We start from the raw sequence: 57671 nt of genomic DNA on the forward strand, positions 1-57671 counted from the left end.
TTACTTGTGACAATCCTGACTTTGTTAATTCTTGGAACGTTTTTACAGCGGCTTGATGATCGCCTGTCAACTCAATAGCATACGTATCTGATTGAAGCTCATGAGAACGTGAAATAACATTTGTAAACGGACTAATCATAAACGTCATAAGAGAAAACAAGAGCAAAATCAGTGGCAAGGACGACAGATCACGAATAGATGAAAGATGAAGTACATGCCCCCATTTTCGAATCGTCAACTGTGCAAAATACTTCGTTAAAAATAAACCAATGAATGATAAACCAAGAGCTAGTAACATGCCCCCATAAACATGCTTCTTAACATAATGACCCATTTCATGTGCCATGATGAATAAAATTTCATTGTCCCCTAGCTTTTCTAATGTCGTATCCCATAATACGATACGTGAATTAGAGCCAATACCTGTTACATATGCATTCATTGAGTTCGTTTTTTCAGACATATTTACTTCATACACATTCTCAGCTGGAATATTGGCTTCCTCTGCTAGATGTAATATCTTTGCTTCTAGCTCTTTATCCTTTAACGGATAAAAGTCATTATAAAGTGGATCAATAACAACAGGTTGAATAAAGGTTAAAAAGAGTGTAAATGGAATAGATAAAGCCCAAGCAAACAACCACCAGCGCTTTTTAAACTTTCGGATGAGCCAATATAACACAATAACAATACCAGCCATCATCACATAACTAATCCAAAAATCAATAAACATATCTTTCATCCAACTTTGAAATGACTGCGTTGTAATGTTATAGCTTGTTGATAATTGATAACTAATAAAGTCGAGCGGAAACGAAATGACAAGCAGTACAAGTGACAACCAAAACACATAGATTGCCGTTTGAAACATTGTTTTTTTACTAATCTCTTTTGACCACTGACTAAATTTCTTCGAAAACCCAAAAGCTAAAATAAGAACAAAGGCTAACCACTCATACGGAATTCCTATAAAAAACAACACGTTGCGGATTTTTGAATATTCCTCACTTAACATAAGCTCTCTTGCATTCATAAATGTTGTCGGGTCAACACTCGTCCCTTTTAATTCAGCAGGAATAGATGTATCGCTCACGTAAAATAAATAGACATAGATCAGCAATGAATACAGTAAAAAGCCAATTACTGACCATGAAATTAACTTTCGCACCTTGTCCCCCTCCTTTATGTACAACCTTCTTCTTGTTATTATTTTAAGTGTAAGTTCTGTATTTAGAACCAAAATAAAAAGAGGCGGTCACCAAAAGTGTAACCACCTCTTATTGCACTAATACCTCATATTATTAAACTAAAAGCGCACGATCATTCGTAAGCTGAGACCCTCGAATGCGCTGAAATTCTTGTAATAACGCTTCAATTGTTAACGATTTCTTTTCTTCCTCTTCTACTTGTAAAATAATTTGTCCTTTATCCATCATAATGAGCTTATTCCCTAAATATAAGGCTTGCTGCATATTATGTGTCACCATTAGTGTTGTTAAATTCAATCGTTCAACAATCTCTTTTGTAAGCTCTGTAATACGCTCTGCTCGAGACGGATCTAACGCAGCGGTATGCTCATCTAATAGTAAAATACGCGGCTCTGTAAAGGTCGCCATTAGCAACGACAATGCTTGGCGTTCTCCTCCTGATAAAAGCCCAACTTTGGCGTCAAGTCTATTCTCAAGACCTAGCTGTAGCTGTTCGAGCTGTTGCTTGAAGAAGACACGCTTCTTTTTTGTTACACCAAATGCTAACGTACGTTTTTTCGTACGATTAAACGCAATAGCTAAGTTTTCTTCAATCGTTAAATGAGGAGACGTTCCTGCCATTGGATCTTGAAATACTCTTCCAATTAAACTAGCTCTTTTTTGCTCTGACCATGAGCTAACGTCTTGATCATGGATTAGAATGTCTCCAATATCACTTTGTAATTTACCAGAGATAATATTCATCAATGTTGATTTTCCTGCTCCGTTACTTCCCACTACGGTAACAAAATCCCCTTTGTTTAAAGAGAGAGAGACATTGTTAATCGCTATTTTTTCATCAACTGTTCCCTCGTTGAATACTTTATGAATTTGTTTTAGTTGCAGCAATGGTCTCACCTTGCCTCTCTGTTAGCATTCTTTCTGCTCGTCTTGCTTTTTTACGCTGCCCTTCTTTATACTGCTGAATGGCTTTTGGAAGTAATAAGGCCATGATGACAATTGCAGCAGTAATTAATTTCAAATCTCCTGTTTCTAAAAACTCAACTCGAAGTGCCAACGTTACAATTAATCGATAGATAATGGCTCCTAAAATAACCGCTAATGTCGCTCTTACGATTGTCTTTGAACCAACAATGGCTTCACCAATAATAACAGAGGCGAGACCAATTACAATCATCCCAATTCCCATTCCGATATCACTAAATCCACTATATTGAGCAATTAATCCACCTGAAAACGCAACAAGTGCATTTGAAAGTCCTAATCCAACGATAATGTACGTATCTGTTTTTCCTGCAAAACTGCGGATCATGGCAACGTTATCACCTGTTGCTCGAAGTGCTAATCCAATTTCTGTTTTAAGAAATTGATCAAGTAGAACTTTTAATATAGCAATTAATACAATCATTAAAAATAGAATAGCCCATGTTTTCGGCAGCCAGTCATTGAGCCCCATTCCAGCTAACAAGCTGTTAATGCCCTCGTCTATTGAACCAAATAAGTTAACTATAGACGTAAACATTGTTTCTTCTTGAAGAAGTGGGACATTTGATTTTCCCATAATACGTAAGTTAATCGAATAAAGGGCAATCATCATTAAAATACCGGATAAAAGTGCATTAATCTTCCCTTTTGTGTGCAATAAACCAGTCATACATCCTGTAATAAATCCACCGATAAGTGCAAAAACAGACGCTAACACTGGATGTACCCCATTTACAATACTCACCGCTGCAATCGCAGCTCCTGTTACAAAGCTACCGTCAACGGTTAAATCAGGAATATTTAAGATTCGAAATGAAATATAAACACCGAGTGCCATGATTGCATAGATGAGTCCTGCTTCAAATGAACCAAATATGGCAGTAGACATCTTAACCCCTCTTTTCTATGTCTGAACTATTGTCTAAACGATAGGGCTGTGTCAAAAAGAGCAAAAATCACTCCATTTTGCACAACCCCAAAGGAAATCTTTCTTATTGTTTTCTTAAGCACGTTACTCTGTATACTCTGCTTCTTTATCCCACTCTGGTAATAATTCAATGCCCATGTCATCCGCTGCTTTTTTATTAATCAATAATTTTAAATTATCAGGGTATTGAACTGAAATGTCTGATGCTTTCTTTTCACCTTTTAAAATGCTTGCAGCCATTTCACCAGATTGATAGCCAATATCAAAATAGCTAAAGCCGTATGCTGCAAAACCACCGCGATTCACCGAATCTAATTCCCCAACGTAAAGTGGGATGTCTTGTTCAGTTGCTACTTGAATGACTGATTCTAATGCTGAAACGACTGTATTATCCGTGATGATATAAAATACATCTACTTTACCAATTAATGATTCCGCTGCCTGTTTTACTTCAGCAGACGTTGAAACGGATGCTTCCACTAGCTTTAAGTCCGTACCTTCTGCTGCTTCTTTTACCATCTTAATTTGAGCGACTGAGTTTTGTTCTCCCGAATTATAAATGGCGCCAATTCGTGTTCCTTTTTCGTGTTGCTCAATAAACTTCACTGTGTTTGGAATTGCATCTGGGTGAGTATCCGTAGTCCCAGTAATATTGTCTCCAGGCTCTTCGAATGATTTAACTAACCCCGCTCCAACAGGATCTGTAACCGATGTGAAAATAATTGGAATCTCTTTTGTTGCATTTAGTGCCCCTAATGCACTCGGTGTCGAGTTGGCAAAAATCAAATCTACGTTATCGCCTGCAAAATTGGTAGCAATTGATTGATTGGTACTCATATCTCCTTGTGCAATTTGCACATCATACTCAACTTCTAGTCCTTCTTCCTTTAAGGCTTCTTTAAAACCTTTTAATGCTTCATCTAGCGAAGGATGCTCTACAATTTGTGTAACCCCTACCTTAAACGTTTCTGTTTTGGACTCACTTTCACCACCTGTACCTGCTGTGTCAGACGAGCCACATCCCGCTATTAGCATCGTTGATAACAAAACCCCTGCTACTCCTGCCATTCTCTTTTTCATCGTAATCCCCCTTTTAGTACTGCTTCGCTTTTATGTGTTAAATTATAACCTATAACTTAGAAGATTCAAGTTTATTTTCTAAATATTATAAATTTTATTACAAACAAAAAACTTGCTCATTCTAAGTAAATGCTTTCATCAACTTAGAACGAGCAAGCGATAGGGTATTACTTCCCTTTAAATTGTGGTTTTCTTTTTTCACCAAATGCAACTAGTGCTTCAATACGATCTTCCGTTGGTATCGTTAGTTCATACGCTTTACGCTCAATTTGTAATCCTGTTTGTAGATCTACTTTCATTCCCTCTTTGACTGCAAACTTTGCTTGCTGTATCGCAATTGGCCCATTTTGCAAAATAGCACTTACGAACTGTTGAACCGTTTCTTCAAGTTTTGTTTCAGCTACAACATTTGTAAACAATCCATATGTATAAGCTTCAACTGAAGGTAACTTGCGTGCGGTTAAAATAAGCTCTAGCGCCTTTGCTTCGCCAATTAATCGCGGCAAGCGTTGTGTTCCACCCGCACCCGGAATGATGGCTAGACTTGTTTCGGTTAAACCTACTAACGTATGATCAACCGCAATGCGAAAATCACAAGCAAGCGCTAATTCCATCCCACCACCGAATGCATACCCATTAATGACCGCAATTGTTGGTTGTGGAAGCTGCTCAATTTTTGAAAAGACTTCACCAATTTTAAAAATATTACGCTTTACTTGTTGAGGCGTTAATGTTTTTCGTTCTTTCAAGTCAGCTCCAACACTAAATGCCTTATTTCCAGCACCTGTGATGGTCACAATACGAACCTCTTCGTCTACACGAATGGATTCTACTACCTCTTCTAACTCTAGAAGCATGTCATAGTTAAAAGCATTCATCGCATCCGGACGATTTAATACAATTTTTGCTACGTGTTCTTGAACTTCAAATTTGATCGTATTCATTGTTCCAACTCCTTTTTGAAATCGTTTACAATAAACATTCTGCTTTATTGGTTAAAATCCTTTTTTAAAGTGAATGCTTACGATTGTTCAAGAAGTTGTTGTTTAAGTGCTCTTCTTAGAATTTTTCCTGTTGTATTTTTCGGTAACTCTTCTAGAAATTCAATCTCTTTTGGAACTTTGTATTTTGCTAAATGTTCTCTACAGTATTGAAGAAGATCTTCTTCTGTTACCGATTGATCCTTCACAACTACAAAGCATTTTACTGCTTCTCCAAAATTCATATCAGGCACACCAATAACGGCTACTTCCATTACCGCTTCATGATTATAAAGCACTTCTTCTACTTCACGTGGATAAACATTATATCCTCCAACAATAATCATATCTTTCTTACGATCAACGATATAAAAGTAACCTTCCTCATCCATTCGAGCTAAGTCCCCTGTATATAACCAACCATCTTTAATCGTATAGATGGTTTCTTCAGGCATTTTATAGTAGCCCTTCATGACATTTGGGCCTTTTACAATGAGTTCGCCTACTTGTCCAACCGGGACTTCTTGGCCTGACTCATCTACAATTTTATTCTCTACGTTCATAATAGATGTACCAATCGATCCTGCTTTTCGCTCTCGATCTAGTGGATTAAAACATGTAACCGGTGAAGCTTCAGACAATCCATATCCTTCTGAGATAATCACGCCAAACTTTTGCTCGAACCCTTTTAATAGTGCAACTGGCATTGAAGCCCCACCAGAGATGCATAAACGAAGCGTTTGAACATCTTCTTTAGATCCTTCAGGATGCTGCATTAAGAAATTGTACATGGTTGGCACGCCTGCAAAAATGGTTGCTTCATGCTCTTTAATCACACGAAATACTTCTGCTGGACTAAATTTCGGTACGATAAGGACCGTTCCTCCATTCATTAATGGAGCGTTTAAGGAAACGGTTAAGCAGAATACATGAAACATTGGTAGCGTGGCCACAACGCGATCTTGTTCATTAATATCAAGAAAGTCTGCAACATCTTTTGCATTTCGATATAAATTAAAGTGTGTTAGCATTGCGCCTTTTGGTTTTCCTGTTGTTCCTGATGTGTATAAAATAACAGCCACATCTTCATCGTCTAATGCTGGAAAGTTAAATTCGTTATGTCCAATTTCAATGACAGATGAAAATGCTCGTGCAAACGAAGGTGTAGTAGATAAGCCATGGGTTTGTAAAAGTTCTTTTCCTTGAGGTGTTTCACATAAGATGACGTGTTCAAGTGTTGAAATTTGTTCTGTTACTTTCATTAATAATGGGAGTAATAGATCAACGGCAATTACCGCTTTCACATCTCCATTTTTTAAAATATACGTAATCTCATCCGCTGTATAAATTGGATTGATAGGAATAACAGTTGCACCCATTCTAATAGCACCATATAGGCCGATAATAAAATGCGGTGAGTTCCCTACTAATAAAGCAACATGATCCCCTTTTTTTACTCCAAGCTTTTGAAGACCGCTAGCGAACTTCGAAATCGATGCATCTAATTCACCATATGTTACGTGTTTCTCTGCAAACATATAAGCCGGCTTCGTTGGATTGACGACTGCTGTTTCATGTAATTGCGTCGATAAGTTCACAATTCCACTCCTTTTCCCTTTATTTAATGAATGAATAGTCATTCATTAAATGGTTTTAATTTTATTAAAATTCTAAATATATTATACTTTTTTTCGAAGTGTCTTGACAAGCGAATTCGACAAGTCAGCTTGTCTAACAAATTCAAAAAAATAAGTCATGACCCTTTTGATCATGACTCATCTTTCATCCACTCAGTAAATTAATTCAATAAATTCTTCTTTTGTAATATTACCAAAATAATGCTTAATCTCCACATCTTCTAATGCTTGCACAAGCGATGCTTTTTCATATCGAATACCTGTGAGCTTTTGTTCTACTTCACTTACATCTCCAACACCAAAGAAGTCTCCAAAAATTTTACATTGTTCAATCGTTCCTTTGTTGACTTCTAATCGAACATCAATTTGGCCAACTGGAAAACGATGTGAGTGCTGAACATTGAATTTTGGTGACTTTCCATAATTCCAATCCCAATTTTGATAACGCTCTTTTGAAAGCTGATGGATTTTTTCCCAATCTTCTTCTGTCAGCTTGTATTCTGGAACTTCTTTTTCACCTTCAAAGATATATGACAGTAGTAGTTTCTTAAACTCATCAATTGTTATTTTCTGATCTAAAAATTCACGAATGTTTGCCACACGACTACGAATTGATTTAATACCTTTTGATTCAATTTTATCTTTTTTTACATTTAAAGCAGACACCACGTGCTCAATTTCAGAATCAAATAACAACGTACCGTGACTAAACATACGTCCGCGCGTTGAGAACTGAGCGTTACCTGAAATCTTTCGACCTTCTGCAAGAATATCATTACGGCCACTTAGTTCCGCTTTTACACCTAATTTCTCTAATGCAGCGATGACTGGCTCTGTAAACTTTTTAAAGTTATGAAAGCTCTCTCCATCATCTTTTGTAATAAAGCTAAAATTTAAATTACCAAGGTCATGATAAACAGCTCCGCCGCCTGATAAGCGACGTACAACATGAATGCCATTATTATCCACATATTTTGTATTAATTTCTTCCATCGTATTTTGATTCTTTCCAATGATAATAGATGGCTCATTTATGTAAAAAAGGAGATACGTTTCATTAATATCTAGATTTTTTAATGCGTACTCTTCAATTGCTAAATTAATTCGCGGATCCGTAATGTTTTGATTATCAATAAATAACAAGATGATTCCTCCTTATTGTCCGCAAGTCCAACCAGACTTAGCGATTGTAATTTCTCCTTGGAAATGTTGTCTCGCTTCGGTTAAAAGTTGCTGATGATTTCCATAATGCGGAAGGTGAGTTAATAGTAAGTGTTTGACATTTGATTGTGCAGCTAACTTTCCTGCATCCACACTTGTCATATGACCTGCCCCACTACCATCTTGATTTCCATAAAAATTACACTCACAAATCATGAAATCTGCATCTCTTGAAAATGGTACAAATTCTTCAATATAACTGGAGTCAGCTGTATATACGATTGTTTCGTTACCAGCTTGAATTCTCATTGCATAGCAAGTCACAGGATGCTTTGTTTGTAAGAATGAAATGCTAAAAGGACCTATTTGTAACGTTTCATTTGGATCATAAGCAAATCCTTGTGTAATCCCGGAATGCGTTAAGCGTTCAAATCCATGTTTATCATGTGAATGACCATAGATTGGAAGTACTTCTAATGCTTTTCCTAAATGTTTTTGAATGAGTCTCGCGTATTGAAAAACACCAACATCAGCAATATGATCATGATGATAGTGTGAAATAATCATGGCATCAACATCTTCCGGCTCGATATAATTTTGTAATTGAGCTAATGCTCCACTTCCACAATCAACTAATAACTTAAAGCCTTCGTGCTCAACTAAGTAACTAGATGTTGCTTCATTTCTATGAGGGTATCCTCCCCAAAAGCCTACAACAGTAACTTTCATATGTTATCACCCTTTGCTTACAGTTTTTCACCACCTAGTATACCCTACTTCTAAAGTATCTAGGTAATAGGAACCCTTGCATTGTTTGTTTTGAACAGCTCTATTTATCACTCTAACTACGCATTCACTACTGTTATAATACAACTATCCATACATAAAGCTGGTTCTAAAGGATTCGACAAAAAATAGTGCCCATTTTTTACAAATTAGCCACTTTTGTTATAAAACATAGTTGACATATACCGTTCTGTTATAATACAATAAACTCAACAAGAAAACGAAGGGGATGTTAACATGTTAGAAAAAATGACTGAATTTTTCAAAAATCTACCTACTAAAAAGTGCATGGAATGCGGAAAAGACATAGAAGAACAGCACGAATGCTATGGAAATAAGTGTGATCACTGTTTAGATGTAATGAAATAATGTTGCCAGCCGTTTTCACAACATAAAAAACAGCCTGTATTAATACAGGCTGTTTTTTATGTTGTGGATACTCGAATCGCAGTACGATACTCATTGGGAGTTACACCTTCAATTTTTTTAAATACTTTTCGAAAGTATTTATCATCTTGATAGCCAATCATATTGGCTACTTCATAAACCTTTAAATCTTCATTTCTTAACAGTTGCTTTGCTTTATTCATCCGTACTTTCACAAGATAATCAGAGATGTTTTCGTTAAATTCTTGTTTAAATTTACGTGAAATATATTCTCTACTTAGGTAAAATCGATCAGATATTTCTTGAAGCTTTACATCTCGATCAAAATTTGCTTGTAGGAATTGTTCAATCTCATAGATTACATCTGGATTTTGCTTTTTCGCATGGCGCTTCACAATTTTCATAAACAGATGAATTTCTTTTCGTTTTCGGTTCATATATCTTTGAAGTTCAAAACAACCTTCATCATTAAAAAAGAAATAAACAACTTCTTCGCCTTTTTCGTTCACTATATAGGAGATCTCGTATTTCTTTAACCATTGCTGACTCATTAATTGATATTCTTTTTCAAAGTGTAATAATTGCTTTAGCGATAAATAACGATGAGTTTGAAATCCTTCTGAAATCGTCGAGATTATCTCTTCAAACAATTCTTGCTGCCCTAGTTGTACAGCTTCTTTTACATGTGAAGAATAATCAATCAGATTTATAATAGCCAATCGATTAATCTGACTCTCTGTGTATACTTTGAGTGGATTTTTATCTAATACATTGATGTTCATTAACACCTCTTTTGCTCCATTATATGAGAGCATAAGGTTTTCAAGGTTATTTATAACAGGGCCACTGGCGATAAAACAGCATACTTCCAATACTTTCTTCATATTCTTATGCATCGTTTCAAGCATGTTTTGGACACGAGAAAAGTGATCCCAAAAGATAACCACAATTTCACCTTTATTTGATAAGTAACGAAAGGCAATTCCACACTTTTCTTCATGAAGCATTTCATTCACAATATTTAAAATGGAAAAGTACGCTAAGTCCCGATCACGTTGAAACGCATAAACGGCTTTTTGATCAACTCGAATAATAGCTACTTGATACTGTTGAGACAAGTGAAATCCAAACTCTTTGTAAATAGCAGCATTTAACAATTGATTGTTCATTAGCTGGGTAAGCTTTCGATCTCGATAAATGGGCTTCATTTCATTGATTAACTGGTGACTATTGTTGTGCTGCTGTCTATCTTCTTCTTCTCTTTCCCAATCCTTAACAGCGCGTACTAGCGTATCATTTAAAATACCAGGATCTATTGGCTTTAATATATAATCCATACTCCCAAAATGAATGGCTTTTCGCATATAATGATAATCATCGTAGCCCGTTACTACAATACTTTTGCTAGTCGGGTGATTGTTCTTAATCCACTCCAATAACGCAATCCCATCTACTTCAGGCATTTTCATATCCGTGAAAATAATTTCTGGCTTATAGACTTCAATGAGCTGAATAGCTTGTTCGCCACTTTCTGCTTCTAGTACTTGCGAAACCCCATTCTCCTTCCATTCACCTAATAGTCGAATTCCTTCTCTCACGTGTTGTTCATCGTCTACTATCAATACTTTCACGTGAAACCCCCCTCTTTGGTAACTCTACGATGACTGTAAAATATTGATGTTGTTCACTTTCTATAAACATATTTGCTTCATTACCATAGTAAATATGTAGCCGATCATAAATGTTTTTTAATCCGATGTTCTCTTGTTGTTCTTCTGCATTTTGAGTGAATTGGCGATTTATTTCGCTTAATCTTTCTTTATCCACTCCAACTCCATTATCTTTCACAACAATGCAAACGGTTCCACTATTCGTTTCATATCCCCTAATTTCTAAGTAACCGCCGCCTACCTTTTGTTCAAACCCATGTTTAAATGAATTTTCGACTAATGGCTGTAAAATCATCTTCGGTACTTCAGCTCGACGTAATGCTTCATCCATATGAATAGAGTAATCAAATTTCTCGTTAAATCGTTGCTTTTGTAACGTTAAAAAAGCTGTAACATGCTGAATCTCACTATCTAGAGAGACAATATCTTCTTTCATATTCATGCTATATCGCATAATATGAGAAAGCGAGGTTAAGAGAGAATAGACTTGTACAACACGGTGCTTTAAGGCTAGTGTACCAATTGACTGTAATGCATTATAAAGAAAATGTGGATTAATTTGAGACTGTAATACTTTTAATTGCGCTGACTTATTTTCAATCTCTAATCGATATTTACGCTCAATTAAGTCATTAATTGTTTCAACCATTGATGTAAAATGTCTTCCTAATACACCGAACTCGTCGTTTCCTAACGATTTAAAGTCAACTTCAAATGAACCTTTTTCAACCTTTTTCATATTTTGAATTAAAATTCTAATAGGCGATGTTAATTTAAACGAAATCATTAAGGTTGCAATAATGACGATAACTAAGAACGGGATACCTATTAATAGATTAATAAATGCGGTCTTCCTCACATCTCCATACAGTACATCATAGGGAATTCTCTTTACAATACGCCACCCTTCAAACGTCCCCGAAAATGTGTCATGAACAATTACGCCGGAAAAATGATCATCTTTCCATTCTAAATTGTGATCCTCTTTAGGTTGTTCTTTTAGCTTTTGAAACCATACTTTTTCATTACGCTGACCAATTAAATTTTCATGAGATGAATAAAGAATTGTTCCACTTTCATTCATTAAATAGAATTCTTCTGAGTGTTCATCATATAGACGATCTGAAATTGCAGCTATCTGAGATAAATTCACATCAATAGATAAAAAGCCTAAAAATTGATCCGATGGTATTTCATTAATTAAATGATGAAAGCTCATCACGTTAGTTGGTGATAACTTCCGCAGGTTTGAAAGGTTGTTATAGCTATAAATTTCATGCGTGGGCTCAATAGCTAAAAAATTTTTCCGCTTACTTAAAGTTGAATAATAAGGATGTGTATATACTTCTTCATACTTTCCACGGCTGCTAACCTTTGAGTTATAGATTGTATACGAATCATTTCCTTTATGAAGATAAAGGTGAATCTGCTCAATTTCTGGTCTAGTATTATAAAGATAAAGAAGTGTTCGATAAACTTCCTGTTGATTTGCACCAATATCACTTAATATCCCTTCTTGTAATACTTTTATAAATGGATGATAACCATATAGTCTAGGTGTCATTTGAGTAATTTCTTCTAAATAGTTACTTACATCTTTCTTGCCATTTTCAATAACATCATAGTTGGTTGATACAAACCTGTCTTTGACGGACTCCGTTGTATAGTAATAGGTGATGAGATTGGATAATGTGAATGGAACGACTGTTGCAAGTAACAAAAAGATAACAAGCTTCTTACGAATACTCCATCCCATATATAACCTCCTTTTAAAACGCTTTCACAACTCTCATTATATATGAAATTTCACAGACTGTCTTACTCAATATGGAAAAATGGAACATAGCGACTGCCATGTTCCATTTTTACTATCTTCATTATTTTTTCATCTTAGCCCAAATATCATCAAGTGATTTTAGAAACTCTTCTTTTGATTTTTGTCCACCGATGTATGATTGCATTGATGCCCCAAACTCTTGTACAGCTCCATCTGGGTACTTGAACCAGTTCCAAGATAATGTTTTACCTTCTTCAGAGTACTTTAAGATGTCGTCGGATAGCGCATCCATACCTTTTGCTTCAATGTTGTTGAATGCTGGAATGAATTTAAACTCTTCTACTAAGAAACGTTTTCCTGTATCAGATGTAACCATCCAGTTTAAGAACTTTTTCGCTTCTTCTTTGTCTGCTTCAGGTGCATTTTTATTTACTACCCAGTTATTTGGTACACCTACCGCTAACTTATCGTTTGCTGCAGCATCGTCATTGATTGGCATCGGCAAGAAGCCCATTTGAATTTCAGGGTTGATTTCAGTAATCATGTTTACTGTCCAGTTACCTTGTTGCATCATTGCTGCTTGACCAGCTGCAAATTGTGTTACTTGTGTATTGTAGTCTGTTGTTAATGGATTTTTGTTACCATATTTCACTGTTAGGTCGAATAAGTTCATGAATTGCTCGAACTTTTCGTTGCCAGCAAATGTTTCTTTTCCTTCATTTAACGCCGCGATGAACGCATCTGGATCATCTTGGTGTGCCATTGGAATGTTGAATAAGTGGTTACCTAGCACCCACCACTCACCATAACCAATTGAGAATGGTGTAATTTTTGCTGCTTCAAGCTTTTTAGAAGCTTCTTCTAACTCTTTTAGTGTTTTTGGTAATTCTGTAATCCCTGCTTTTTCGAATAATTCTTTGTTATAAATAAATCCATATCCTTCAAGGTTTAATGGTTGACCATAAATTTTACCATCTACTGTCATTGGCTCTTTTGCTACATCATAAAGGTCGTTAACCCAAGGTTGATCAGATAAGTCTTCTAATTTCTCTAACCAAGTTTGTGCTTCTTGGAAACCACCATTGTTGAAGATATCCGGTTCATTCCCTGAAGCAAATTGTGCTTTTAAGGCTGCACCGTAGTCAGCTCCGCCTCCTACAGTTTGAATATTAAACTTAACATTTGGATTTTCTTTTGTGTACTCATCTGCTAATGCTTTTAATTGATCTGCAATTTCTACTTTAAATTGGAACATATCGATGACAACTTCATCCCCAGAACCGCCACCTTCGTTTCCACCTGATGATTCATTGCTTGATTTTGAACAAGCTGATGCGAATACTAAAACAAATGCTAGTAATAACGCAAACATTGAAAACCTTTTCATTTTTATTTACCCCCTTGATCATCGTATAAAGGAACTACTTTCATTGTATCTGTTCTAGGAAAATTGAACAGGTGGTGATATTGAACAAACGAGTGGAAAATATTGATGAGCTTATTTAATTGATCCACTCGTAATTCCTTTAATAATATGCTTTTGCATTGCAAAGAAAAAGATTAATAATGGAATAATACTGATGACTAATGCTGCTAGTGCTAAATCCCATTGCTTTGTATACTGGCCGAAAAAGAAGAAGGTAGCAAGTGGAATTGTGCGTAATTCTGGATCTTGAAGCACAAGTAATGGCAATAAGAAATCATTCCAAATCCATAGACTGTTTAAGATGACAATCGTAACGGTAATTGGCTTTAATAGTGGAAATACAATTCTCCAAAACACGCCGAGTGTCGAGCATCCATCAATAATAGCTGCTTCTTCTAACTCCACTGGAATTCCTTTAATAAAGCCGTGATATAAGAAAATAGCCAATCCTGATCCAAAACCTAAATACATAATAACTAGGCCCCAAATACTGTTAATTAGTCCTAAAGAGCTTGCCGTTTTAACTAATGGAATCATGATCGATTGAAATGGAATAACCATCGCTGCTACAAATGTAAAGAAAATAATGTTACTAATCTTCTTTTTCGTACGAACGAGCATGTATGCCGCCATTGAGCAGAAAATAACGATAACAACATTACTCGCTACGGTAATTATGAGTGAATTTGAAAAGACTTTTAAATAATTCATTCGATCAAATGCCTCTACATAGTTTGACCATTGTAGAGATGAAGGTAATGCCGATGTATTTGTTAAAATTTCAGCAAATGATTTTAATGAATTGGAAACCACATAATAGAATGGTACTAAGAAGATGAGCCCTAATACAATGGCTAGAACTTCAAGTGAAAACAATTTTAAACCATATTTTTTATTCATTACGACTCAACCTCCTTCTTCTTCGTATACATAACTTGAATGGTTGTAATTGTCGCTACTACGATAAAGAAAATTAATGCTTTCGCTTCACCTACACCATATCGATTATTTACAAACGCTTCTGTATAAATGTTAAGCGCTAACATTTCTGTTGATTTAAATGGCCCACCATTTGTTAATGATAAGTTCACATCAAAGATCTTAAATGACCAAGAAATGGTTAAGAATAAACAAATTGTGACGGCTGGTGCTACTAGTGGAATCGTAATGTGACGCAGTACTTGCCATGGTGTTGCACCATCAATTTTTGCTGCTTCAATTAATTCTTGCGGTACGTTTTGAAGCGCAGCTACGTAAATAATCATAATGTAACCAGCACCCTGCCAAACACTCACGATCACGATGCCCCAAAAAGCTGTTTTTTCATCACCAAGCCATGGAAGTTCAAATAATGACCATCCTGTTAAAGCTCCAACTGAAGCAAATCCTCTTACAAAAATGAACTGCCAAACAAATCCAAGTAATAATCCACCAATTAAGTTTGGTAAAAAAAAGACTGTTCGTAAAATATTTCGTGTTTTTAACATTTGCGTTACTAACAATGCTAAGAAAAATCCAACTGCATTGGTTAATAAGATAGCAACAACGGTATATTTGGTTGTTATCCAAAATGATCGACGAAATTGCTCGTCTTCAAATAATAAGTATTTAAAATTATCTAGGCCAACCCACTCAATGTTCCCCGTTACCCCGTTCCAGTTCGTAAAGGCATAATATACACCTGATAAGAATGGATATAGAACAATGACACTAAATGCTAAAAAGGCTGGGCCTACAAATAACATAAATAAACCGGCTTTTTTGAGTTTCTTTTGATTGCTCATTCTCTCGTCCCCCCTTGTACGTTTTATTCTAGTAAACAATTGATGAAATGAGGATAGACTGCATTGACGACAAGGGTGGAAAATATTGATTAGTACTTCCATCCTAAATCCCTTAACAATCCCAAAATCATACATTTCACACTAAAACTATGATACTATACTAGTAAACTAGCATTTATTTTCCATAGAGAAAGAGTGAAGCAAATGAAGAAAAAGAAGAAGAAAAAGACGCATATTCCCTTTCGCTTAAACTTTTTGTTTTTCATTGTCTTCCTATTATTCTCTTTACTTATTTTACGATTAGGATTTGTTCAAATTGTATCGGGTGAGAGTTATAAAGAAGAAGTTGAAAAGACGGAAGATATCGTGATTCACACCCCTGTTCCTAGAGGACATATGTATGATCGATACCACCGCGTCATTGTGGATAACAAACCGTTGAAAGCGATAACGTATACTCGGGCTCAAAATACGAAACAAAAAGAGCGTATTGATGTAGCCACGAAATTAGCTTCCGTTATTGATTTGCCTGTTTATACTCCATTTTTTGATGGAGAAAACAAAGAAAGAGAAAAAGTACCGGATGAAGTTCGATTAACAGAGCGAGATTTGAAAGATTATTGGATGGTAAAAAACCCTAAAAAAGCTCAAAAAAAAGTAACCAAGAATGAACTTCAAAAAGTAAGTGATGGAAAGCTTGAAGACAAAGATTTGTACAAGCTCCAGCTTGAGCGTATTTCTAAAACAGAGCTTCAAACAGTAAAAGACGAAGTTGAAATCATCGCGATTAAAACGAAAATGGACTCTGGATATGCACTCACTCCTCAAATTATTAAAAGCGGAGTTGGAGACGATGAGTTTGCAAGAGTCAGTGAAAACTTGCAATACTTATCGGGGGTTGACGTCATGACCTATTGGGATCGTCAATATACATACGACGGACTTCTTCGAACATTATTAGGAAATGTCACATCAGCGAACGAAGGGTTACCGCGTGAGAAATTAGATTACTTCTTATCACGTAACTACAGTCGAAATGATCAAGTTGGAAAGAGCTATTTAGAGAAACAGTATGAACACGTCCTTCACGGTCAAAAGGCAAGGTCGGTTATTGTAACGAATCGAGCTGGTAATGTGCTTGAAGCCGATCAACTATCCGAAGGCCAACGTGGCAGTGACTTAATCTTAACCATTGATATGGAATTACAAAAGAAAGTAGAAGATATTGTCACAAAAGGTTTATTACGTGGAAAAGCATCGAATGCTCCATTATTAGATCGTATTTTTGTCATGCTCATGAATCCACATACTGGTGAAATTTTAACAATGGCAGGAAAACAATACGTCATCGATGATAAAACGAAAAAATCTGATATAAGAGACTTCGCACTAGGTAACATGACCACTGCTTATGAAATGGGGTCAACGGTAAAAGGCGCAACAATCCTAGCAGGCTTCGATTCAGGATCCATTCGTCCGAACACGTATTTTATGGATCAGCCTTTGCAATTTGCTGGGTCACCACCTAAAAAATCCTATGTCAACATGGGTAGTATTAATGATGTAACAGCGCTTCAACGTTCATCAAACGTGTATATGTTCCGAACTGTAATGGCTATGGCAAATGTATCGTACGTATATAAAGGTCCTCTTCCCATCAAGTTTTCAACATTTGAGCAACTCCGCTCTTATTATGCACAGTTTGGACTTGGTGTACATACAGGAATTGATCTTGATAGTGAATCGACAGGCCTTAAAGGAGTAAATCCATTCCCTGGTAATGCACTCGATTTATCAATTGGACAATACGATACATACACACCTTTACAACTGATTCAATATGTCTCAACCATTGCAAATGGTGGATATCGTGTTAAACCGCAGCTTGTAAAAGAAATTCGCGAACCATTGTTAGGTTCCGATGAGCTTGGAAGTATCCAACACTCGTTCGAACCACATGTATTAAATCGAGTGACGATGACAGACAGTCAGATTAACCGAGTAAAAGAAGGATTTAGACGCGTTATGCAAGTACCTGGTGGAACAGCTTATAAACAATTCTCTAATGCTCCTTACAGTCCAGCAGGAAAAACAGGTACAGCTGAAGCGTATAATAAAGGGCGATCTGTTCGTAATTCAACACTTATTGCTTATGCCCCTCATACTAACCCAGAAGTGTCCATGGTAGTCGTTGTTCCTTCTGCTTATATGCAAGGTGGCTCTAGCTCATTAAGCCAAGAAATTGGACGTGAAGTACTTGATACTTATTTTGGATTAACAAAGCAAGGTGAGGAAGAACTTCTAAAAAAAGAAAGCGAAGAAACTAACTAAAAAGCGAGATGGCTAAGGCCATCTCGCTTTTTCTCTTATAGGCTGACTTCTGTTTCACTTGATACGTTTGTAAATTGACGCTTATGCTGTACAGTGAAATAAATGATTGTTCCTACAATTGTTGCTGCAAAAAATAGGCCCAATATCCATGCGTTATGCCACATAAATCCAACGTCACCACTTGAAATAACGGCTTTAAATCCAGCTACTGAATATGTCATTGGCAGCAATGGATTAAAGTATTGTAAAAAACCTGGAATTAACTCAAGCGGGAATGTTCCTGCACTTGTTGTTAATTGTAAAATTAAAATGATAATCGCAATAAAACGTCCAGGATCGCCTAGTGTTGTAACTAAAAATTGAATTAATGCGATATAGGTTAAACTTGTGATTATACTAAATACCACAAAAAGCGGTACACTCTGAACATCAATCCCTAAAAGCGCAATTAATACAACGTCAGCTAAAATCGCCTGTAACACACCTACTACTACAAGAACACCGAATTTACCGATAAACCAAGAGAAGCCATTTTTCGGTACAGATGCTGGCTCTTTTAACGGGAAAACAATTGAAAGTAACAACGCTCCTACAAATAATCCTAACGATAAGAAATAAGGGGCAAAACCTGTACCATAGTTCGGTACTTCGTTTACTCGTTTTTCTTTTACGTCTACAGGCTTCGCAAACATTTCATACACTTCATCATTTGCTTTTACGTTACTTGTTTCATCTGCTCCTTCACGAAGCTTTGTTGATAGTTCACCTGAGCCTTCTGATAATTGTCCCATTCCGCTTGTTAATTCGTTAGAACCTTCTAATAAACGAGATACACCGCTAAATAATTGGCTCGAACCGTTTGATAATTCTCCCAAGCCCGTTGATAGATCCGTTCCACCTTTAGCTAACTCGTTTGAACCGTCTAATAACCGAGACATTCCAGTTTCTAGCTCACTTGAACCGTTTGCTAGCTTATTTGATCCTTCAGATAACCGAGACATTCCATCTGATAGTTCAGTTGAGCCATTTGCTAACTCACTTACCCCAGCTTTTGCTTCATTCATCTTCTCTCCGAATGTCGTTAAGCCTTGAACAAGCTCACTTTGACCATTTGTTAAACTAGCTGCTCCATTTGCAAGCTTCTCTTGTCCTTGTAAAAGACTTTTCATTCCATTCGAAAGAGCAACTTGACCTTGATGAACTCTAGAAGCACCAGATGCTAAATTTGTAGCCCCATCTTTTAATTGTGAGGCAGATCCTGTGAGACCTTGAAGTCCACCTTCTACTTGTTTATTTCCTTCTGATAGCTGAGCAACACTGACTTTAAACTGTTGCAATACTTGTTTTTGTTGTGGGTCTTCAGTTGTATTTATCAACTGATCAATTTGTTTCTCCATGTCCGTTAGTCCTTGACTAACTTTTAATGCACCTGTTTGTGTTTGTTGTGCACCTTTTTGCCACTCTTCTAACGAACGAGCTAAACTGTTGGCACCTTCACTTATCCCTTTTGTACCTTCGTTTAATTGAGGAAGCTTTCCATCCATTTCCTTCATGCCTGCTAACGATTGCTGTAACCCAGACGATAATTGTTGAGAGCCATTTTCTGCTTTTTTAGCACCTTCTAGCAGTTGTGATTGCCCACCTTCTAATTGGTTTACACCTTTGTTTAATTCGTTTAAGCCATTGTTTAGCTGGCTAGCTCCATCTTTCGCAGAAGAAAACTTACTGTTGAATTCATTTAAACCACTACTTATTTCTCCAGCTCCATCTTTCGCGGAGACAATACCGCCATTTAACTCATTTAAACCGTTACTTAACTTTCCAGCTCCATCTTTTGCTTCTCCGATACCTTTATCTAATTTTGATGTACCGTCTTTTGCAGAAGTAATACCATCTTTTAGCTCACCTGAACCATCTTTTACTTTGTTAATTCCATCGTTCAATTCTTCTGCACCATCGCTTGCTGCGACTAGCCCATCGGATACATCCTCAATTTTACTAAATACTTCTTCTGCATAGGTTTTGGTTAATTCATTTGATACTTCTTCTTTTATTTTCTCTACTGCTGTTCCACCAATTTGAGCAGATAAAAAGTTAAAGCTCTCATTTGGTGTATACACAAGATCCATATGCATTGGCTGATCATCCTGTAGCGTTGTTGCATGCTGTGAAAAGTTTTCAGGTATCTCAATCACCATGTAGTATGTTTGATCTTCGAGCCCCTTCTTTGCTGTCTTTTCATCTACAAACTTCCACTTAAATTGTGCATTATCTTTTAACTTAGTAACTAACTCATCCCCTACGTTTAGTGGTTCTTCATTTAGTGTTGCACCTGTATCACTATTAACAATTGCTACAGGTAACTCATCTAGTTGATCGTATGGATCCCAAAAAGCCCATAAAAACATCCCTGCATATAACAATGGAATAAATAAGACGGCTAATACAGGAATTAATAGCTTTTTATTCGTAAACAAAGCTGAAAATTCACTGCGTATTGTTGAGTTTTTCATCATTTCCTCCTTATTAGAAACAATTGACCATTTTACCCACTTAGTCAATTTAGTGAATAAAAAAAGAGTCATTGAAGTTAAAAATATCTACCACCAATAACTGGGTGCTACTGGTGGCAACCCTTTACTTTTAACGAGACAATCCTCTTAAAAAATACAATTCAATTAACTCCGCAATCTTCTCTTCCGAAAGCGGCTCGTGATTATTCTCCCAATGAGATACAAGTGCAATATACATTTTCAAAAGTAAGAAAGCGGTAATTTCAGGATCACATAGCTGGATTTCCTGTTTCTCAATTGCTTCTTCAATCTTTTGTTTAATGTACAGGACAATGGCTTTTTCAACTCGCGTTAGTACATCTTGTACAGCCAATGTGCCCATTTCTTTCTCTTCTTGAAGTAGCTTAATCATAAGTTGATGCTGTGTTCGGAACTTCAGCATGCGGTATAAAGCAGCTTGTGCATTTTCAAAGAATGTGCGTTCCCGATCTAATACTTGCTCTGCTTCCTGTTTCATTTCAATAATCATGGTCGAAACAATTTGATCAAATAGCTCTTCTTTATTTTTGAAAAATGTATAAATTGTTCCTTTTCCAACATTCGCAAGTTTCGCTACTTGATCCATTGTCGTCGCTTTAAAACCAAACAAAGAGAACGATTTTGTTGCTGCCTCAATAACAGATTGCCGACGATCAATAGCCATCTTACACCCCCAAAAGTGACCAAATGAATATTTCGGTCATTAAGTACTAATATACTATATCACACTCATTCTTCGTTTTTCAACTCATTTAAAATAAAAAGCTCTGCCGTCTTCTAATTAAGATATGACTGACAGAGCTCTCCATTTTATTTTAAATACTTTAATACTTTTTTAACAGCTTCTTCACCTTGATCAATACAATCCGGTAATCCTAAGCCTTCATATGAACTTCCTGCTAAATACAAACCTGCTAACTCGGACTCTAGCTGTTGATTCAACACTTCTAATCGCTCTTGATGCCCGACTGTATATTGAGGCATAGCTTCTTTCCAGCGTGTCACAATGTAAAATTCAGGTGTCGTGTCAATGTTCATGATTTTATTTAAATCATCTAACACGACTCTCATAATTTCATCATCAGATTGATCAACAATGGCTTCATCGCCTGCTTTTCCTACGTAACAACGCAGCAATACTTTTCCTTTTGGTGTGGTATGAGGCCACTTTCGATGCGTCCATGTACAAGCAGTAATTGTATAATCGCTGTTGCGTGAGACAACAAAGCCTGTCCCATCAATGTCTTGCTTAATTGCTTCTTCTGGAAAAGCCATCGCAATTGTTGCAACAGATGTTGAAGGCATATCTCGAAATGGCTCGAACATCTCATAGTGTGAAAGCATAGATTGTGCAGCTTGATGTGGAGACGTAACAATGACACTATCCGCTTGCATCGTCTTCCCATTATTTAATGTGAGCGTATAGCCTTCAGCTGATTTTTGAATATGTTCAACACGCGTTCCCTTTAGCACTGATTGAGGGCTTAATTGATCTTCTATCGTTTCAACAAGGGACTGTAAACCAGTTGTTAACGTTAAGAACATGCCTTTTTTCTTTTGCTCACCTGTTTGTTTAGGCTGAAGTGCTTTCTGCTTTTTCATCCCAACAATTAAGCTACGGTGTTTTTGTTCAGCATGAAGAAATTGAGGGAATGTTGATTTTAAACTTAAACGATCAATATCTCCCGCATAAATCCCTGATAATAACGGCTCAATTAAATTTTCAACTACTTCATCACCTAAACGACGACGGAAAAAGGTTCCTAATGCTTGATCCCCTTCCACCTTCGTTCTTGGAATAATAAAATCAGCTGCAGCACGCAGTTTCCCAACTGGTGAAAACAAACCTGTTGTCACAAACGGAGAAATTTGCGTAGGAATCCCCATGACAGCTCCTTCTGGAATTCGATGTAGTGCATCTTTTACAAGCACATACGACTTTCCAGTTGAATTATGAACAAGCTGATGATCTAATCCTACCTCTTTAATGAGCTTTGACATACTTAATTTACGAGCCAAAAACGAATCAGGACCACGCTCAATTGTAAAGCCACCACGGTTAACCGTCTGAATTTTCCCGCCTAATCGATGAGTGGCTTCAATTAATGTAAAATCAATTGGTAACCCTTTTTTGTCAATTTCTTTCTGCAAATAATAAGCGGCTGTAATACCAGTTATTCCCCCACCGATGATGACAACCTTTTTATTTGTTGTACTCACGTTATCATCGCCTTTTTAAAAATTTCCAACCTATCTTTTTTACTTCTGTAACTTTTTCAGAACAACCGTTGCCATTGCATCAATAAACTCCGGTTGTGCATTTGGCATTGCTGGACGATAGTAGTTAGCACCAATCTCATCCGTAACGACTTTACACTCGTAATCATTATCATAGAGGACTTCAAGGTGATCTGCGACAAAGCCTGCAGGTACATAAACAAATGATGAATATCCATGCTCCTCATGTAAATTACGGGTTAAGTCTTGCACATCTGGACCAATCCAAGGCTCTGGTGTGTTGCCCGCACTTTGCCAGCCAATGACATAGTTTTTCACACCCGCTACTTCGGCAATTAAATCCGCTGTTTCTTGTAATTGCTGAGGATATGGGTCACCATTTGCAATAATCTTTTCTGGCAAACTATGAGCTGAAACAATCAATACCGCTTTCTCTCTTTCTTCATCGCTCATTGAAGCAAATGTTTCTTTTACTCGATTGCTCCAGTAAGAAATAAATTTCGGCTCATCATACCAGCTTTCTACAGAATGAATGGTTAGACCACCTAACTTTTCTGCTGTTTCTTTTGCACGGCCATTATAGGACTTTACACTAAATGTAGAAAAGTGAGGAGCTAGTACGATGCTCACTGCTTCTTTAATGCCATCTTGATGCATTTGTTCTACTGCATCTTCAACGAACGGCTCAATATGTTTTAAACCAAGGTATGCTTTAAATTCAACCTCATCTTGAATATTGTTTAAATGTTGCTCTAGACATCGCATTTGATCTTCAGTGATTTTCGCAAGAGGTGAAATACCTCCGATTGCTTCGTAGCGCTCTGTTAAATCTTGAAGCGCCTCTTCTGATGGCTTTCTTCCATGACGAATATGTGTATAGTAACGTTCAATATCTTCTTCTTTGTAAGGAGTACCATATGCCATAACCAGTAAACCCATTGTTTTTTTACTCATGTGTACGACACCTCTGTTAGTTTTTTAAAAGCTCTTATCCTTATTGTGCCACGAATAAAAAGTAAAACACAAAAAATAGAGCTCTCGAAATTCTTACAATTTATTGTCTATTTGCAGAATATTCGTGAACAAATGCCGTTAAACGCTTCAATGTCTCTGGATTGACTTGAGGGAATACCCCGTGACCTAAATTAAAAATGTAACCTGGGTTTTCCATCCCCTGATCAAGAATGGCTTTTGCGCGTTCTTCAATTACTTCCCATGGAGCAAGTAAAATAGCTGGGTCTAGATTTCCTTGTACCGTTTTTGTAATGCCCATGCTACGTGCTTCTTGAATTGGTAAGCGCCAATCTAGTCCGACAACATCTAGAGGCAGATCATGCCATTCCTTTGCGAGGTGACTTGCTCCTACTCCAAACATGATAAGCGGTACATTTTTCTTGCGAAGTTCTGAGAAGATGCGCTCCATAATAGGTTTGATGTAGTAACGGTAATCTGCCACATTTAGTGCACCAACCCAAGAATCAAAAATTTGAATCGCTTTTGCACCCGCATCAATTTGCGCATTTACATATGTAATCGTTGTGTCCGCAAGCTTATCCATTAGCGCAAACCATGCTTTTGGTTCCGCATACATAAATGCTTTCGTTTTGTTGTAATTTTTAGAAGGACCGCCTTCAATCATATAACTAGCTAATGTAAACGGTGCACCTGCAAATCCAATTAAAGGGACGTTCAACTGTTCTGTTGTTAACAATTTAATGGTCTCTAATACGTACGGTACATCTTGTTCAGGATTAATTTCACCTAGCTTTTCCACATCATGAATCGAGCGAATTGGGTTATCAATTACTGGACCCACTCCAGGTTTAATGTCAACTTCTACTCCAATTGCCGGAAGCGGTGACATAATATCCTTATATAAAATTGCCGCATCTACGTTGTACTGTTCGACTGGTAAACGTGTAACATATGCACAAAGCTCAGGTTGCTTTGTAATCTCAAATAGTGAATATTTTTCTTTAATTGCACGATACTCTGGTTGCGACCTTCCTGCTTGTCTCATATACCAAACTGGTACGTGATCTGTTTTTTCCCCTCTACATGCTTTTAAAAATGTATCATTAATAGGACGCTGACTCATGATTTCCACCTTTCTCCGTTGCCTTAAACATTCAGATTATGTATATAGATGTTCGCACAAATAGTTGCCAAAAACAGTAAAACCACCTTGGCAACTATCCATCCGTTCGTAAATGATGCTTAAGATTCGTAAATTAATATACTCTATTTGACACTATACCGATTCTTTTCTATCTTGTATAGGTACATCCGTAAAATGTCAAAAAATTGTCTAACTCTTAACTCGCTTCTGCTTGTTTTAATCTCTGTTCATTTCCAAAAAACGCGGGAATGACTTCATTCGATTGCTTACCTTGTTGTTTTGTCTGCTTATTGTAAGGAACAACATAATAAGCAGGTAAGTTTAATACATTGACTCGCTCAATTTCGTATGTTCCTTCTCCTTCTACTTTTGCGACTAACTCAGCTTCTCCATTACGTTCCTCATACACATGATAAATTACTCTCTCGTCTTCTGACGGTGTCCATTCTAATTTCACTGTAAATAACCCTAAAGGTTTAAATGTTACATTACTTGATAAATCCTCTACTGCATGTAAGCGAATTGGCGCTTCTAAATCTTTTGTATCTTTTGGCTGAGTAAAAGCAGTGGCATGCTTCAAACTCGATTGCGTTAAGATGTCCTTAAATAAGCGAGTTGGATGCGAACTACCTTTCGTTAAGTAGTGGTTTTCATCGGTCTTATCATAGCCCATCCATACAGCTCCCACAACAGCTGGTGTATACCCAACAAACCATGTATCTCTTGTTGCACCTTTTACGGCTTGGTAAGACGTTGATCCCGTTTTTCCAGCAAGTGCTCCATTAAACTCTCCTGTTGAAGCTGTGCCTTCTTCTACCACACCTTCAAGCATTCTTGTCATATACCAAGCTGTTTGTTTTGAGAATACTTTTCTCTCTACTTTCTCTGCTTTCGCAATGATGTTATGATTACGATCTTCAATCTTTTGAATAAAATAAGGCTCAATGGTTGAACCAGTTGTTGCCAGTGATCGGTAAGCAGACACTAATTGTAACGGCGTGACTCCTTCGTCTAATCCACCTAACGCAATCGCTAATCCTTTATCATGAATCGGCATTCCTAGTTGATTTAAATACTCTTTCCCTTTATGAATCCCCAGTTCGTTTAGCGCCCAAACAGCTGGTGCATTTTTAGAATCTTTTAACGCGTCATACATCGTTACCTCTCCTGCATAAGAACCATCGATGTTTCGAGGAGTATAACCGTTGTAGGATGTTTGCTGATCTTCTAACAATGAATACGGCTTGAACAGCTTTTCTTGTAGCGCTGGACCATAGACAGCTAAAGGCTTCATTGTAGAGCCAGGTTGACGCTTCATTTGAAGACGATTCAATCCTTTTTGAACATAATCTCTTCCACCAATAGCTGATAACACTCCACCTGTTTGATTATCCATTAAAAGAAAAGACCCTTGCACTCCATCATCTGTACCAGGAAAATACTTGTTTTCTTGAAATAAATCGAAGGCTACTTTCTGAGCATCTCGATTCATTGGGACCGTGATTTTATATCCACCTTTTAACAGCTCTTCATTTGATAGGTGATACTTTATTTTAGCCTCTTCCATGACCATATCAATATATGTTAAGAATGCAGGCTCTTTTACTCGCTGTTGAACATCGATGCTTAATGTTCTTCCTTGAAGTCTCACTACCTTTTCTGCTGATAAGTAACCGGCTCGTTGCATTGAATTTAAGACAACATTACGACGTTGCAAACTTCGGTCTGGATGTAAAATCGGAGAATAGGAGTTAGGAGCTTTTGGTAAAGCAGCTAAAAGCGCACCTTGTTCAACGGTAAGCTCTGATACATCTCTATTGAAATATAAGTGAGAAGCCGCTTGAATGCCGTATGCACCGTGTCCAAAATAGATTTGATTTAAATACATTTCTAATAACTTCTTTTTGCTATAACGATTTTCAAGATTGATGGCAATGACTACTTCTTTTGTTTTACGAAGTAGCGTTTTATCATTCGTTAAAAAGATATTTTTCGCTAATTGTTGAGTAATCGTACTTCCTCCCTCTACTTTTCCTCCAGCTAAAATATCTCGATATAACGCTCGTCCAATTGCTTTTAAATCAATGCCATGATGCTCATAAAAGCGCATATCTTCTACTGAGATGAACGCTTGTTGAACATGTTCAGGGATGTTATTAATGGAAACAACATCTCGGTTTTCAACATATAGCTTCGTAAGTTCTTGACCGTTTTGGTCAACCAAACTTGTGGCTGAATTCATCACAAACTTCTTTTCATCAATCACATAGTTTCCGAGAAACAAAATGAAAATGTACCCAACAATCCCTAGAATAAACATGCTGATACAGGCAATTCCAATATACAGTCCTTTTTGTTTCATAGAGAAATGTTGTAAATATTCCTTTATTTTCCAATTCATATTCATACACCAACTTCCCATACCTATCAAATAATATGTTAAATGACAATCGACAATTTTTGTATTTTTTTGACTAAAAATTTATAATTTTAGTATGCAAGTTGAATCACAAATGTATACAATTTCCAATCAGAAAGTGAGGAGTTAAGCATGAACGTCTTTATTACGTATGGAACGCAAGATTATTTAAACAAAGTGAAAGAAGAACATTCACAAGAAACAATGGTTCTTATGCACAAAGAAGAGGACCAATTCTCACTGCTTCATGAAACAGAAGGAGAAACGGTTTTTAATGAAGAACACGCGTATGAGGTATTAGATGCGGTTGGTGATTTACAAGAAGGTGGTTACACAGTCTTAAATAATATTCCAGTATCAGATGAAGGTCGTCCTTTATTTGAACACCGTTTTAACCAACGTGCTCGCCTTATTGAAAAAGAGCCAGGGTTTGCAGCAATCCGTGTATTACGACCACTTAAACATGACACATATGTCATCTTAACGATGTGGAAAGATGAACAATCTTTTAAAAACTGGCAAGAATCAAAAGCCTATGACAAAGCGCACCAAAAACGAGGAACATCTGAAGGAGTAGACCAACAAAAGTCAATCTTCCCAAGGCCTTCTTATGTAACAAATTACCGAGTTGTAGAAGCTTAAACATAAAAGTGGGGAGCGTTTACGCCCCCATTTTTATGTTTCATACAGTTCTAATGGTAAATCATCTGGATCTGCAAAAAATGTGAACCTTTTCTGTGTGACAGGATCGATGCGAATGGGTTCAACGATCACTCCCTTTTCTTCTAACTCCCTAACGGCTGCTTCAATATCATCGACTTCAAATGCTAGGTGCCTTAATCCCCTTGCTTCAGGATAACTTGGTCGAGGTGGGGTATTTGGAAATGAAAAGAGTTCAATTTGATAATCGTCCCCTATAGCAAGATCTAGCTTATAAGAATCTCGCTCATTGCGATAAACCTCTGAAACAACCGATAATCCAAGTGTGTCTACATAAAATTGTTTCGACGTTTCATAGTCCGAGCAAATAATGGCTACATGATGAATTTTGGTAAGCTTCATTTAAAATCCTCCAATAAATGGTATGATTCGTTTATCGTACTACAAACAAATGATAACCTGTGAGATTTTTCACTTATGTTGAATCAAAATTTTTTTGTCACTTTCACAACAAATTTACATGCTCATATTCTATAGTACATTCACCTATAGAGGGGGCTATTTTATGGGAGTTGAATTAACAGCTCTACACTGGATTTATGTTTCATTTATTTTTATCATCATTGGGTTTATGGTGATGAGGCGAGATACCAGCTTAGTTTGTATTTCCGGTATCTTCCTCTTAGCAACTACCGCTACTTCTTCTTTAACAGGTTCTATTAGCGGTGTATTCAATAGCTTTATTTATGCCATTAGCGAACTACTCCCTACCATTCTTATTATCTCGATTATTGTGGCAATGAGTAGAGCGATTACCATTGCTGGCGTAAATGACTTGATGGTTGCTCCTTTTACACGATTTATTCGCTCACCAGGCCTTGCTTATTGGACTATTGGGATTCTTATGATGGTAATTTCATGGTTTTTCTGGCCTTCACCAGCAGTCGCATTGCTAGGTGCAGTCTTATTACCTGTAGCCATTCGTGCAGGCCTTCCAGCTTTAGGAGTCGCAATGGCAATGAACTTATTTGGTCATGGAATTGCATTATCAGGAGACTTTATTATTCAAGCTGCTCCAAAACTTACAGCAGATGCGGCAGGTTTACCTGTTAGTGACGTTATACAAGCAAGCATTCCGTTAGTCTTTACAATGGGAATCGTCACAACCATTGTCGCGTTTTACTTTTTAAAGCGAGACATGAAAAATGGTACACTTCCACAAACGACTTCTCCTATCATCCCTACCCCTGACGAAGAACAATCCGTTAGACTTTCTTCAACAGCACAACGGTTCATTGCTGTCATCATTCCAGTTCTTTTTGCTTTAAACGTCGTTGCTATGTTTCAATTTAATCTTCAAGGTGGAGATGCTACAGCCCTTATTGGTGGAACAGCCGTCTTCATTTTAATTATTGTTTCATTGATTGCTCATAAGGGAGCAGGTATTGAAAAAACAACTTCTTATTTAATAGAAGGCTTTCAATTCGGATTTAAAGTATTCGGCCCTGTGATTCCCATCGCTGCATTTTTTTATTTAGGAGACTCTGGTTTTACCACTATTATTGGTGAACACCTTCCAAACGCATCACATGGAATTGTAAATGACCTAGGTGTCGCACTCGCTTCTGTCGTTCCTCTTAATAGTCAAATTGGTGCCGTTACGTTAACAACAGTAGGTGCCATTACAGGTCTAGATGGGTCAGGTTTTTCTGGCATTTCCCTCGTTGGTTCCATCGCACAATTGTTTTCTACAGCCATCGGAGCTGGAGCAGCTACTCTTACTGCTTTAGGCCAAGTTGCAGCCATTTGGGTAGGTGGCGGTACACTTGTTCCATGGGCACTCATCCCAGCCGCTGCGATTTGTGGGGTTGATCCTTTTGAGCTTGCTCGACGTAATCTAAAGCCTGTTGTGATCGGATTAGTTGTGACAACGATTGTAGCCATGTTTTTAATTTAATAAAACAACCAGCTGAGATGAAACTCTCAGCTGGTTTGATTGATTGAATATGAAGATGATCAGACTATAGACAATCGTTCCAACCAACGTTGCTATAGCTGTAAGCATCATAACTTTTGGATTTTGGACTTATACTTCGCTCTTTTTTACTCATTTAATTCTACATTTATTAAGTATGTAGTACGCGCTTAACAGCAATGTAAATTCTTCACAATATCGTTTTTCCATCTTTCTTTTTTATACTAAAGTGATATAATAATGAAAAATGTCAAATAATTCAATCAATAAAACCTTCAATTAAAGATTTTCGACACTAAAAGAAAATAAAAAAGGAGAATTTGTTTATGCTATCTCGATTATATGCGGAACTAGAAAAACGGTATGACGAAATGGTTGAAATTCGTCGCTATCTTCATCAATATCCTGAGATTTCGTTTAAAGAATTCCAAACAGCTGCCTATATTCGCTCATTTTACGAAAAGCTAGGCATACCAGTACGCAGTCAAGTAGGCGGGAATGGTTTAGTCGTAACTATTAAAGGTAGCAAACCTGGAAAAACCGTTGCGCTTCGTGCAGATTTCGATGCGTTAGCTATACAAGATGAAAAAGACGTACCTTACAAATCGACGGTTCCAGGTGTTTCTCATGCTTGTGGACACGATGGGCATACGGCAACTCTTCTTGTTTTAGGAAAAACATTATATAAAATGAAAGACGATATTGAAGGAACCATTGTACTTATTCATCAACATGCAGAAGAGTTCGCTCCTGGAGGGGCAAAAGCTATGATTGAAGATGGATGCCTCGATAATGTAGACGCTATTTTCGGCACTCATTTATGGTCAATGACACCAACAGGAACCATTCAATATCGTTCAGGACCTGTGATGGCAGCAGCAGATCGCTTTGAGATTACGGTAAAGGGATCGGGTGGTCACGGTGCTCAACCACATAAAACGAAAGATGCCATTGTGATTGGTGCACAGTTAGTCGGAAATCTTCAACAAATTGTGAGTCGCCGCGTAAATCCACTTGAATCAGCCGTTGTGTCAGTTGGTTCATTTGTTGCAGAAAATGCGTTTAACGTTATTGCAGATTCAGCTCGTTTGATTGGGACAGTGAGAACATTCAATGAAGATATACGCAATGATATTGAACAGGAAATTGGGCGCATCGTTCAAGGCACTTGTTTAACAGCAGATGCAACTTATGAATATAATTTCTATCGTGGGTACCCTGCTGTCGTTAATCATGAAGACGAAACAGAATTTGCAGTAAGAGTCGCAAAAGACGTACCTGGCGTTCAATTGTTAGAAGAAACAGAGCCTCACATGGGCGGTGAAGACTTCGCCTACTATTTACAACACACAAAAGGTACGTTCTTCTTTACAGGTGCCAAACCAAAAAACGTAGAAAATCCCTACCCTCATCATCATCCAAAATTTGATTTTGATGAACATGCAATGTTAATTGCCGCAAACACTCTCGGCTCTTTGGCACTTAACTATTTAGAGCAAAATAAAACGGTAAAAGAAGCCGCTAAAATGAAATAATAGTCAATAAAAAACCTCCTGTCTTTATCCACAGATTTACTGGATTTAATCGTCAGGAGGTTTTTTGGAACTTTCTTTTTTATTTCACGTAATACTTATTATGACGAATATAAAGGGTGAACCCTCATGTTAGTATATGAACAAAAAGTATTAAGTGAAGCAGAACATTGGCAAGCTAAAATGGTAAGACGCTCTTCTATGTTTGAACGTGCCGCTAAAAATTGGCAAACAAAAATCAATGAAAAAATCCCTGATAAAATTCATAGCATCGTGACAGAAAGCATTAAAAAGATGGTACAAACCACAATTATCGGCTCTAACCTTACAACAAAGAAGAGGGAACAAGGTAACGTATCATTTGAAGAAAGAGAAGAACATGTTCGAAAAATAATAACCCAATATAAGCGAACAGCAGCCTTAGAAGGTGCAGGTACAGGCGCTGGAGGACTGTTACTAGGAGCAGTAGATTTCCCATTGCTTTTATCCATTAAAATAAAGTGCTTATTTGACATTGCTTCTATTTATGGGTATGACATCAAAAACATCGAAGAGCGTGTGTACATTTTATACATTTTCCATTTAGCTTTTTGTAGTGATGAGCATCGAGAACAAATTTTTCACTTATTAGAGAAGTGGAATGAACAAAAAAAGCTCGTTCAAGATATTGATTGGCAAACGTTTCAACAAGAATACCGTGATTATATCGACTTAGTAAAAATGCTACAGCTTATGCCTGGACTCGGAGCAGTTGTCGGTGCTTATGCAAACTATCAGTTATTAGATCATTTAGGTGAAGTGGCTATGAACGTGTATCGTTTACGCGCTTTAAAATATGACCGTTATTAAAGAAGCCCAACACATATAGACGTGTTGGGCTGTTTGTTTCTTTATGATAGTTTTCGCTGTACATAGACCGTAGTAAATAATTGAATAAATACCACCCCAACAACAGCTGTTATCATCGCTACCATGATAGTTGAAAAAGTTAGAAAAATGACAAAGACTGTCAGTTGAACAAGTAACGCTTTTCTTAGAACAGCTAGGAACGCTTTTTTGCTTATACGTTCATCCACCGGGTAAAGCGACACCCAAATGATATGACGATGATGCCTCCATAATGGAATGGTTTGAAAGCCTGTGGCATATATCACAAATAAAGCAATGACAATATTGCCATATTGAAAGGGCGTCACTACTAATAACAAAATACCGATTGCCGTTAAGCGAGCAAGTAAGCCAAGATAGTCCCCAGCTCGTAAGAACGTTCGCACGTATAAATAGTCATATGTAGCTGATTTTGTAAAAGAAATACGCGCTAACAACCAGTCTAAGTATTTTCTTCGTTTTACATTTTCTTTTACCTGCGGAACGTCTGTAAACAAATTCGCTAAGCGATAAAACATCGCCATTCTTCGCTCTTCTGCATCAACTAATCTCTCCCATTTTAACGGCTTTTTAGTCGTTAATGCTCGGTAATAAAAAGCAAGTCCAATGATGATTGCAGCGGTTGCAATGGCAAATACCAGATGAGCCTTTACAAATAGAAAATAAGCAAACGAGCTATTTAAGAAGAAGCGAACAAGAAAATCAATCACTTTAGCCATAGACTCTTCAAAATAGGTAGCCCACCAACTCATCGCCATGTTTAATACCTTTAATGCTAAAAATAGTAGAAGGAACGTAAAGATGACGCTGTAAGGTTCACCTGACGACTTCACATAAAGAGGTGCTAAAGCCGCTGTTACGACTAACAGCACATATAGCTGAATAAGAAAGCTAAATCTAAATGCTTTTTTAAAATATGGGCGTAGCTTCGTTTCCATCGGTAATAAAAACACTAAATCAGCACGTTTTAACAGCGTTTGCACAGGACTGTTCGTTACGACAAGTCCAATAATAACGGCCATAACCATTGCAGCTGGAAAATGTGGCGAGAGCACTTCAAGCCACTGCTGATAATAGTATGCACCTGCTCCTAAAACAAACAATAAAACAAACTTTAAGTGATCATTTAAAATGTATTTTATGTATTTTCTTATATCGGTTAGAAATTGTTGAAATCGTTGCTTCCACAACATTTCGACATTATTCATACGCTTCTTCCTTTGTTAATTGAATATAGATCTCATCGAGTGTAGCATTCGGCATTTGAAATTCATTCTGTAGCTCTTGTAACGTTCCGTGTGCACGTACTTCTCCATTATGTAAAATGACAAAACGGTCACAATATCGTTCAGCCGTTGCCAAAATGTGAGTAGACATTAAAATTCCCGCACCTTGTTTTTTCATGTCATTCATTAAATCAAGCAATGATTGAATCCCTAAAGGATCAAGTCCTAAAAATGGTTCATCAATAATATAAAGAGAAGGCTGAACAAGGAATGCACACATAATCATTACTTTTTGTTTCATCCCTTTTGAGAAGTGAGCAGGAAACCACTTTAGCTTTTTATCCATGCGAAATTCTTTTAGTAAAGGCTGTAACCTTTTTTCATACGTTTCTTTGTCTAATCCATAGGCCATTGCCGTCATTTCTAAATGTTCTTTTAACGTTAATTCATCATATAAAACGGGTGTTTCAGGAATAAATGTAAACTGTGAACGATAGCTTGTTGGATCTTTATCAAATGTTTTTCCATTAATGGAGACCGTTCCTTTTTTAGCCTCCATTAACCCAATAATATGCTTAATTGTTGTACTCTTACCAGCTCCATTTAAGCCAATGAGACCGACAAGTTCACCTTTTTGCACGTTAAACGATACGTCTTTTAAGACAGGTGTTTTCGTATATCCACCTGTTACACTTGTTAATTGCAGTAAAGAGCTCATCCTTTTCTCCTTTTCTACATCCATTAGTTTCTTTTCATGTTCTATTCGAGTTTATTGTATCAAATCTTTCGATAATACACATTTTTTTCGATATTCTCCCTCTTAAACCCCTTTTTTATCTAACGAAGCATCTCTCTTGTTTTAAATGATTCGCCACCTTGTTAAAAAAGATAAATTTTCCAGAATATCTTTTTCAGCTTCGGACATTCTAAATAAGGAAGAAGGGAAACACGCAACTGAGTGATCAATTGTAGTGATTCAAAAGCTTCATAAAAATGGAATGAGGTGTCTACAGCAGGCATTTTTATCCGCAATAAAACTTTATAATGTACGTTACCTAATAAGGGGATGGTAATCATGAACAAAGTGAGAAAACATTAGGTAGACAACAATGTTCATTTATTACAGTGTAAATGAGGTGTTTGTCAAAGACCGCAGAACAATATTGTTCAAAAAATGAGATACTCACACTATTGCTTAAATGAGGTGTTTGTCAAGGACAGTTACCGAAGTATTCAAGCAAAAGTAAAAATGTAAATGAGGTGTTCCCTAAACGTAATATAATGTTTTAGAAGCTCTCGACCAACCCTTCTTCGATCGGGCAGGATGCATCATCGATTGCATCCTGTCTTTTCTTTTGTCTTCTTTTCTTCCTATACCTTTTATGTGGTAAAATAATGAATAAGAAATGAAAGTTGAAAGGATGAAGCAGATGAGTCATGTAGAAGAAAACTGTATCTTTTGTAAGATTATTCGCGGTGAAATTCCAAGTGCAAAAGTATTCGAAAATGAGCACGTACTAGCTTTTCTAGATATTAGCCAAGTAACAAAAGGACATACACTTGTGATTCCGAAATTACATAAAAAGGACCTTTTTGAGTTAACTCCAGAAGTCGCAAGTAACTTATTTGAAGTAGTCCCTAAAATTGCAAATGCTATTAAAGAAGAATACAATCCTGTAGGTCTCAACCTTCTTAACAATAACGGTGAAAAAGCTGGACAATCTGTGTTTCATTTTCATATGCATCTTATTCCTCGCTACGGTCAAGGAGATGGCTTTGGTGCCGTTTGGAAAGAGCATACAAGTGAATACACACCTGAAAAACTACAAGAGATTGCAGCGGGTATTTCAAAGCATCTATAAGTATAAAAAAGAGTGACAGAAACCTGTCACTCTTTTTTCAGCAGCATGTCAATATGAGGAATGCCATCTTCTAAGTATTCCTTTGAAATTTGCTTGAACCCAAAAGACTCATAAAAATCTTGAAGATAGCTCTGCGCTTGAATTTTCACCGTCGTTTCATTCAATTCTTCATGGAGAAACGCTAGCCCTCTACTTACTAACTCCTGTCCAAGTCCCGTCCGTCTGTACGAAGGATGAACAATAATTCGACCGAGTGATGCTTCACTGTAGCTAACGCCTTTTGGCAACACTCGTAAATAAGCCACAATCTCTTCTTTTTCTTTTTTAAATACGTGATAAGACGGAATATCCTTTCCATCCACTTCGTTATACGGACAATTTTGTTCAACGACAAACACATTGGTTCTCGCTTGTAAAATTGCATAAAGCTCCCGTAATGTTAACTCATCGAACTGCTTTATGACCCAACTCATTTTCTTCTCCTTATTTCATTAAAGATAGGTTATGTAGACCATCATAGCCGACTGTTTATTGTATGACAAGTTATGTAGATTCACTAGTGTAAATTTTTTAAAAATTAACACATTAAACAGAGGTTTCATGATAGGATAAGAATATTCATTTTTCACTACGATATAAATTTTAATGGATTATTTGGAGGAGGTTTTTTGTAATGAAAAGAGCTTATAATTTTAATGCTGGTCCATCTGCCCTTCCTTTACCTGTCTTACAAAAAGCACAGCAAGACATGATTGATTATAAAGGAACTGGGATGTCGATTATGGAGATGTCTCATCGCAGTAGCACGTTTGAAGAAGTATTAAATGGAGCAAAGGAAGATTTACGTTCCTTAATGAATATCCCAGATACTCACGAGGTTGTATTTCTTCAAGGCGGCGCTAGTCTTCAATTCTCGATGATTCCTATGAACTTCTTAGGAACAAATCAAATTGGGGCGTACGTATTAACAGGTTCATGGTCTGAAAAAGCTCTAAAAGAAGCTCAAAAACTAGGACAAACAACGGTCATTGGTTCATCAAAAGAAAATAACTACCGCTCCATTCCAACTCAAAATGAACTTCATCTACCGCAACAAGATGTTGCTTATGTACATATTACATCTAATAACACGATTTATGGCACACAGTGGCATCATTTTCCATCGTTTGGAGAAACGGATTTAATTGCCGATATGTCGAGTGACATTTTGTGTCGTAATATTGACGTAAGCAAGTTTTCACTCATTTATGCAGGAGCTCAAAAAAACTTAGGACCTTCTGGTGTGACCGTTGCGATTGTTAAAAAAGATTTATTATCACGCATTCCAGCAGGACTATCGACGATTCTCAACTATGAAACACATGTAAAAAATAATTCTCTCTATCACACACCACCTACCTTCTCTATTTATATGCTTTCACTTGTACTTGAGTGGGTAAAAGAGCAAGGTGGACTAGATGCCATTGAAAAACAAAATGAGAAAAAGGCATCCATGCTGTATGAATGCATGGATATGTATGGAGACTTTTATACACCACATGCTGACAAAGATAGTCGCTCACTTATGAATGTGACCTTTACACTACCAGATAAAGATCGTACAACTTCTTTTTTACAATTAGCAGAAGAAAAAGGATTTGTTGGTCTGAGCGGTCACCGATCTGTAGGAGGTTGTCGTGCGTCTATTTACAATGCTGTACCTATTGAGACCTGCGAAGCCCTCGTATCATTTATGGAAGCCTTTTATAAAGAACAATAATTGACAGAAAATTAAAACTTTATCTTTTTATTAAGATTATGTTATACTATGTATATGGACCTATGCAATGGGCGTAGAGAGCACTGTTGGTAGGTTTATAAAAAATGAGTTTAGTATAGAAGAGGAGAGATGAGAAGTGAATACAAAAGTACTTGTGTCGTTATCATTGTTAGTAGGGATAGGAGCGGTATTACACACCATTGTTCCACCCCTTTTATTCGGAATGAAGCCTGATATGTTGCTAACGATGATGTTTTTAGGCATTATGTTGTTTCCTTCTGTAAAAAACATTGTACTACTTGGAATAACAACGGGTGTCATTTCTGCATTAACAACAGGATTCCCAGGTGGGCAAATTGCAAATATGATTGATAAACCAATCTCAGCATTTTTATTCTTTGGTTTATTTTTAGTCGTAAGAAAAGCCTTTAATTCTTCAACTATATCTGCTGCTGTGTTAACAGCAATCGGTACAGTCATCTCAGGTGTTATTTTCTTATCGGCTGCTTACTTTATCATTGGCCTTCCAGGTGGATTTGTTGCACTTGTAACAGGTGTAGTATTACCAACTGCTGTTGTTAACACAATTGTGATGGTTGTTGTGTATCCAATTGTACAAAATGTGTTAAAACGTACAAAAATTGCTTCTGAAGCTGCATAAATGTAAACAAATCCCTTTACGGGAGCAAAAAAAGCCCGACTTCTCTCGGGCTTTTTCTTTACCATTTTGTTTTATCGGTTATTAAAAAAGGGCACCTGTTTTGAAAGATCTAAAGCAAGATGCACTTTATCATTTACGAACATAACACCTTCCTTTTAAAGTGTTTGATGTTTAGTTTTTTGATACTAGGTTACATAATATAATGTAAACGCTAATAAAAATAAAACCATTCCTGAAGCACCAAACGTCATTGCTCTCTTTTTTAACACATGCTTAGGTGGATAAGAGGCTGTTCTCTTTGAAGCAAGAAACAAATTAATAGTGGCAATAATTAGAAGAAAACTAATAACGAAAAGGCCAAAAATAACGCCTGTCATTTCTCATCCCCCCTTCTAGTTTATTCATATGCACATCATGATGGATATATGTGCTGGTAAAGAGGAGATATTAATTGCTATATAGGGAGTGTTTTGAATGAGTCGTATAAAATCTTTAACATTAGGAATATTGGTTGGTGGAACGGCAGCAGCTGTTGGGGCATTGTTATCTACCCCTTATTCTGGCATAGAGGTACGTAGAAAGTTAAAAGAACAAAAGCAACAATTTCAAGATGTATCTGTTGATCTTAACCAAAAAGCCTCAACTGTAAAAAAAGAATTTCAATCAGCACTTAAAGAAGGAAATACTATAGTAAAAAATGTTGCAAAAGATGTATCCATCTCTCTCAATGAATGGAAACAAACTATTGCACCTAACCAACAATCTCTTCAACATCATTTGGAAGAGATTGAAAAATCATTATCAAGCCTAGAGAAACACGTACAGACAACTCAATCTTATAACGAAGAGATACATAAAAAAGAAGGATAATCACCTTCTTTTTTTAAAATTTAAATTTTTTGTAAAATTACATCTTTATAATTTTTTATTTTATTGGCATAATAGAAGATAATAAGAAAGATAGACAGCTAAAGTGGGTGGGAGAAAATGAGGAATACAAATGAACAGAATTTCGATTTAAAAGAAGCTCTTCTTTTCAGTCAGAGAATTGCTCAATTAAGCAAAGCATTATGGAAAACTGTAGAGAAAGATTGGCAGCAGTGGATTAAGCCCTATGATCTTAACATCAATGAACATCATATTTTATGGATTGCTTATCACCTAAACGGAGCTTCCATCTCCGAGATTGCAAAATTCGGTGTGATGCATGTATCAACAGCGTTTAACTTTTCAAAGAAACTTGAAGAGAGAGGTTTACTTCAATTTTCTAAAAAAGAAAGTGATAAACGTAATACATACATCCAACTAACAAAAGAAGGGGAAAACATCTTATTAGACTTAATGGAAAATTATGATCCTGAACAAAATTCAACGTTTAGTGGAGCTCTCCCTCTTCGTGATTTGTATGGGAAATTTCCTGAGTTTATTGAATTAATGTCCATTATTCGTAAAATTTATGGAGAAGATTTTATGGATATTTTTGAACGCTCTTTTCATAATATTGAAGAAGAATTTGTTGAAAAAGATGGAAAGCTCATAAAGCGAGAAACCATAGCAACCGAGCAAGAAAAAATTGCTTCTAATTAACCATTTTATTCTCTTATTCTCTCGATAATGGACACAAATTCATTCATTAACGGTAAATACATGCCTTCTTTCATTATTGCTTGGATCGTTTCATTAGGTGTCAATTTATGATTAAGCATCCCAACAAACTGTGTAAGAAGCGGAGTGAAGTCAACAAATCCTTCCGCTTTTTGCTCATCATACACTTTGTTCAACTCTTCACATAGTCTGTATATTTCACTCGCCTCTTCTTTTGTAAGCTCTCGTTTAATCACTAATTCTACAAAAGGTCTACCTTGTAAGACTGCGCTTTCTGATAACAGTTCGATATAGTACTCCAAACGATTGACGCGAGATTCTAGAGATTCCATAAACGTTTCTACTCCTTTAATATATATATACCTTTATTTTACATAATGATCTACATTCTTCTCAATCATGAACTGTGCTATAAGATGAAATGGATTTAATCGCTATCTATTTCATAAGATATTTGGTAATGTTATTATATGCATCCAAAGCAAAGGTGCTTTGTAGCAAATTAATAGGTCTCTCATCTTGTCCAAATCAATATGATTAAATAACTGCACTATTACATATAGCGTATTTGCTTATGCAAGATTTAGATATTATTGATACAGAGATTTTTTAGGTTGGAGGAATGCCATAAATGACTACATTTTTTATTCCATTTGCTGTATTTATTTTATTTTACATTAATACATTAACGAATACATTATGTATCCAAAAAGAAATTCCTGAAGAGAAACAACCAAAGGTATTTCGGATCATCAACGTACTTATTACTATTTTACTTCTATCATCATACGTAGAAATTTTATTTACTTAAATAAAAGGCACTTATCCACAAAGGATAGTGCCTTTTATTTGTCTTTTTCTAGTCTCCTATGCGAGTACTGTCGTCATAGAAGGTTTGTCATTTATTCTAAAATTAATAGAAACAAGAACAACCGATGATGATTAGTAAGATAAATAACACAACGATTAACGCAAAGTTGTTACCATACCAGCTTCCGCTCATTTGTCCCCCTCCTTGCGTCATTAAAGATTATAGATGTCATTTTTGTTTATCAATAGAAACAAGAACAACCTACAATAATTAATAAAATGAATAGTACAACTAGTAACGCAAAGCCACTTCCATAAGCTCCACCCATAAGAGCACCCCCTTTGTGTACTAATACTCCATCTTATGCAAGGCTACTTAAAGGCGTCTAGGCGATTGTCTTAGATAGATGAAAATAATTTGAAGTGACCTTTTACTTTTGATATATTGCCTGTAGGTAATTATCTATTTCTCTAATATTCAAGGTTATGCTATAGTATATGGTATGGCTTGGGCACACTGAGAGTAAATATAATAATTGGGAGTGTTTATGTATGAAAAAAAGCTTTATTGCACTAACAACAGCAGCAAGCATCGTTGCATTATCGGCATGTAACAGCGGTGCAAGTGGAGACAACTCAGAAGTGGTTGTTGAAACAAAAGCTGGGAACATCACAAAAGATGAGCTTTATGAAGCACTAAAAGATCGTGCGGGTGAACAAATCATTCGTGACTTAGTTGATGAAAAAGTACTAAGTGAAAAATATAAAGTAAGTGATAAAGAAGTGGAACAAGAGCTTGAAACACTAAAACAACAATACGGTGCCCAATTTGAAATGGCTATTCAGCAAAACGGTGAAGCCGAAATGAAACGTCTTTTAAAAATTGACCTTCTTCGTGAAAAAGCTGCCACTGCAGATGTAAAAGTATCCGAAGAAGAATTAAAGAAAGCATATGAAGCAAAGAAACCAGAAGTAAAAGCGAGTCATATCTTAGTAAAAGATGAAAAAACAGCAAACGAAGTAAAAGCAAAGCTTGATGAGGGTGGAAACTTCGAAGAGCTAGCAAAAGAATACTCTGAAGATCCAGGTTCTGGCGAGAACGGTGGAGATTTAGGGTTTTTCGGACCAGGTCAAATGGTTCCAGAATTTGAAGAAGCTGCTTATAAGCTAGAAAAAGATAAAATTAGTGAGCCTGTTAAATCTCAGTTCGGTTATCACATTATTAAAGTAACAGATAAGAAAGAATTGGCATCATTTGATAAAATGAAACCAGAGCTTGAAAGAGAAATTAAGCGTTCTAAGCTAGGTGAAGATCCAACACAATTACAAAAAGCGATTGACAAAGAAATGAAAGATGCTTCTGTAAAAGTGAAAGACAAAGACCTAGAAAAAGCGTTTGAACAAGATAAAAAAGAAGAAAAGTAATCAAAAAGAAGCTGACGGCTGCCGTCAGCTTCTTTTTTGATTCATACAGATTTGCTGTTTTTCACAAACTCTCGACGTTCTTTTTCTTCTTTCATACGTTCAATATAGACTTGTCCCTCTTTTTCAATGAATGTATCATCAACCTCTTTTTCTTGCTGTGCTGTCCGAATAGCCATAAATCCACTAAAGAAAATACCAGCAACCACTAAATATAACCAAACAGGTAATGTAACCATCTAACTCCCCCACATATATCGTATTTACCATCACTATATGTATAAGAAGTTGTGTTTATGACAAGCTATCTCGTTAAATTGTAGGCTTGTAGAACGATCGATTATCTAATGCGAAAATCTTTTCAGTGAATTCACCAGGTTTGACATGTTCTAGAGCACGATCTAGCATGTTCATTTTTGCATCGACATTATCAATCAGGTGTAGAATTTCAGCTTCTTTAATTAATGGTTTCTTCGGACTTCCCCACTCTTCTTTGCCGTGGTGAGATAGTACCATATGTTGAAGAAGTAATACTTCTTCTCCTTTAATACTTAACTCTTCTGCTGCTTGTCCAATTTCATTTACCATAATAGAAATATGACCTAGTAAGTTTCCTTCAAGTGTGTAAGTCGTAGACACAGGGCCTGATAACTCAATGACCTTCCCCAAATCATGTAGTATAACACCAGAGTAAAGCAAGTCTCGATTTAAGCTTGGATATAGATCGGCTAATGCTTTTGCAACTTTTAACATTGATACAACGTGATAAGCTAATCCAGAAACGAATTCATGATGATTTTTCGTAGCCGCTGGATATTCTAAAAAAGCATTTTGATATTTATTTAATAAGTGACGTGTAATACGTTGGATATTCGAATTTTTCATTTCGAAAATGCATTGTGTAATGGATTCAACCATTTCTTCGCGACTTAATGGCGCAACTTCTAGAAAATCAGCGACACGCACTCCATCCTGAGGGTTCGCTGGACGAATTTGCCTTACTTTTAGTTGATTACGACCTCGATACGTCATTACTTCTCCAGCTGCTTTTACAATCTTTTCAGCTGCGTAATTCTCTTCATCCTCCGGTGATGCATCCCATAACTTTGCTTCGATGTCACCTGTTTTATCTTGTAAAATAACGGTCAAAAATGGCTTGCCATTACTTGCAATTCCTCTTGTTGACGACTTCACTAGGAAAAACAAATCGACTTGTTCACCGACCTCATACTGAGCAATGCCTTTTTTCATCTATACGTCCTCCCTCATCTTGTTCAAACGATTCATATGGCTTTCGTTTCACTTTAATTTATTACTTTCCTCTTTTTTCTTATTTTAACACCATAAAAAAGCGAATGCACATTCTAGATAAAAAAGAGGCTATCTCAATGGAATCAAAATGCTCCCCCTTTAAGATAACCTCTTCTCTTCTTATTCTTTTGTTAATTGTAAAGCCTTTTTAATATCTTTAAATGAAGACGACTTTCCATACAATAGAACGCCACCTTTGTAGACACGTGCTCCAAAGATTGCTAATAAAATAATAGTGACAATTAATAATCCGATTGACAAGCTCACTTCCCATACCGGAATCTCAAGCATTCCCACTCGTAAGAACATGATCATTGGGGCGAAAAATGGAATAAAGGACGTCACCTTAATAAACGTTGTATCGGGTTGCCCAAGCCCAAACATTGCAATTAAGAACGCGGCAACGATTAATAGAGTCATCGGCGTAATCATCTGCTGAACATCTTCAATACGGCTTACTAATGAACCTAAAAAAGCAGCAAGCGTTGCAAATAAGAAATAACCTAGCATAAAGAAAACAAACGCATAAAGAAACGTAGAAGTAGGAACTTCACCGAAACCAAAATAGTCAAATACTCCCTCTTGTTGTGCACTGATATTTTGCTTCAATGATGCGTATCCAACCATTAAAATAAATGCAAATTGTGTTAAGCTTAGAAGCGCTATTCCTAAAATCTTTGCAAACATTTGGGTAATGGGAGATACACTTGATACAAGAATTTCCATCACTCTTGACGATTTCTCTGTTGCGACCTCCATTGCAATCATGCTTCCATACATAATGACGGAAAAATAAATAACAAACAGTAAAATATAAACAAGCCCTCTCGCTTGATTTAACTCTTCTTCTGTTTTGGCAGATGCAACTAGTGCTTCTTTTTCAAAGGAAACAGGCGTATATAATTGGCTAATTTGCTCTGGCTCTAATCCAAGCTGTGAAGTTGCAATGGTCACTTTTGTCTGCTGTAACGCTTGCTGTAGCTTTGTTGGCACATCTGAATCAGCAATTGAATTTGCTTTATAGAGTGCTTGTGGTAAGTTCTCTTTGTCTACTGACAGTAGTAAATACCCCTCTATTGTTTCATCACTAATGGCTTTTCCTGCTTGTTTTTCAGTTTCATATGTTTTTAACTGCATGCTTTCATCAATTGATTTTACATTCTCTTGAAAGAGTGTATATAACTGCTCATCCGAGTGAATCACACCAACCTGTAGTTGCTTATCATCTTTGTTAAAGAATTCAATGATGGTATTCATGTTCGTAATTCCCATCAAAATCAAAACCGTTATAATCGTTGTAATGATAAATGATTTTGACTTTAATTTATGCAAATACGTATGAAACATAATAACGCCAAACTTATTCATAGGAAGCACCTACTTTCTCGATAAAAATATCGTTTAACGAAGGCTCTTCTAATATAAACTTACTCACAAAAGAAAAATGATGAAGCTCTTTAAAAATAGATTGAGATACTTGCTCGTTTGCAATTTGCAAATGAACACCCTCTGCTGTTTGTTTATACTTCGTAACCCCTTCAATGTGCTGCAGACGCTCTAAGTCACCTTCACCATGAACAATGACATTTTTCTTACCAAACGATCGTTTGATTTCTTTTAAGTTACCATGAACAACAGGTTGACCATGATGCATAATACATAAGTTTTCACATAGTTCTTCTACATGATCCATGCGATGACTTGAGAAAACGATAGTCGTTCCATCGTTCTTTAAGCTTAAAACAGCTTCTTTTAACAACTCAACATTCACTGGATCTAGACCGCTAAACGGCTCATCTAAAATTAAAAGTTTCGGACGGTGAATAACCGATGCAATGAATTGTATTTTCTGTTGATTTCCTTTTGAAAGTTCTTCTACTTTTTTGTTTGCATACTCGGGAACTTTAAATCGCTCTAACCATTCCTCCATTTGCTTTAGAATATCCGATTTATTCATTCCTCTTAAACGCCCTAAATAGACAAGTTGGTCTTTTACTTTAAGCTTTGGATACAGGCCGCGCTCTTCTGGTAAATACCCAATTACATGACTTGTATCATATGTAATTTTCTCATCATTCCATGTGATTGTTCCTTCTGTGGAATCAAGAAGTCCAAGAATCATTCGAAATGTTGTTGTTTTCCCTGCTCCATTTGCCCCTAAAAAACCAAATGTCTCTCCTTCGGGAATAGTAAGAGATAAATTCTTAACTGCTGTAAACGAGCCAAACCGCTTTGTAACATTTTTTATAACAAGTGACATCTAATTCCTCCTCTTCCTTTACTTTAACTTAGTAGAAAGTAATGATTGAAATTGCTGTAAGCTCACGTTTAGTAAATATACATACCATCCTTTCTCACATGATAAATTTTCTGAGTCGTTATATATATGTATACGATTAGTGGAAAAAAATGTTTCACCTTATTTTAGCAGGAATTTGTGTAGAAACTACGAATTAAATTAAAAGAATGGTTGTCGAACCATGTCTAGTAATGCTTAAAGGGGGATTTTTCATGGGAATTTATACACTTACAGTTTTTGAACCAAACGGGGAGAAATTATTAGATGAATCATTTGAAGCTTCAACAGAAGAAGAAGCAAAAACAATTGGAACTGAAAAACTAAAACAATTAAGCTATGATGAAAAAACACATCGCTGCATCTCGTCTGCCGGCAAACTAGTTTTGTTTCACCGCTAAGTAAAGGTACGTTTAAAAATCCCTGCCCCTTCATCCATTGAATTGGATAGAAGGAGCAGGGATTTTTATACTCAACCATTTTTATATGTTTAGTAGACGGCTTATTTTACAGCTTCTTTTAATTCTTTACCTGCTTTAAATGCCGGTACTTTTGAAGCAGGGATTTGCATTTCTTCACCTGTTTGTGGATTACGTCCAGTACGAGCTGCACGCTCGCGCACTTCAAATGTACCAAATCCAATAAGTTGGATTTTCTCGCCTTTACCAAGCGTTGTTGAAATTACATTTAGTAATGAATCGATTGCTTTTGTTGCATCCGATTTTGTCAGCTCTGACTTCTCTGCTACCGCATTCACTAAATCTGTTTTATTCATTGCTCATCACCTCATAAATATTATATAATACAGCCTTTCCACTATTGGCCTATTATTAAACATCATTTCAGAAAACTATTTTATTATTTTTTATTAAATATAGGCTTTCTCTTTTCAATGAAAGCCTGAATCCCCTCTAAATGGTCAGCAGACTTTCTCATTTTAGACTGTCCAGCTTTCTCCATTTCTAGAATAGATTGAAGCTCCGCTAAAGAAGATTTCACGTAAATGTTTTTCGTTTCTTTTAACGCTAAGGCTGGCTTTTGCTTCCAATAAGCAAGTGTGTTGTTCACTGCTTCTTTCATATCCCCTTCAATAACTTCATCCACTAATTCTAATGCCTGAGCTTGATCAGCTGTTAATACGTCTCCTTTCCAAATGATTTGTTTAGCTTTATGAGCACCTAAACGTTTCTCTAATAGGAAATGACCCGCGCCATCAGGAATAAGCGCAATGCCAATAAAGTTCATTGCAACTTTCGTTTGCTTTTCAGCAAGAATATAATCACTTGCTAAGGCAATGCTCAAACCTAAGCCAGCTACTGCACCATGTAGAGCTGAAATCGTCATTTGAGGAAGTGTATATAAGGTTGTGATTAATTCACCAATAACATCCATCACTTTATCAAACGATTCATGGCTGTCAGATGAAAGCATCATTTTAATATCGCCACCTGCCGAGAATGCTTTACCATTCCCTTTTAAAACCAGAAAATCCGCCTCACTATCTCTCACATCTTTTAAGCATTGTACAAATTGTGTTAGCATCTCCATATTTAATGAATTCAATGAATCGGGACGATTTAATGTTAATATGGCAACACGCTCTTCATATGAAACCTCTACAATTTTTGTTTCAACAGTCATAATCATTCTCCTTTACACATTATTAATTTCATAGTGTTCAAGCACTTGCGTACGAAGTGCACGCTTGAGAAACTTTCCAACGGACGTTTTTGGAATTTCTTCCATAAAAATAATGTCATCTGGTAGCCACCACTTCGCAAATTGTGGAGTTAAAAATGCCATAACATCCTCTTTGGATACTTTTTCTTTATATCCTTCTTTTAAAACGACACACGCAATCGGCCTCTCCTGCCACGTTTCATGGGGAATGGCCACAACAGATGCTTCAAATATTCCTTCGTGAGCCATAAGGGCATTTTCAAGGTCAACGGAAGAAATCCATTCACCGCCGCTTTTAATTAAATCTTTGGTCCGATCGACAATTTTAATAAATCCTTCTTCATCTACTGTCACAACATCACCTGTATAAAGCCATCCACCTTTAAAAGCTTCACTCGTCCGCTCATCCTCATAGTACTCAGATGCAATCCACGGACCTCTAAGCAGTAGCTCACCCATGGACTGTGCGTCCCAGTCGACTTCACCATCTTTTCCTACGACTTTCATTTCTACGCCCGGCACAAGGAATCCTTGCTTTGCTTTATAATCATACTGCTCTTCTTTATCAAGATTCGTTTGGTAGCTTTTTAGGCGTGACAAGACGACGAGTGGACTCGTTTCTGTCATTCCATATGCATGAATAAATGGAATATCGAACTTTTCTTCAAATGCTTTTACGATGCTCTTAGGTGCTGCTGATCCTCCACATAAAACAGCTCGCAAGCTACTTGTATCGTATTTTTTACTTTCAAGCTCTTTTAATAAACCAAGCCAAATAGTCGGAACCCCAGCGGCGAGTGTGACTTTTTCGCTTTCAATAAGCTCAGCTAAGAGTTGAGGAGTAAAAAATGGCCCAGGCATAACAAGAGTTGTACCTAACCAGACAGCTGCAAACGGTAATCCCCATGCATTTACATGAAACATCGGCACAACAGGCATCGCAATATCCGCTTCAGAAAGCGAGCCACCATCTGCCATTCCTAATGACATTGAATGAAGATAAATGCCTCGATGGGAGTACACAACGCCCTTTGGATTTCCTGTTGTTGCAGACGTATAACAAATACCTGCTGGCTCATTTTCATCAATATCATGAAGAAACGGATAGTGTGGGTCTCCTTTTTCAAGGAGCTGATCATAGTGATAACAATTCTTTAAGGTTGTCTCTGGAAGTTCAGGCTCATCTGTCATAATGATGTAGGCTTTAACATGAGGAAGATGACTTTCAATTTTTTCAAACAACGGCAGAAAACAATCGTCAACAAGTAGAATTTTATCTTTAGCGTGATTAATCACGTATACGATTTGTTGTGGATCTAAGCGAATATTGATTGTATGAAGGACTGCTCCAATTCCAGGAATAGCAAAATATGCTTCTAAATGACGATGATGATTCCACGCAAATGTTCCTACCTTCTCGCCTCTTTTCACACCCAATTCATGTAGCATACATGAAAGACGTCTTGTACGAGCGGCAATTTGTTCGTAGTTTAGCCGATCAATGCCCTTCGTTCCTCTTGAAATCACTTGCTTTTTCTTAAAAAACTTTTCTGCTCTTTCCATCATGGATGGAACCGTTAATTGAACATTCATCATTCCTCAACACCCCACAGTTTCGTTTTTAGTAATCGCTTACAACTAACTTCAAAACTATCTGCTCTATATATTCACCGCTCTTGATGGTATCCCTTCCATAAAATCAGAATATTTTCATTTATTATCACAATTGAAAAAACCTGACTTTACTAGTAAAGTCAGGTTTTTTCATGAACCATTACGCTTCTGTTGAACGCGTTGCAAATAGCTCATTTAAAATTTTTATTTTTTCATTTGTATAATGCTTAAATCCATCATTATAAGATTTTGGGTCTTTTGGGTTTGCAAATCGATCAATCTTTCCTGTTATCGGATGGACAAATTTACTTGATGCCCCACACCCTAACCCAATAATCGTTTGCTGTTCTTCCATAATCATGATGTTGTAGATGCTCTCTTGTCCTGGAAATGCATAGCCTACATTCTCAAGATTTCCAAGAATATTTTTTTGACGGTATAGATAGTACGGTACATATCCATGTTGTTCTGTCCATTCGTTCGCCATATGCATCATTTCACGAATCTCTTCACGACCTGCCACTTTGTATTTTCGTTTGTTTTGTGTCATTTCAGACGCACGTTTAAACGATAAAGTATGAACTGTTAACGATTCAGGCATGAGCTTTTTCGTCTCATCTAATGTATGTTGAAACTCCGGAACTCCTTCACCTGGCAAGCCGATAATTAAGTCCATGTTAATGTTGTTCATCCCCATTTGACGAGCTAAATGGAACTTATCAATTGTTTCTTCTACTGTATGATGGCGACCAATTGCTTTTAGCGTTTCTTGAATGTAGGACTGCGGGTTAATGCTAATACGATCGATGTTCCATTTATTTAAAACCGTTAATTTTTCAGGTGTAATCGTATCTGGACGCCCCGCTTCTACCGTAATTTCACGAATGTTTTGCACATCTGGGAACGACTCATACATTTCTTCATAAAGCATGTCCATCTCTTCCGCCGTAATACTTGTTGGCGTACCTCCACCATAATAAACGGTTGTAATCTTTATGTTATTCTCTTTTAACCATCGACCAATCTCACGTATTTCATAGTGAAGGCCTCCAAGAAACGAATCAACAGAGCCTTGACGCCCATTAATGGCGTAAGCAGGAAACGTGCAATACGCACATTTTGTTGGGCAAAACGGGATTCCAATATAAATACTCACTTCGTTTGATAAATCATAAAGATCCGGAACAATGGCAAGCTGACGATCTACGATTTGCTGCATGAGATCAATCTTTTCTTCTGATAACAAATAATCTTCTTTTAACTGCTTGTGGGCTAGCTCTTTGGATTGACCCTCTTGAAGCTTTTTATGAAGAAGCTTCGTTGGACGTATCCCGGTTAAAATCCCCCACGTTTGTACTACATCCGTTAGCTCTTGCAAAACAGATAGATACACATACGACACGACCTGCTTTACTTTTTTAAAGTGTTCTTTTTCCGTTTCATGTGCTTCTAAGTTCTTTTCAAATTCAGCTTCCATCTTACGATTGGTTGACTTCTCAACAAGTATTGCTTTGGCATAAACTTTATTTGTAACGGTGAGCATAACATCAATCTCAACGTCTGCATCTTCAATCTTTGTTCGTGATACTAGACTTTCTTCAAAAAATAAATTGGTTATTAACTCTAAAGGACGTTGAAAACGCTCATCTTCTAGCCCTTTGATATAAATGTTCAATTCAATCACCTTTCTGTTTATAAAGCTCCTGTTATAAAGAACAGTTGATTCCTTTGCCAGATAAAATCTATATCATGTTATTTGTATGTTTGATATGACGATAAACCTCATATTAGTTTACCTAACAGAGAAAAGTTGGTCAATGTCTCGTAAAGGTGGCTTGTACAAGTTCAGACATATACAGGATATCATCATAAAAAGCCCTGCCATAACACCCAACGACGCTGCTGGATTTTATGAACAGAGCTTTTTCACTTTGCTATTTTTTTAATCTTGTCACGTCTACGTTGTAGGAATAGCCAATACGCTGTTGCTTTCTAAATAGTTCTTTGACCATATAAGCAACACCATTTTCATTATTAGAGCGTGTCACCCACTTTGCTACTTTCTTTAGATCGGCTGGCGAATTCCCCATCGCAACACCCATTCCTACTTGTTCAATTGTATCAAAATCATCGTAGCAATTCCCAATGGCTACCACTTCTTCAAGTGGGATGGAGAGTTGATTAGCAACAAATCGAATACCTGCTAGTTTAGAGGTACCTTTTGGAACAATATAGCATCGTTCTTCATGAGGATAAGAGAACCACTCAATATCAGGTACTGCCGTTGAAATCGTTCTCTCTGCTCTCTCTTTTTCTTGATGACTGGAGAAATACACTTCGATTTTTGGTGTGGTGACAGGTTCATCTCGTAACGTGTCACCTAACGAATCTACAAACTGTAGAGGATAAAAAAGTGGCTCTCCTGTTTTCAACACGGTTTTCGCAACAATGTTATTTTGCAGCTTCACGCGATTTCCAATTGAATAGCGCTCATGTAAGATACGAATATGACAATCAAAGTTTTCTAATAGCTGAACCAAATTAAAGGTCTTTTCCTCACTTAATCGACGCTCATACGTTGGTTTATCAACCGATGTGCCGATAAATGCACCACTATGTGTGATTAACATAGCGGATGGTAACTTTAATGCGCGTGCGATTTTTTTCGCTGATAAAAAGTGACGATTTGTCACAAGCGTAATATATACCCCTTTATCTTTAACGTACTGGATCGCCTCTTTTGTTTCTTTTACTAAACGACCTTGACTATTTAAAATAGTTCCATCAACATTTAATGCTAATAATCGATAAGTCATTTGTAAACCCCTCTTTCTTAGATGACTACTACCTTATTAAACGGTTATGACCAAACTTGTCATTTTAGAACTTATCGGAATGACAAAACGTTGACTTAGCATCTATCGCATTAAAAAAAACGCCACTCATGACAGTGGCGTTTTACGCTTATTATTGCTCTTCTGGGTTACCATAGATTTCTTCTAATGGCTTCATAATAATTTTGTTTAGTTCTGAAATTAACATGCTCATGCGTTGTTCTGCTTCCATTAACTTCGCAATCTTTTCGTTTTGTTGTACAATAGCTACTGTTTGTTGAGCTTGTTGAACTTCTTCCTCTGAAATTTCTTGGCCCATCATTTGCTTTTGTTGTAATTCCAGTTGTAACGTACGGAAACGATCAAATAATTGTTTTGCTTCTGAATCTGCATTTAGCTCTTCATATAAGCTTTTTAACTCCTTATAATCATTGCTTTCACGCACAGATTTTTCTAATTCGTAAGCTACATCGTATACATTTACAGACATTTAAAAGTCCTCCTCAGTTAAATTAAGACGCCTTACGCCTTGAACACTTCTTCCACTATAACAAACTATTCAACAAATTTCAGCCTAAGAACACCAACTCTTTATCTAAACGATTAAATAAACAAAGCAATAATCCCTTGAAATATCCCAATTACCGCTCCTAGAAGGGCACCTAAATACGTAATCATCTTAAATTCACGTCGTGAGATGGATAAAACCATATCCTCTAATCGTTCCACAGAGAAGGACTCGACCTGTTCTTTTACAATCTGCTCAAGCTGCATTTGCTTCATCATCACTTCCACTTTTGATGCTAAAAAGTCTCCAAGCTTCTGAACTAAACGAGGCAACGACTTTTCTAATTCAAAATAGATAGGCGTCAATAATTCATGAATTGGTTTTTGGAACAATTTCTTCACGGAAACGATACGCTCTACAGTGTTTGTAATAAACGTTAGCATCACATCTCGGCCTATGAACTGCTCAGCCTCTTCTACACGCTTTTCACTTAGCTTGTCCCATTCTGTTTTTAAAAGGGAGTGAAACAACTCTGTTGTGCCTTCATGTTTAAAGAACTTTACAACCTCTGGCTGTACTTTATCAATTACTTTTGTGTTCCCCAAGAACATTTGCACCATGTTTCCAAGCATACCTTTTTGCATAAGAAAATCATCAATCATCTTTTCTAATCGCTGTTTACCTGCTTCACTTTCAAAATAGCTAACCGCTTTATCACAAATTTGTTGAGCAATAACAGGTAAAATTTGTTGAATTCGTTCGTTCATACTTGGTTGTAGCACGTCTTTTATTTTGAGTGCACCTTTGTCATTTAACAGCTGGACATATTTCTTTTCAATGAATACGTTTAACCGACGCTCCAGCTTCTCTGGTACATCGTCATATCCAAATGATGTCACAACGTCTTGTAGTGTTTTATCAGAAGAGAAAAATTTCCCTATCTGCTCTTGCGCTAGCGTCAACACAATTTGTTGAAACGATTGTTCTTGCAATTTTCTCTTAATACTTTCTGGTGTTACTAAGTGTTCAACGACCATCTTTCCGAGTTGAACAGCTAATTCCTCTCGTCTCTTTGGAATTAATCCCGGTGTAAAAGGAATTCGTTTCCCAAATATATACTTTGCATGATAAGGACGAAACAGCATTTTGATTGCTAGGTGATTCGTAAACCCACCAATCGCTGCCCCAATGAGCATCATACACCCTATAATGATGATTTGTTCCATTATATCAACCTCTCAACTTTGATTTCTTCTCACAGTTTCCTCACTTCCATCATACGATATATCAGCATTCGCCCATATTTATAAATCATTTATTACATGATTAAAAATGAGGATTGTTCTATGAACTTATTAAACATAAAAATGGAGCCATTAGCAACATCAAAGCCATCTCTTCATGTTCGGTTAAGCAGTAATCTTGCTACTGAATACATGGCATCATCCTATATAACATTGCGCTGTAGCAATCATTCTATCCAAACGATTACAACATTGGTTACTCATAAAGAAAATATTATGTACTGTTCAAAAGGCGTGTACGATGCTTTGCACTTACCGTATAAGCCACTTCATCTCCTTGCAGCCATTGTAGAGGATGAGGTGTCGCTTGGTCCTATTATTGGCATTGTTACTGAAACAAGTCCAAATTCAGATGCAACATTCGGTTCCATCACATCCTTTTGTCGTGAACTTTTACAAACATGCGAAGAAAAAGGCGCGTTTGCAGCTATCTATTCAATTTCTGACCTTCTTGCCGAAGATGTGAAAGGCTATATTGCCTGTGATGAAGGTTGGGAGTATGTCTCTACTCCACTCCCTCAAATTGTCCATAATCGGATTCATTCCAGAAAAACAGAGAATCATCATTCCTTTCAAGAGATGACTCAAGTTTTAGCCGAGAAACGAATTCCTTTTTTTAATGCTCACTACTTAAACAAGTGGTTTGTATTTGAAAAATTAAAAGCGATTGAACACTTAAAACCTTATTTACCAGACACGGTCCTTTTACGAAAAAAGCAGGATTTCATTGATGCACTCGCTATGTATCCTTCTATCTTTATAAAACCCATTCATGGTAGCCAAGGAAAGCACATTTTCAAAGTAAGCAAAGATGAACACAACTATCTTCTTGATTATACGACGTTCACACAGCCGTATAGCAATGAATATGAGACCTTTTATGATTTATTTGAAGCATTATATGGTCAATTAAAAAAGCAAGGGTTTATTATCCAGCAAACCATTCCGCTACAAACGTATAAAGACTGCCCCTTTGATTTTCGTTTACTTTGTCATAAAAAAAACGATTTGCAATGGAAATTAACATCGATGGTTGCTCGTGTGTCACAGCCAAATTATTTTGTCTCTAATTTAGCGAGAGGTGGTGATTTATATTCTCCGAAGGTTATTTTGGAGAGTATGTATGAAAAAAAACACGCAAAAAGCATTCTTGTTCTGTTAAAAGAACTAGCCATTGACATTTGTCACCACCTTGATGCAGCTACAGCCGAAAGTGAACTTTACGCTGAATTTGGCATTGATTTAGCCATCGACCAAGACGGCAAACCATGGATTATTGAAGTCAATACAAAGCCATCAAAGCAATTTCAGCCTGAACATGTGACAACTCGTCCATCTACAAAAGCGCTAATTGATTATTGTCTTTATTCATTTCATTCGAATGGACTGTAAATATATTATCCTCAAGGAGTGATTTACATGCTTTCATTAGGATTTTTAACGATTCATCCTCAACAAGATATGGAGATTTCAACAAAATTAGCTAAAAGAGCTCACCAGCATTCTATTCGGCTCTATCGCTTTACTCCAGCTTCCATTAATCCTGCAGATGAAATGGTAACTGGCACTTATTATGACGACAAGCAAGATAAATGGATTAGTGATACCTTTTCAATTCCTACTTTCATTTACGATCGTTGCTATTATAGACGTGACGCTGCTTCAAAGAAAGCTCGTCCAATCGTACAATGGCTAAAAGCAAAGCATGATGTAACATTTCTTGGCTACGGACTATCAAGTAAGTTGGATGTCTACCATGAGCTAAAAAAACATCCTTACTTATCTGCATACCTTCCTTTTACTGAAAAAGTACAATCTCCAACACATGTAATTGATCTATTAACAGAGCAGCCAAGGCTTCTTTTAAAACCAATTAATGGCTCACAAGGTCGACATATTTTTGTTGTATTAAAGGTTCGTAATGGGATACAGGTCAAATTTCATTCTACTACAGGTGTGGAGGACATGATTTTTCACCAAGCTGAAGATTTTAAAGAATGGGCTTCTCGCAAACTTCTAAAGCATCAATATATCGCACAACCTTATTTACAAATGAGCCGCTTGCAAAATTCACCCTTTGATGTGCGAATCTTCCTTCAAAAAGATGAAAAAGGAAATTGGAAAGAGATGGGACGCGGCATTCGAAAAGGAAAAGAAGGAGCCATTGTGACGAATATCAGCCAAGGTGCTGAAATTTCTTCGTTTTCTACATGGGTGAATCGCATACACCCTGTACAAAAAGAGTTTGTGTGCAACGAGATTGATAGCATATGTGCGCAAATTCCTGAAGCATTGGAACAATCTTTTCCACCTTTATGTGAATTAGGAATCGATGTGTGTATTTGTAAGGATTTCAGTGTGTGGATTCTCGACTTAAATTCGAAGCCTGGTCGCAAAACCATTATTAAGACCAATCCTGATCAAGAAGAAGTGCTATACGATCACTTACTCTCCTATTGTAGCTATTTACATTATGCACAACTTGTAAATGGAAAGGAGTGAGAAAATGACTAGAATCGTTTATCAACTATCACTTGTAGATGAATCATCTCACATTGTATATGTACCGAAAGACTATGATTGTACGAATCTAACAACTATTGCCTTTGGAACCCTATCTCTTCAATGTGAGATAAAAACAAATGCATCCTTAAAAAGAGAAATTTCCCTTTCAACGTCTCTGTTTGAACAATTGTCCCTTCCTTTTTGTCAAACCATTTACATGTTCCAAGCAGATGACACTCTTCATATTGGCCCGTTAATTGGGATTTTATCTGCGGGTTTTACAGGATCATTGCTTCGTCCTATAGGAAAACGTTCGTTACCATTCGCTAAATTATTATCCACTGCCAAGGCCACTGGTGGGTATCCTTTTGTGTTTGGCCTTCATCATATTAACTGGGATCGCGGTCGCATCAATGGTTATTTTTATACAAGTGATGGATGGGAGCAGCATGAAGTTCCGTTTCCTAACGTTGTATATAATCGCCTTCCAAATCGAAGAACAGAAAATCTTGATATGTTTCAACTTGTAAAAGAAAAGCTCTGCTCTCAATACTTAATTCCGTTCTTTAACCCTGACTTTTTTGACAAGTGGACCATTGACCAAGTAATGAAAAAAAGTGACAAAACAGCCAAATTACTGCCCGAAACCTATGCAAATCCAGATGCTGCACTTATTGAATCGATGCTTGTAAAGCATAAAGCCATTTATTTAAAACCAAAAGATGGAAGTCTCGGAAATGGCGTATATGAAGTAACCCTAACTGACAATCATACCTATCTTACCCGCTATAAAGATCTCTCATTGAATCGAAACGTGACTAAGGAGCTACATTCTTTAGATGAACTACTGACGCTAGTTGAAGAACATAATTTGAATTCTTACTTAGTTCAACAGCGAATTTCTCTCGTGAAAAAGCAAGGACGAAAAGTAGACTTTCGTGTGCATACAAATAAAAATGAACATGGACAATGGGTCATGACGGTCATAGCGGCAAAGCTTGCTGGAAAAGATAGTATCACCACCCATGTAAATAACGGAGGAATCATTAAAACGTTAGAAGAAATTTATATAGAAAAAAGTGAATGTACGAAAATGAAAAATATGCTAGAAGAGGCTGCAATCGCTGCGAGTAAACAAATTGAGCAGCATATTGGAGGATTAGTTGGTGAGATTGGTTTTGATTTTGGATTAGATGAAAATCAACATTTATGGATGTTTGAAGCAAACTCTAAGCCTGGTCGCTCTATTTTTTCACATCCAAAATTATACGAGCAAGATCAATTAACAAGAAAGCTGTTTCTTTTTTATGCTACTTACTTAGCTGAAAGAAGTATTTGTAAGCCCGGAGCGCTATATGTATGAAAACGATTTATTATGATACAGTTAATGAGCATTGGTATCATCAAGACACACATCAAACCTATACATGGGGAGCTCATCACACTGAGCTTCTTTTTCACCCTCCCTCACCTTCTGCCATTCCGTTTCATGTAGTAGAAGACAATGGAAGAGTTGGTCCGTTAATCGGGGTCCTTACAAGTCAAACCGTCTTAACTAACATAAATAATAAAATCTATGAACTTTTAGAAACGTTGCAGCGTTATGTTCAACTTTGTGGAGGGCTTCTCTTTTTATTCTCTGAGCACGACCTTTATGATCGCTCCGTTCATGGAATGGTGTTCCATCAAGATTCGCAACGTTGGATTCGAACTAGCTTACCTTACCCAGATATTGTATACAATCGATTCCCT

Annotated in this window: 56 protein-coding genes (2 of these 56 only partly in view); 18 read left to right on the forward strand and 38 right to left on the reverse strand. The window is 36.7% G+C overall.

The window, feature by feature from the left end:
- The 8 genes from JOC83_RS07365 to JOC83_RS07400 all read right to left on the reverse strand — a co-directional run.
- Positions 1 to 1168, reverse strand: partial view of a M48 family metallopeptidase gene (locus tag JOC83_RS07365; RefSeq protein WP_205185808.1) — the 5' portion only. Its footprint begins 86 nt before the window's first position; the window shows 1168 of its 1254 coding nt (coding positions 1-1168); its start codon is at positions 1166 to 1168; the stop codon falls past the left edge of the window.
- 133 nt (positions 1169 to 1301) lie between these two features.
- Entirely contained in the window at positions 1302 to 2096 is a 795-nt protein-coding gene (locus JOC83_RS07370; RefSeq protein WP_205185816.1) for an ABC transporter ATP-binding protein, read from the reverse strand.
- Positions 2071 to 3081: an ABC transporter permease gene (locus JOC83_RS07375; RefSeq protein WP_205185818.1), complete on the reverse strand. Its 1011-nt coding sequence runs from the start codon at positions 3079 to 3081 to the stop codon at positions 2071 to 2073. Before JOC83_RS07375 ends, JOC83_RS07370 begins: the two co-directional genes overlap by 26 nt.
- Before the next feature lie 123 nt (positions 3082 to 3204).
- Positions 3205 to 4200 carry an ABC transporter substrate-binding protein gene (locus JOC83_RS07380; protein WP_205185820.1) on the reverse strand — a complete coding sequence of 332 codons (996 nt, stop codon included), beginning with the start codon at positions 4198 to 4200 and terminating at the stop codon, positions 3205 to 3207.
- Positions 4201 to 4367: 167 nt separating this feature from the next.
- Positions 4368 to 5144, reverse strand: a complete 777-nt coding sequence (locus tag JOC83_RS07385; protein WP_205185822.1) for an enoyl-CoA hydratase-related protein — start codon at positions 5142 to 5144, stop codon at positions 4368 to 4370.
- 77 nt (positions 5145 to 5221) lie between these two features.
- On the reverse strand, positions 5222 to 6778 hold the full coding sequence (locus tag JOC83_RS07390; RefSeq protein WP_205185824.1) for a fatty acid--CoA ligase family protein: 1557 nt from the start codon (positions 6776 to 6778) through the stop codon (positions 5222 to 5224).
- Positions 6779 to 6970: 192 nt separating this feature from the next.
- The gene (locus tag JOC83_RS07395) at positions 6971 to 7960 is read right to left on the reverse strand and encodes a lipoate--protein ligase (protein WP_205185826.1); all 990 of its coding nucleotides are present in this window, start codon (positions 7958 to 7960) and stop codon (positions 6971 to 6973) included.
- A gap of 12 nt (positions 7961 to 7972) precedes the next feature.
- On the reverse strand, positions 7973 to 8707 hold the full coding sequence (locus JOC83_RS07400; protein WP_205185827.1) for an MBL fold metallo-hydrolase: 735 nt from the start codon (positions 8705 to 8707) through the stop codon (positions 7973 to 7975).
- Positions 8708 to 9001: 294 nt separating this feature from the next.
- Here JOC83_RS07400 and yhfH point away from each other — a divergent pair, with 294 nt between their 5' ends.
- Positions 9002 to 9133 carry a protein YhfH gene (gene yhfH / locus JOC83_RS07405; RefSeq protein ID WP_205185829.1) on the forward strand — a complete coding sequence of 44 codons (132 nt, stop codon included), beginning with the start codon at positions 9002 to 9004 and terminating at the stop codon, positions 9131 to 9133.
- A gap of 56 nt (positions 9134 to 9189) precedes the next feature.
- Here the strand turns inward: yhfH and JOC83_RS07410 are convergent, their stop codons facing one another.
- The 5 genes from JOC83_RS07410 to JOC83_RS07430 form a co-directional block, all read right to left on the reverse strand.
- Positions 9190 to 10782, reverse strand: coding sequence for a response regulator (locus JOC83_RS07410; RefSeq protein ID WP_205185831.1), 1593 nt, complete (start codon positions 10780 to 10782; stop codon positions 9190 to 9192).
- The gene (locus tag JOC83_RS07415) at positions 10757 to 12577 is read right to left on the reverse strand and encodes a sensor histidine kinase (protein ID WP_205185833.1); all 1821 of its coding nucleotides are present in this window, start codon (positions 12575 to 12577) and stop codon (positions 10757 to 10759) included. The genes JOC83_RS07410 and JOC83_RS07415 overlap by 26 nt, the downstream gene beginning before the upstream one ends.
- Before the next feature lie 121 nt (positions 12578 to 12698).
- Positions 12699 to 13991: an ABC transporter substrate-binding protein gene (locus tag JOC83_RS07420; protein ID WP_378913307.1), complete on the reverse strand. Its 1293-nt coding sequence runs from the start codon at positions 13989 to 13991 to the stop codon at positions 12699 to 12701.
- Positions 13992 to 14096: 105 nt separating this feature from the next.
- Positions 14097 to 14924 carry a carbohydrate ABC transporter permease gene (locus JOC83_RS07425; protein WP_205185835.1) on the reverse strand — a complete coding sequence of 276 codons (828 nt, stop codon included), beginning with the start codon at positions 14922 to 14924 and terminating at the stop codon, positions 14097 to 14099.
- Positions 14924 to 15808, reverse strand: coding sequence for a carbohydrate ABC transporter permease (locus JOC83_RS07430; protein WP_205185836.1), 885 nt, complete (start codon positions 15806 to 15808; stop codon positions 14924 to 14926). Before JOC83_RS07430 ends, JOC83_RS07425 begins: the two co-directional genes overlap by 1 nt.
- A 204-nt stretch (positions 15809 to 16012) precedes the next feature.
- Between JOC83_RS07430 and JOC83_RS07435 the strand changes: the two genes are divergently transcribed.
- Positions 16013 to 18139: a peptidoglycan D,D-transpeptidase FtsI family protein gene (locus JOC83_RS07435; RefSeq protein WP_205185837.1), complete on the forward strand. Its 2127-nt coding sequence runs from the start codon at positions 16013 to 16015 to the stop codon at positions 18137 to 18139.
- A 35-nt stretch (positions 18140 to 18174) separates the two neighbouring features.
- Here JOC83_RS07435 and JOC83_RS07440 read toward each other — a convergent pair whose 3' ends face one another.
- From JOC83_RS07440 to JOC83_RS07465, 6 genes are all read right to left on the reverse strand, one after another.
- On the reverse strand, positions 18175 to 20655 hold the full coding sequence (locus tag JOC83_RS07440; protein WP_205185838.1) for a YhgE/Pip family protein: 2481 nt from the start codon (positions 20653 to 20655) through the stop codon (positions 18175 to 18177).
- A 127-nt stretch (positions 20656 to 20782) separates the two neighbouring features.
- Entirely contained in the window at positions 20783 to 21355 is a 573-nt protein-coding gene (locus JOC83_RS07445; protein ID WP_205185839.1) for a TetR/AcrR family transcriptional regulator, read from the reverse strand.
- A 146-nt stretch (positions 21356 to 21501) separates the two neighbouring features.
- Positions 21502 to 22911, reverse strand: a complete 1410-nt coding sequence (gene hemY / locus JOC83_RS07450; RefSeq protein ID WP_205185840.1) for a protoporphyrinogen oxidase — start codon at positions 22909 to 22911, stop codon at positions 21502 to 21504.
- Positions 22912 to 22950: 39 nt separating this feature from the next.
- Positions 22951 to 23883 (reverse strand): ferrochelatase, encoded by a 933-nt coding sequence (gene hemH, locus JOC83_RS07455; RefSeq protein WP_205185842.1) that lies wholly within the window; start codon positions 23881 to 23883, stop codon positions 22951 to 22953.
- Between the two features lie 100 nt (positions 23884 to 23983).
- Positions 23984 to 25027, reverse strand: a complete 1044-nt coding sequence (gene hemE, locus JOC83_RS07460) for a uroporphyrinogen decarboxylase (RefSeq protein WP_205185844.1) — start codon at positions 25025 to 25027, stop codon at positions 23984 to 23986.
- Positions 25028 to 25244: 217 nt separating this feature from the next.
- The gene (locus JOC83_RS07465) at positions 25245 to 27410 is read right to left on the reverse strand and encodes a transglycosylase domain-containing protein (protein WP_205186061.1); all 2166 of its coding nucleotides are present in this window, start codon (positions 27408 to 27410) and stop codon (positions 25245 to 25247) included.
- A gap of 189 nt (positions 27411 to 27599) precedes the next feature.
- Here JOC83_RS07465 and JOC83_RS07470 point away from each other — a divergent pair, with 189 nt between their 5' ends.
- A complete protein-coding gene (locus JOC83_RS07470; protein WP_205185846.1) occupies positions 27600 to 28109 on the forward strand; it encodes an antibiotic biosynthesis monooxygenase family protein in 510 nt (169 codons plus the stop codon).
- Positions 28110 to 28142: 33 nt separating this feature from the next.
- Here the strand turns inward: JOC83_RS07470 and gloA2 are convergent, their stop codons facing one another.
- Positions 28143 to 28529 (reverse strand): SMU1112c/YaeR family gloxylase I-like metalloprotein, encoded by a 387-nt coding sequence (gene gloA2, locus JOC83_RS07475; protein ID WP_205185848.1) that lies wholly within the window; start codon positions 28527 to 28529, stop codon positions 28143 to 28145.
- 163 nt (positions 28530 to 28692) lie between these two features.
- Between gloA2 and JOC83_RS07480 the strand changes: the two genes are divergently transcribed.
- The 3 genes from JOC83_RS07480 to JOC83_RS07490 all read left to right on the forward strand — a co-directional run bounded on the left by JOC83_RS07480 (position 28693) and on the right by JOC83_RS07490 (position 32483).
- Positions 28693 to 30084, forward strand: a complete 1392-nt coding sequence (locus JOC83_RS07480) for a hypothetical protein (protein WP_205185850.1) — start codon at positions 28693 to 28695, stop codon at positions 30082 to 30084.
- 344 nt (positions 30085 to 30428) lie between these two features.
- Positions 30429 to 31637: a M20 family metallopeptidase gene (locus JOC83_RS07485; RefSeq protein WP_205185852.1), complete on the forward strand. Its 1209-nt coding sequence runs from the start codon at positions 30429 to 30431 to the stop codon at positions 31635 to 31637.
- 126 nt (positions 31638 to 31763) lie between these two features.
- Positions 31764 to 32483 carry an EcsC family protein gene (locus JOC83_RS07490; RefSeq protein ID WP_205185854.1) on the forward strand — a complete coding sequence of 240 codons (720 nt, stop codon included), beginning with the start codon at positions 31764 to 31766 and terminating at the stop codon, positions 32481 to 32483.
- 41 nt (positions 32484 to 32524) lie between these two features.
- Here the strand turns inward: JOC83_RS07490 and JOC83_RS07495 are convergent, their stop codons facing one another.
- A complete protein-coding gene (locus JOC83_RS07495) occupies positions 32525 to 33730 on the reverse strand; it encodes an ABC transporter permease (protein WP_205185856.1) in 1206 nt (401 codons plus the stop codon).
- On the reverse strand, positions 33723 to 34466 hold the full coding sequence (locus JOC83_RS07500; RefSeq protein ID WP_205185858.1) for an ABC transporter ATP-binding protein: 744 nt from the start codon (positions 34464 to 34466) through the stop codon (positions 33723 to 33725). The genes JOC83_RS07495 and JOC83_RS07500 overlap by 8 nt, the downstream gene beginning before the upstream one ends.
- Positions 34467 to 35178: 712 nt before the next feature.
- Here JOC83_RS07500 and JOC83_RS07505 point away from each other — a divergent pair.
- Entirely contained in the window at positions 35179 to 35610 is a 432-nt protein-coding gene (locus tag JOC83_RS07505) for an HIT family protein (RefSeq protein ID WP_205185860.1), read from the forward strand.
- A 26-nt stretch (positions 35611 to 35636) separates the two neighbouring features.
- Here the strand turns inward: JOC83_RS07505 and JOC83_RS07510 are convergent, their stop codons facing one another.
- On the reverse strand, positions 35637 to 36083 hold the full coding sequence (locus JOC83_RS07510; RefSeq protein ID WP_205185862.1) for a GNAT family N-acetyltransferase: 447 nt from the start codon (positions 36081 to 36083) through the stop codon (positions 35637 to 35639).
- A 200-nt stretch (positions 36084 to 36283) separates the two neighbouring features.
- On the opposite strand from JOC83_RS07510, the gene serC reads away from it, so the two are divergent.
- Complete coding sequence (gene serC, locus JOC83_RS07515; RefSeq protein ID WP_205185864.1) at positions 36284 to 37369, forward strand: 3-phosphoserine/phosphohydroxythreonine transaminase; 1086 nt, start codon at positions 36284 to 36286, stop codon at positions 37367 to 37369.
- 136 nt (positions 37370 to 37505) lie between these two features.
- Positions 37506 to 38030: a tryptophan transporter gene (locus tag JOC83_RS07520; RefSeq protein ID WP_205185866.1), complete on the forward strand. Its 525-nt coding sequence runs from the start codon at positions 37506 to 37508 to the stop codon at positions 38028 to 38030.
- A 185-nt stretch (positions 38031 to 38215) separates the two neighbouring features.
- Here JOC83_RS07520 and JOC83_RS07525 read toward each other — a convergent pair whose 3' ends face one another.
- A complete protein-coding gene (locus JOC83_RS07525) occupies positions 38216 to 38407 on the reverse strand; it encodes a membrane protein YhzF (RefSeq protein WP_205185868.1) in 192 nt (63 codons plus the stop codon).
- 97 nt (positions 38408 to 38504) lie between these two features.
- Between JOC83_RS07525 and JOC83_RS07530 the strand changes: the two genes are divergently transcribed.
- The gene (locus JOC83_RS07530; protein ID WP_205185870.1) at positions 38505 to 38900 is read left to right on the forward strand and encodes a YtxH domain-containing protein; all 396 of its coding nucleotides are present in this window, start codon (positions 38505 to 38507) and stop codon (positions 38898 to 38900) included.
- 117 nt (positions 38901 to 39017) lie between these two features.
- Positions 39018 to 39617, forward strand: a complete 600-nt coding sequence (locus JOC83_RS07535; protein ID WP_205185872.1) for an HTH-type transcriptional regulator Hpr — start codon at positions 39018 to 39020, stop codon at positions 39615 to 39617.
- A 5-nt stretch (positions 39618 to 39622) separates the two neighbouring features.
- Here JOC83_RS07535 and JOC83_RS07540 read toward each other — a convergent pair whose 3' ends face one another.
- On the reverse strand, positions 39623 to 39967 hold the full coding sequence (locus JOC83_RS07540; RefSeq protein ID WP_205185874.1) for a DUF1878 family protein: 345 nt from the start codon (positions 39965 to 39967) through the stop codon (positions 39623 to 39625).
- 299 nt (positions 39968 to 40266) lie between these two features.
- On the opposite strand from JOC83_RS07540, the gene JOC83_RS07545 reads away from it, so the two are divergent.
- The gene (locus JOC83_RS07545) at positions 40267 to 40446 is read left to right on the forward strand and encodes a hypothetical protein (protein ID WP_205185876.1); all 180 of its coding nucleotides are present in this window, start codon (positions 40267 to 40269) and stop codon (positions 40444 to 40446) included.
- A gap of 102 nt (positions 40447 to 40548) precedes the next feature.
- On the opposite strand, the gene JOC83_RS07550 is transcribed toward JOC83_RS07545, so the two are convergent.
- Positions 40549 to 40638: a YjcZ family sporulation protein gene (locus JOC83_RS07550; RefSeq protein WP_239583400.1), complete on the reverse strand. Its 90-nt coding sequence runs from the start codon at positions 40636 to 40638 to the stop codon at positions 40549 to 40551.
- Between the two features lie 49 nt (positions 40639 to 40687).
- Positions 40688 to 40774, reverse strand: a complete 87-nt coding sequence (locus tag JOC83_RS07555) for a YjcZ family sporulation protein (protein WP_110113814.1) — start codon at positions 40772 to 40774, stop codon at positions 40688 to 40690.
- Between the two features lie 223 nt (positions 40775 to 40997).
- On the opposite strand from JOC83_RS07555, the gene JOC83_RS07560 reads away from it, so the two are divergent.
- Positions 40998 to 41870 (forward strand): peptidylprolyl isomerase, encoded by an 873-nt coding sequence (locus JOC83_RS07560; RefSeq protein WP_205185880.1) that lies wholly within the window; start codon positions 40998 to 41000, stop codon positions 41868 to 41870.
- A 41-nt stretch (positions 41871 to 41911) separates the two neighbouring features.
- Here the strand turns inward: JOC83_RS07560 and JOC83_RS07565 are convergent, their stop codons facing one another.
- The 4 genes from JOC83_RS07565 to JOC83_RS07580 all read right to left on the reverse strand — a co-directional run bounded on the left by JOC83_RS07565 (position 41912) and on the right by JOC83_RS07580 (position 45438).
- A complete protein-coding gene (locus JOC83_RS07565) occupies positions 41912 to 42106 on the reverse strand; it encodes a sporulation YhaL family protein (protein ID WP_205185883.1) in 195 nt (64 codons plus the stop codon).
- Positions 42107 to 42179: 73 nt separating this feature from the next.
- Positions 42180 to 43118, reverse strand: a complete 939-nt coding sequence (yhaM, locus tag JOC83_RS07570; RefSeq protein WP_205185885.1) for a 3'-5' exoribonuclease YhaM — start codon at positions 43116 to 43118, stop codon at positions 42180 to 42182.
- A 180-nt stretch (positions 43119 to 43298) separates the two neighbouring features.
- Entirely contained in the window at positions 43299 to 44546 is a 1248-nt protein-coding gene (locus tag JOC83_RS07575; RefSeq protein WP_205185886.1) for an ABC transporter permease, read from the reverse strand.
- Positions 44539 to 45438: an ABC transporter ATP-binding protein gene (locus tag JOC83_RS07580; RefSeq protein WP_205185887.1), complete on the reverse strand. Its 900-nt coding sequence runs from the start codon at positions 45436 to 45438 to the stop codon at positions 44539 to 44541. Before JOC83_RS07580 ends, JOC83_RS07575 begins: the two co-directional genes overlap by 8 nt.
- 251 nt (positions 45439 to 45689) lie before the next feature.
- On the opposite strand from JOC83_RS07580, the gene JOC83_RS07585 reads away from it, so the two are divergent.
- Complete coding sequence (locus JOC83_RS07585) at positions 45690 to 45875, forward strand: YhzD family protein (RefSeq protein ID WP_205185888.1); 186 nt, start codon at positions 45690 to 45692, stop codon at positions 45873 to 45875.
- Between the two features lie 101 nt (positions 45876 to 45976).
- Here the strand turns inward: JOC83_RS07585 and JOC83_RS07590 are convergent, their stop codons facing one another.
- The 7 genes from JOC83_RS07590 to JOC83_RS07620 form a co-directional block, all read right to left on the reverse strand.
- A complete protein-coding gene (locus tag JOC83_RS07590) occupies positions 45977 to 46249 on the reverse strand; it encodes an HU family DNA-binding protein (RefSeq protein ID WP_205185889.1) in 273 nt (90 codons plus the stop codon).
- An 83-nt stretch (positions 46250 to 46332) separates the two neighbouring features.
- Positions 46333 to 47121, reverse strand: a complete 789-nt coding sequence (locus tag JOC83_RS07595; protein WP_378913258.1) for an enoyl-CoA hydratase — start codon at positions 47119 to 47121, stop codon at positions 46333 to 46335.
- Positions 47122 to 47127: 6 nt separating this feature from the next.
- Positions 47128 to 48750: a long-chain fatty acid--CoA ligase gene (locus JOC83_RS07600; RefSeq protein WP_205185891.1), complete on the reverse strand. Its 1623-nt coding sequence runs from the start codon at positions 48748 to 48750 to the stop codon at positions 47128 to 47130.
- A gap of 178 nt (positions 48751 to 48928) precedes the next feature.
- On the reverse strand, positions 48929 to 50443 hold the full coding sequence (locus JOC83_RS07605) for a coproporphyrinogen III oxidase (RefSeq protein ID WP_205185892.1): 1515 nt from the start codon (positions 50441 to 50443) through the stop codon (positions 48929 to 48931).
- Positions 50444 to 50702: 259 nt separating this feature from the next.
- A complete protein-coding gene (locus JOC83_RS07610; protein WP_205185894.1) occupies positions 50703 to 51584 on the reverse strand; it encodes a Cof-type HAD-IIB family hydrolase in 882 nt (293 codons plus the stop codon).
- 151 nt (positions 51585 to 51735) lie between these two features.
- On the reverse strand, positions 51736 to 52092 hold the full coding sequence (locus tag JOC83_RS07615) for a YlbF/YmcA family competence regulator (RefSeq protein WP_205185895.1): 357 nt from the start codon (positions 52090 to 52092) through the stop codon (positions 51736 to 51738).
- Positions 52093 to 52205: 113 nt separating this feature from the next.
- Positions 52206 to 53336 (reverse strand): DUF445 domain-containing protein, encoded by a 1131-nt coding sequence (locus JOC83_RS07620; protein ID WP_205185896.1) that lies wholly within the window; start codon positions 53334 to 53336, stop codon positions 52206 to 52208.
- Positions 53337 to 53456: 120 nt separating this feature from the next.
- Here JOC83_RS07620 and JOC83_RS07625 point away from each other — a divergent pair, with 120 nt between their 5' ends.
- The 4 genes in view from JOC83_RS07625 to JOC83_RS07640 are tightly spaced (at most 27 nt apart) and all read left to right on the forward strand, a layout consistent with a single transcriptional unit that may run on beyond the window.
- The gene (locus JOC83_RS07625) at positions 53457 to 54806 is read left to right on the forward strand and encodes a YheC/YheD family endospore coat-associated protein (protein ID WP_205185897.1); all 1350 of its coding nucleotides are present in this window, start codon (positions 53457 to 53459) and stop codon (positions 54804 to 54806) included.
- Between the two features lie 27 nt (positions 54807 to 54833).
- Entirely contained in the window at positions 54834 to 55916 is a 1083-nt protein-coding gene (locus tag JOC83_RS07630; RefSeq protein ID WP_205185898.1) for a YheC/YheD family endospore coat-associated protein, read from the forward strand.
- Positions 55917 to 55920: 4 nt separating this feature from the next.
- Positions 55921 to 57282: a YheC/YheD family endospore coat-associated protein gene (locus JOC83_RS07635; RefSeq protein ID WP_205185899.1), complete on the forward strand. Its 1362-nt coding sequence runs from the start codon at positions 55921 to 55923 to the stop codon at positions 57280 to 57282.
- Positions 57279 to 57671, forward strand: partial view of a YheC/YheD family endospore coat-associated protein gene (locus JOC83_RS07640; protein WP_205185900.1) — the 5' end (the start) only. The gene runs 825 nt beyond the window's last position; only the first 393 of its 1218 coding nucleotides appear in the window; its start codon is at positions 57279 to 57281; its stop codon lies beyond the right edge, outside the window. Before JOC83_RS07635 ends, JOC83_RS07640 begins: the two co-directional genes overlap by 4 nt.

This window comes from Priestia iocasae, from assembly GCF_016909075.1.
Taxonomy (GTDB): domain Bacteria; phylum Bacillota; class Bacilli; order Bacillales; family Bacillaceae_H; genus Priestia; species Priestia iocasae.

Bases quoted from the DNA above. Each gene is read 5' to 3' on its own strand.
- JOC83_RS07375 (WP_205185818.1), bottom strand. From the start codon at position 3,081: ATGTCTACTGCCATATTTGGTTCATTTGAAGCAGGACTCATCTATGCA.
- JOC83_RS07380 (WP_205185820.1), bottom strand. From the start codon at position 4,200: ATGAAAAAGAGAATGGCAGGAGTAGCAGGGGTTTTGTTATCAACGATG.
- JOC83_RS07385 (WP_205185822.1), bottom strand. From the start codon at position 5,144: ATGAATACGATCAAATTTGAAGTTCAAGAACACGTAGCAAAAATTGTA.
- JOC83_RS07400 (WP_205185827.1), bottom strand. From the start codon at position 8,707: ATGAAAGTTACTGTTGTAGGCTTTTGGGGAGGATACCCTCATAGAAAT.
- yhfH (WP_205185829.1), top strand. From the start codon at position 9,002: ATGTTAGAAAAAATGACTGAATTTTTCAAAAATCTACCTACTAAAAAG.
- JOC83_RS07415 (WP_205185833.1), bottom strand. From the start codon at position 12,577: ATGGGATGGAGTATTCGTAAGAAGCTTGTTATCTTTTTGTTACTTGCA.
- JOC83_RS07425 (WP_205185835.1), bottom strand. From the start codon at position 14,924: ATGAATAAAAAATATGGTTTAAAATTGTTTTCACTTGAAGTTCTAGCC.
- JOC83_RS07430 (WP_205185836.1), bottom strand. From the start codon at position 15,808: ATGAGCAATCAAAAGAAACTCAAAAAAGCCGGTTTATTTATGTTATTT.
- JOC83_RS07435 (WP_205185837.1), top strand. From the start codon at position 16,013: ATGAAGAAAAAGAAGAAGAAAAAGACGCATATTCCCTTTCGCTTAAAC.
- JOC83_RS07440 (WP_205185838.1), bottom strand. From the start codon at position 20,655: ATGATGAAAAACTCAACAATACGCAGTGAATTTTCAGCTTTGTTTACG.
- JOC83_RS07445 (WP_205185839.1), bottom strand. From the start codon at position 21,355: ATGGCTATTGATCGTCGGCAATCTGTTATTGAGGCAGCAACAAAATCG.
- hemH (WP_205185842.1), bottom strand. From the start codon at position 23,883: ATGAGTAAAAAAACAATGGGTTTACTGGTTATGGCATATGGTACTCCT.
- hemE (WP_205185844.1), bottom strand. From the start codon at position 25,027: ATGAGTCAGCGTCCTATTAATGATACATTTTTAAAAGCATGTAGAGGG.
- JOC83_RS07465 (WP_205186061.1), bottom strand. From the start codon at position 27,410: ATGAAACAAAAAGGACTGTATATTGGAATTGCCTGTATCAGCATGTTT.
- JOC83_RS07470 (WP_205185846.1), top strand. From the start codon at position 27,600: ATGAACGTCTTTATTACGTATGGAACGCAAGATTATTTAAACAAAGTG.
- gloA2 (WP_205185848.1), bottom strand. From the start codon at position 28,529: ATGAAGCTTACCAAAATTCATCATGTAGCCATTATTTGCTCGGACTAT.
- JOC83_RS07480 (WP_205185850.1), top strand. From the start codon at position 28,693: ATGGGAGTTGAATTAACAGCTCTACACTGGATTTATGTTTCATTTATT.
- JOC83_RS07485 (WP_205185852.1), top strand. From the start codon at position 30,429: ATGCTATCTCGATTATATGCGGAACTAGAAAAACGGTATGACGAAATG.
- JOC83_RS07490 (WP_205185854.1), top strand. From the start codon at position 31,764: ATGTTAGTATATGAACAAAAAGTATTAAGTGAAGCAGAACATTGGCAA.
- JOC83_RS07495 (WP_205185856.1), bottom strand. From the start codon at position 33,730: ATGAATAATGTCGAAATGTTGTGGAAGCAACGATTTCAACAATTTCTA.
- JOC83_RS07500 (WP_205185858.1), bottom strand. From the start codon at position 34,466: ATGAGCTCTTTACTGCAATTAACAAGTGTAACAGGTGGATATACGAAA.
- JOC83_RS07505 (WP_205185860.1), top strand. From the start codon at position 35,179: ATGAGTCATGTAGAAGAAAACTGTATCTTTTGTAAGATTATTCGCGGT.
- JOC83_RS07510 (WP_205185862.1), bottom strand. From the start codon at position 36,083: ATGAGTTGGGTCATAAAGCAGTTCGATGAGTTAACATTACGGGAGCTT.
- serC (WP_205185864.1), top strand. From the start codon at position 36,284: ATGAAAAGAGCTTATAATTTTAATGCTGGTCCATCTGCCCTTCCTTTA.
- JOC83_RS07525 (WP_205185868.1), bottom strand. From the start codon at position 38,407: ATGACAGGCGTTATTTTTGGCCTTTTCGTTATTAGTTTTCTTCTAATT.
- JOC83_RS07530 (WP_205185870.1), top strand. From the start codon at position 38,505: ATGAGTCGTATAAAATCTTTAACATTAGGAATATTGGTTGGTGGAACG.
- JOC83_RS07535 (WP_205185872.1), top strand. From the start codon at position 39,018: ATGAGGAATACAAATGAACAGAATTTCGATTTAAAAGAAGCTCTTCTT.
- JOC83_RS07540 (WP_205185874.1), bottom strand. From the start codon at position 39,967: ATGGAATCTCTAGAATCTCGCGTCAATCGTTTGGAGTACTATATCGAA.
- JOC83_RS07545 (WP_205185876.1), top strand. From the start codon at position 40,267: ATGACTACATTTTTTATTCCATTTGCTGTATTTATTTTATTTTACATT.
- JOC83_RS07550 (WP_239583400.1), bottom strand. From the start codon at position 40,638: ATGAGCGGAAGCTGGTATGGTAACAACTTTGCGTTAATCGTTGTGTTA.
- JOC83_RS07555 (WP_110113814.1), bottom strand. From the start codon at position 40,774: ATGGGTGGAGCTTATGGAAGTGGCTTTGCGTTACTAGTTGTACTATTC.
- JOC83_RS07560 (WP_205185880.1), top strand. From the start codon at position 40,998: ATGAAAAAAAGCTTTATTGCACTAACAACAGCAGCAAGCATCGTTGCA.
- JOC83_RS07565 (WP_205185883.1), bottom strand. From the start codon at position 42,106: ATGGTTACATTACCTGTTTGGTTATATTTAGTGGTTGCTGGTATTTTC.
- yhaM (WP_205185885.1), bottom strand. From the start codon at position 43,118: ATGAAAAAAGGCATTGCTCAGTATGAGGTCGGTGAACAAGTCGATTTG.
- JOC83_RS07575 (WP_205185886.1), bottom strand. From the start codon at position 44,546: ATGAATAAGTTTGGCGTTATTATGTTTCATACGTATTTGCATAAATTA.
- JOC83_RS07580 (WP_205185887.1), bottom strand. From the start codon at position 45,438: ATGTCACTTGTTATAAAAAATGTTACAAAGCGGTTTGGCTCGTTTACA.
- JOC83_RS07585 (WP_205185888.1), top strand. From the start codon at position 45,690: ATGGGAATTTATACACTTACAGTTTTTGAACCAAACGGGGAGAAATTA.
- JOC83_RS07590 (WP_205185889.1), bottom strand. From the start codon at position 46,249: ATGAATAAAACAGATTTAGTGAATGCGGTAGCAGAGAAGTCAGAGCTG.
- JOC83_RS07595 (WP_378913258.1), bottom strand. From the start codon at position 47,121: ATGATTATGACTGTTGAAACAAAAATTGTAGAGGTTTCATATGAAGAG.
- JOC83_RS07600 (WP_205185891.1), bottom strand. From the start codon at position 48,750: ATGATGAATGTTCAATTAACGGTTCCATCCATGATGGAAAGAGCAGAA.
- JOC83_RS07610 (WP_205185894.1), bottom strand. From the start codon at position 51,584: ATGACTTATCGATTATTAGCATTAAATGTTGATGGAACTATTTTAAAT.
- JOC83_RS07615 (WP_205185895.1), bottom strand. From the start codon at position 52,092: ATGTCTGTAAATGTATACGATGTAGCTTACGAATTAGAAAAATCTGTG.
- JOC83_RS07620 (WP_205185896.1), bottom strand. From the start codon at position 53,336: ATGGAACAAATCATCATTATAGGGTGTATGATGCTCATTGGGGCAGCG.
- JOC83_RS07625 (WP_205185897.1), top strand. From the start codon at position 53,457: ATGAACTTATTAAACATAAAAATGGAGCCATTAGCAACATCAAAGCCA.
- JOC83_RS07630 (WP_205185898.1), top strand. From the start codon at position 54,834: ATGCTTTCATTAGGATTTTTAACGATTCATCCTCAACAAGATATGGAG.
- JOC83_RS07635 (WP_205185899.1), top strand. From the start codon at position 55,921: ATGACTAGAATCGTTTATCAACTATCACTTGTAGATGAATCATCTCAC.